We start from the raw sequence: 52,293 nt of genomic DNA on the forward strand, positions 1-52,293 counted from the left end.
ACTGCGCCTGTCGCGTCGAGTGCTTCGCCGATGCGGCGCAGCCATTCGGCGCCTTGCCGTATCTCCGCCAACAGGCACAGGCCTGGTACTGCCGGTTTTTTCGTCATGGGTCTCGGTGGTTGCTTTCGAGGGCGCGAGGGACGCGCGCGTCATCGGATTGGGCGGACTGTTATCTGGGCGAGCGTATCTGGCTCAATTCCGGCGGAAAAGAGACCCGCCCAGTGGAGTGTGTGGGAACCTTGGATAGAATTCCCGTACGTTATATCCGCTATATCGTCATGCTGTCTTTCTCGGTATCGTCGAGCCTCGCGAATCTGGCGTTAAGCAAGGCGCTAGAGGGAGTTAGCCCGCAAGCCCAATCAGTTAGCGGTTTCGCAGCGACGGGTGAACGCAGGGTGGGGGATAAGCCGCCGTTAAGGTTGGCCGTGTCCCTGAGGGCGCAAGGGCATGAAATCGCCATGCTGTGTCCGCACTCCTCGCGGATTGGTGCTGAGGGTTTGCCGAAGATTTACGGGGTGCCGCGTCTCACTTTGACGGAGCTGATTTGATGCTCACGATCGTTTTCCCGCGCTCATCTTTCCTGGGTTTGGCCGCCGGGCTCGCTGCGACGACAGTTATCGCTTCCGGCGCCGGTGCGCAGACAACGGCAGCGGAAACGCCACCGGCGGCGCAGGCGGTTCCCGCTGCTTCTTCCTCGGCCACCTCGTCTCCATCTGCTACGCCGGCCGAAACGTCGGCTTTGCCCAATTCGGGCAGTTCGGCTGAGGCTCCAAAGAATTCCGAAGCCGGTGCCGTGGCCAACGCCGTGGCACCTTCGGCTCCTGCGGCGGCGCCTTCCTCTCCTAGCGCTGCGCCTACTACGCCAGCCGCAACGCCGGCTCCCGCTGCCGCAAGCGAAGCGCCAGCCAGTGCGCCGGCAGCGCCCGCTGCTGCCGCGCCATCCTCCACAACTCCGGCTGCCGCAACGGCTGCTCCTGCGGCGCCCGCGCCTGCAACCCAGGCTGCAACGCCACCACCAGCTCCGCCCGCCGTCGATCCGATCACTCTTGCCACGCGCACGTGGCTCGGCACATCCGCCAACACCGGCAAGGTCGCCAAGGATGACGTAGCCGCTGCGGTCGCGTTCTATGAGGCACGCACCGAGGGGCCGCTGTGGATCGAAGGCAGCGGCTTCAATGCCAAGGCCAAGAGCGCAATCGCTGAAGTGAAGAAGGCCGAGGATTGGGGACTTTCCGCATCGGCGTTCGATTTGCCCTCTCTTGCCGAATCCTCCCCTTCGACCGACGCGCTTGCAGCGGCCGAAGGCAAGCTGACGCTCGAGCTTCTCAAGTATGCGCGGTTTGCGAAGGGCGGGCGGATCAATCCGCAGTCGATCAGCCGCATCAACGACGTGACGCCTCCAATCAAAGATCCCAAGGTCGTGCTCACGGATTTGGCTGGGACGGCTTCTCCGGATGCTTATCTACGTGGGCTTCAGCCGACGCATCCGCAGTTCCTGCAGCTGCAGAAGGCCTTGCTCAAGGCGCGCGGCCCGGCCGAGCCCGAAGTCGAAATCGATCCGGCGCTGAAGGTGCTGGTGCCCTCTACGAAGGCAACGCTGAAGAAAGGCGCGGATGCGCCTGAGGTCGCGCTGCTCCGCCAGCGTCTCAAGGTTCCGGCTGAGGCCGGCGCCAAGGAGACGCTGTTCGACGACAAGCTCGAGCTGGCGCTCAAGGCCTATCAGGTCGAGCGTGGGCTCACGGCCAATGGCCAGCTTTCGAAGGCCACGCGCACGGCGCTCAACAAGGAGGTCGATGCGCACCGCAAGCCCGATCCCGAGCGCGGCACGCAGCTCATCGTGATCAACATGGAGCGCTGGCGGTGGATGCCGGATAGCCTCGGCAGCACCTACGTGTGGAACAACATTCCCGAATATACGACGCGCACCATCAAGAACGGCGAGGTGATCTTCAAGGAGCGGATCATCGTCGGTCTGCCGCAGTGGGCGACGCCGGTGTTCTCCGAGACCATGAAGACGGTCGTGTTCAATCCGTCGTGGGGCATGCCGGACGGCATCAAGACCCGCGAGCTGGCGCCGCGGCTGCGCTCGGCCGGCGGCGGCTTCCTGTTCTTCGGCGGCGGCGGCGGCGGAAACATCATTCGTGCCTACGGGCTCGACGTCTATCGCGGGGGTCGGAAGATCGATCCCGACAGCGTCGACTGGACCACGGCAGATGTTCGCAACTACAGCTTCATACAGCCATCGGGCGGCAAGAACCCGCTCGGAACCGTGAAGTTCCTGTTCCCGAACAAGCACGACGTCTACATGCACGACACCATCGAGCGCTCTCTGTTCGAGCAGCCGAACCGGGCGCTGTCGCATGGGTGCATCCGCGTGCGCAATCCGAGGCAGTTCGCGGAGATCATGATCGCGGAAGGCAACGGTCTCAGCGCCGATCAGGCTTCCGCCATCGCGTCCGGCGGCGGCGACGTGAAGCTCAAGAATCCGATCCCCGTCCACATGACCTACTTCACCGCGGTGGCGGACGAGAACGGACACGTTTCCACGTTCGGCGATCTTTACGGATACGATGGCCGGTTGTCGGCAGCGCTTACCGGCAAGACGCTGCGCCTCGAGCCTGCGGTCGAGATGTCGTCTTCCGATCAGGGGACGGCGCCAGCGAGCAATGCGCAGGCGGCGAAAAAGAAGAAGTACAAGGCTGGTCCCGACAACCTGGCGGATGCCATTGCCGGCTTCTGGATGAACTGAGCCTTTCGGTTCGAAGCTATTCAATCTTGCGCGCCGGATCGAAAGGTCCGGCGCGTTTCGTTTTGAGTGGCGCATTGGCGAATGAAAAGGCGTGCGCGAGCATAAGCGTCCCACACGCAATCAGGCCGTCGAATGCAATCAAGGCGCAACGAGGGGGGCTCGTCGCGCCTTGATATTTGGCCTTCGTTCCATTGGCCCGAAGGTAAGGGAACAACGGGCGGGGACCGGTTTGGTTCCCTCGCTCCGAAATTTTTCGCTCAGGCGGCCTTTTCGAGCTTCGCATCCCACTTGCCGAGGGCGGCAAGGCTGTTCATGCGGGCACGATGCGTGAAGGCGCGCTGCCCGGCGGCGACGTTCTCCGACTTTCCACCCCAAGCGGTGAGGGCTGCGGCCTGCAACGCGCGGCCGTAGGAGAAGGTCAGAGCCCAGGGCAGATTTCCTGCCGCGTTCATCAGTGAAAGATGCTGGGTCGCGATTTCATCCGACTGGCCACCCGAGAGGAAGGCGATGCCGGGGACGGAGGTGGGAACCGTCGACTTCAGGCAGCGCAGCGTCTTTTCGGCGACTTCCTCGGCGGAAGCCTGCTTGGCCGACTTCTGGCCGGCGATCACCATGTTCGGCTTCAGGATCATGCCTTCGAGTTCGACGCGGGCGTCGTAGAGTTCGCGGAACACGGTGCGCAGCGTCCACTCGGTGACGCGATAGCACTCGTCGATGTCATGACCCGCATGCTCGCCGTCCATCAGCACTTCCGGCTCGACGATCGGAACGATGCCGGCCTCCTGGCAAAGGATGGCGTAACGGGCGAGGGCGTGGGCGTTGGCCTTGACGCAGTTCCAGGTGGGAAGGCCATCGGCGATGGTGATGACGGCGCGCCATTTGGCGAAGCGGGCGCCGAGCTTGTGGTACTCCGCGAGGCGCTCACGCAGGCCGTCGAGGCCTTCGGTGATGGTTTCGATCTTGGAGGTTGGGCCCGCAAGCGGCTTGGCGCCGACGTCGACCTTGATACCGGGAATGGAGCCAGCGGCTTTCATGACTTCGACGAGCGTGGTGCCGTCCTTGGCCTTCTGGCGGATGGTCTCATCATACAGGATGACGCCCGAGACGTAGTTCTTCATCGCGTCGTTGGCGCGGAACAGCATCTCGCGATAGTCGCGGCGGGTGTCCTCAGTCGAGGTGACGCCGATCTTGTCGAAGCGCTTCTTGATGGTGCCGGAGCTTTCGTCGGCGGCCAGAATGCCTTTGCCGGGCGCTACCATGGCTTGTGCGATGTCTGCGAGCTTCTCGGTCATGTGCCTCTCGTCCCGTTCGTTCTCTTCTGGTTCATTTCGAATGCGCCTGATCGTGCGTGCGACCTGCGGCGCGTTTATGCGGCCGTGAGTTTCTTCAACACTTCCTCCGACACCTCGAAGTTGGCGAAAACGTTCTGAACGTCGTCGTCGTCTTCCAGGGCGGCAATCAGCTTCATGATGGATTCAGCGTTGTCCTCGTCCACCTCGGTGCTGAGATTTGGTTTCCAAACGGCTTTGACGCTTTCGGGTTCACCGAGTTTTTCCTCGAGTGCGGCCGCGATCGTGCCGAGGCTGTCGAATGAGCAGGTCACGAGGTGGCCGGAAGCGTCCGACACGGCATCGTCGGCGCCGGCGTCGATGGCGGCTTCGAGCACGCTGTCGGGCGAACCCGCGGCCGTCTTGAAGCGAATTTCTCCGACATGCTGGAACATGTGAGCGACGGCCCCGGTGGCGGCGAGGTTGCCGCCGTGTTTCGTGAAGACCGCGCGGACGGCGCCGCCGGTGCGATTGCGGTTATCGGTCAATGCTTCGGCGATGACGGCAACGCCGCCCGGCGCATAGCCTTCGTAGCGGATGGTTTCGTAGGCTTCGCTATCGCCGCCCTGCGCCTTCTTGATGGCGCGCTCGATGTTGTCTTTCGGCATGTTTTCGGCGCGGGCCGTCTGGATGGCGAGACGCAGGCGGGGGTTCATGGCGGGGTCGGGCATGCCGGACTTGGCCGCCACCGTGATTTCACGCGCGAACTTGGCGAACATCTTGGCCCGGGCCGCATCCTTGCGCCCCTTCTTGTGCATGATGTTCTTGAATGCTGAATGGCCGGCCATGTTCGTTTCCGAGGCTGTTTTCTGGTTTGCTGATTGTTTCGATCAGGGGGGTGTGCTTTGCGTCCGATTTAATGAGCGGCCGTCTGGCGCCGGTCAACCCCCCTAAGGGCTCGAAAACGGCCTAAATCAGGGACAGTCATCCGGTTTTCGAGGGTGGGCAGATACCCGGCAAAGGTGGCGAGGTTGCGGACTTTTCGAGCGAACTGTTGCCTTTGCAATCACAAAATCACCCCTGGCGCCATCTCGCGGGGCTGAATAGAATCAATTAAGATTTACGCCATACCGCCAATGCCCAATCGCGGACAGGGTGAGCATGCTCATCGTTGCGCTGAGGGCGGGATAATCCCCCTCCTCAAGCGGTTGCCATAGATACTCTCTCAATCTCTCTCGAGTTTCTCTCACTCGATCCAAAAGAGCGGCTCGGCAGGCTCCAAAACGCCTCCGAGCCGCAAACTTTTTACGCGCACCGCAAGGCCTGTCTTGTCGTCGATCTCGACGGCGAGTCCGGACACCGTGGCGGGGCCTAGGGCGGGCTCGAAGCGCTCGCGCGGCAAGCGCGTGAGGAAGCGGTTCAGCGGTTCGTCGGTGTCCATGCCGAGCACGGAATTGTAGTCGCCGCACATACCGGCATCCGACATGTAAGCGGTGCCGCTCGGCAGGATGCGCTCGTCTGCGGTCGGCGTGTGGGTGTGGGTGCCGACGACGACGCTGACGCGTCCGTCGACGAAATAGCCGAGCGCCTGTTTCTCGCTCGTCGCTTCGGCGTGAAAGTCGACGAGGATCACGTCGGCGCCGGATTTCAGGCCGCAGGTGGTGATCTCGCGGTCGATGGCGCGGAACGGGCAATCGAGCTCGGTCATGAAGACGCGGCCCATGGCGTTGATCACGAGAACATCGGCGCCGTTCTTGGCTTTCAGCATGGCGGCGCCGCGTCCGGGCGTGCCGGGTGGGAAGTTGATCGGGCGGATCAGCCGTTCCTGGCGGCCGATGAAGACGAGAGTGTCCTTCTGATCGAAGGCGTGATTGCCGAGCGTGACGGCATCGGCCCCGGCGTCGATCAGCTCCTGATGGATGGCTTCGGTGATGCCGAAGCCGCCAGCCGCGTTCTCGCCGTTGATGACGACGAAATCGAGTTTATAGCGCTCGCGCAGGCGAGGGATGGCCTCGACCGCGGCCTTGCGGCCGGCGCGGCCGACGATGTCTCCGAGGAACAGAAGGCGCATCAGTTTTTCTTCTTCATGCCGAACAGCGGAGGGGGCCGGACGGCGTCAGGATCCAGTCGAGGCGTTCGTCATAGTCGACATGGGGGACGGCGTCGACCCGCTGCTCGTCGAAGGCGATGCCGATCGAGACGACAGGCTTAAGGGCGCGTAGCCGCGCGAGGGTGCGGTCGTAGAAGCCGCCGCCATAACCGAGCCGATAGCCCACAGCGTCGAACGCGAGCAGGGGGCCGAGCACGATATCCGGATCGACGGCCGGGGCTTCGGGCAGGGGCTCGCGGATACCCCAGGTGGTTTCGGCGAGCGGGTCTCCCGGCTTCCAGGCGCGAAACACCAGGGGCTTTCCTTTGCCCTCCATCACCGGAAGGCAAAGGCTGTAGCCTTCTCCCAGCAGGCGGCGCATGAGCGGCGCGGGATCGATCTCCTCGCCGATGGTGAGAAAGCCCGACACGATGGCGGGCGCGGGTTTGCCCGCGAAAGCAATGCCATGGCGCGCGATGTCGTCAGGGGCTTCGGCGCCGAGCTCGGCGAACGCTTCCTTCCGCGCGAGCTTCGCTGCGCGGCGCATCTGTTTCTTCTGGTCGTCGACCGATGTCGGGGGAGCAGGGTTGTCCAAGGCGCGTCCGCGGTTGGATGGCGCGATCGCCTCGAAACGGGCGGTCCGTGCCGGCTCTTATAGGAAAGTGCCGCGGTGGCCGTTGGAACGTTGATCTCGCCGGGTCCCTACAAATGTAAGGTGGGCGCCATATGTCCGGGACCACGGTCCCGGCCAGGGACAGCTCCCAGGCAGATCTTATAGGCCCTGGAGAATATTTGTTCCTGACGAGCCCCGCAGCCAGATCAACATAGGGGCCGGGGGGCAAAAAAGCGAGGGTTCAGTCGTTTCTATCGACAGCGCCGCTGAGCGACTCGATGACCCAGTCGATCCGGCTTGCGACGGCGCTTCGACTTTCCTCCAAGGCGGCGATGCGCTGGCGCGCCTCTTCAAGCTCAGCCTTGAGGCGATCACGCTCCTGTTCGAGAGCCTTAACGCGCGCGTCGCCGGATGTGGCGGCAGGTGAGGGTGAAGCCTGCTCCTTGGTGCGTCCGGCAGCCGGACGCTTTGCCTTTTCTTTCACCCGCTGCACCATGAGTTAACTGCATCCCCCTAACGCGCGCTGACGGAGGCCAATTCGGCTTCGCTCGCGCGGTCCCGGCAGCATAGGTAAATTGATCTTGCGGCGCAAGAAATTGCCCGTGCGGAATGCGCAGGGTCGCAATCAAATTTGCCGGAGGGGCGAGGTGTGGCGGGAGATGGCATTGACAGGGTGGGGCCTGGCCAACTTAATGGCGCCCGCCCGGCGATCCAGCTGGCGCATTGTGTCGTATATGCGTCACCCCGCCCAACATAATCAGCCTGCCCGATTGGAGGATGTTTCATGGCACTCAAGGTCGCGATCAACGGATTTGGCCGCATCGGCCGCAACGTGCTGCGCGCGATCTACGAGTCCGGGCGCACCGACATCGAGGTGGTCGCCATCAACGATCTCGGCCCGGTCGAGACGAACGCGCATCTGTTGCGCTTCGACAGCGTGCATGGACGTTTTCCCGGTGAAGTGACGGTCAAGGGCGACAGCATCGACCTCGGCCGCGGGCCGATCAAGGTGACGGCCGTCAAGAACCCGGCCGAGCTGCCGCACAAGGAGATGGGCGTCGACATCGCGCTCGAGTGCACCGGCATTTTCACCAGCAAGGAAAAAGCTTCGGCGCATCTCGCGGCGGGTGCCAAGCGCGTGCTCGTCTCGGCGCCGGCGGACGGCGCCGATCTGACGGTCGTCTACGGCGTCAACCACGAGAAGTTGACCAAGGATCACCTGGTGGTCTCGAACGCCTCGTGCACGACCAACTGCCTGGCGCCGGTCGCCAAGGTGCTGAACGATCTGGTCGGCATCGAGAAGGGCTTCATGACGACCATTCACAGCTACACCGGCGATCAGCCGACGCTGGATACGCTGCATAAGGATCTTTATCGCGGCCGTGCGGCGGCGCTGTCGATGATCCCAACCACGACGGGCGCGGCGAAAGCCGTTGGCCTCGTGCTGCCGGAGCTCAACGGCAAGCTGGACGGCACGTCGATCCGCGTGCCGACGCCGAACGTGTCGGTCGTGGACTTCAAGTTCATCGCCAAGCACGAGACGACCAAGGACGAGATCAACGCCGGCATCAAGGCGGCGGCTTCGCAGGCGCTCAAGGGCGTCCTCGGCGTCACCGACCAGCCGAACGTTTCGAGCGACTTCAACCACGATCCGCGCTCGTCGATCTTCCATCTCGACCAGACCAAGGTCATGGACGGCACGCTGGTGCGCGTTCTTTCCTGGTACGACAACGAGTGGGGCTTCTCGAACCGCATGGCCGATACGGCCGTGGCGATGGGCAAGCTGATCTAACAACGGCTTGCATACTTTTTTGCGTGGGGCTGCCGAGGGCACCTGGGATAACCGGGTGCCCTTTGGCTTTTTCGGCGGGACGGCACCGCAATCTATTGGATTTGTGGCATTGGCTTTGGCGGGCGTTTACCGTGCGGATGGGCCGCGCGGCCTGCGCATATGCTCGCTAGAGCTAAATTAATGCGCTTGCTGAACAGTGGCGGCACCGGATCTCAAGGCCGCCCCATCGGGCTGCCCGGCGCGTCACTGGAGCCTAGCGCATGTTGCGTCCTTCCCTCGCCTTGCTCGTTCCCTTCCTTTTCGCGTTCTCGTTGCCAGCCTCTGCCGGTGGCATCGATGCCACGACTGTGACCTGTAGCGAGCTAGCCGAAGCCGAAATCTCGCAATCCAGTGACGATCATTTCGGCGCAGCGGTTCTGCTGTCGTGGATGGCGGGCTATCACGCTACCGAGGAGCAAGGCACCGTCGTCGATTTCGAAGCGCTGAAGGCCGATGTCCAACGCACCGTCGAGTACTGCAAGAAGCATCCGAAGGTCGGCGTTTATTCCGCATCCGAGAAGTTCATGGGCGAGAACGCGACGGACGTATCTTCGGAGGCCGTCGATCTCGCGACCATCAAGTGCCAGCGGATCGTCGAGGCTGCCAACGAGGACGACAAGGATGGTCTGGCCGTCATCATGATGTGGCTCGCCGGCTATTATGCCAGCTACGCCGAAGACAAGATCATCGACAAGGAGAGGCTGCAGCAGCAGGGCTACGAGGTCGGCAAGGCGTGTGCTCAAAGCACCGAGACCGGCCTGATCACGGTGGCCGACAAGGTCATGCAGCACGAATAAGCCGCTCTTGGGCAGGCCATGCGCTCAAAAAAGAAGGCCTCCTGTCCTGTTGGACAGGAGGCCTTTTTGTTGTCCAGGCTGGTCAGCGCCACCAGTAACCGGCGGCGGCGAGACCCGCGCCGACCAGCAGCAGGATGATCGCGATAAAGTTTGCGACCTTGGCCGCGAAATGCCCGATCACAGTGCCGGCGGCCCGCTTGGCCTTGCCGGTGGCGGACGCCTCGGCGTTGATGTCACGCAGTTTTTGCTCGAGCGCGGTCGGGTTCTCTGCCGAGCGCTGACCGGTCGCGACCTGCCAAGCGCTGTCGAAGGCGGCTCCGGCGAGGTCATAGCGCGAGACGCGCCACATGATGATCACGCCGAGTAGCGCGACGCCGGCTCCCCAGATCATCATCCATTCGTTGGTGCCAAGGTCGAAGGTCGTCGGCATGCAGGATCTCGCTCATTAGGTGGGATTATCGTGTCGGCAGGGTCAGTCCAGCTTGCGGCAGGCGTAGTCGAACTCTTTGATCTTCTTCATGATCGAGGCCGAGGATGTGACGATGCCCTCGATCTTCTCGCGCCCTAAAGCATAAGGCACGCTTTCCTGGTCATAGTCGGGCAGAGGCTCGGCTTTTTGCGCCTCGACGAACGCGCAGCCTTTTTCCGTGTAACAGGCGATCGACAGGCCCTCCAAAGGGGCTTTCAGGTCCTTGAGGCACAGGAATTCGGCGTCGGCCGCCAGTGCGGCGGTTCCGAAACCGATGGTGGCGATTGCCGCCAGTGCTGCGCCGAGGCCTCTCGCATGTCGCATGGCATTCCGCTCCGCTGAACGTGCGCCAACCTAGGGCCGGGCCTGGGATCTGGAAAGGGGGCGTAACGTGCGGGGCGGCGAATCGCAGTAATCGGAAGGGATACAGAGGGGCAGGAATGGTTCGCATCATCGGCATCGATCCGGGGCTACGGCGCACGGGGTGGGGCGTCATCGAAAGCGATGGCGTGCGGCTGTCCTACGTGTCGTCCGGCCTCATCACCTCGACCTCGGACGAGGATCTCGCTTACCGCCTGCGCGAAATCTACGAGGGGCTTTCGAGCGTGATCGCGGGCTCTGGGGCGAGCGAGGCGGCGGTCGAAGAGACGTTCGTCAACGAGAACCCGCGCGCGACGCTGAAACTCGGCCAGGCGCGCGGCATGGCGCTGCTGGCGCCCGCCATGAAGGGCCTCAAGGTCGCCGAGTATCCGCCGAACCTGATCAAGAAGGCGGTGGTGGGTGCGGGGCACGCCGACAAAAAGCAGATCCAGGCGATGGTCGGGTTCCTGTTGCCGAAAGCGCGCTTCGAGAGCGCGGACGAGGCGGATGCGCTCGCGATCGCCATCTGCCATGCCAATCACCGAGGCGCTGCGGCGCTCGCGCGGCGTGTGCTCAAAGAAGGAGCTGCAGGATGATCGGACAGCTCAAAGGCAAAGTGGATGCAATCGGCGAATCCCACGCGATCATCGATGTGGGCGGCGTCGGCTACGAGGTGCAACTGTCGGCGCGAACGCTGCGCAACCTCAAGCTCGGCGAAGCGGTGACGCTGACGATCGACACGCACGTGCGCGAGGATTCCATAAAGCTGTTCGGCTTTCAGAGCGAAGTCGAGCGGAGCTGGTTCCGCACGCTGCAGAACGTGCAGGGGGTTGGCTCCAAGGTGGCGCTGGGCGTGCTCGGCGTGCTTTCGACCCACGATCTCGCCAATGCCATCGCGCTCGGAAACTGGGCGGCGGTCGAGCAGGCGCCGGGCGTCGGCAAGAAGCTCGCGCAGCGCATCGTCGCGGAATTGAAGGACAAGGCGCCGGCGCTGTCTGTTGCCGGGCTCAACGTGCCGGAGGCGACTGCGGGCGGCGCTGCCGGATCGGGCGTGCCGGTCGAGGGCATGGCGGCGGCAGAGGCGATTTCCGCGCTGACCAACCTCGGCTACAATCCGGCGCAGGCGTCTGCGGCGGTGGCGGCCGCGATGAAGGAGCTTGGCGCGGAGGCGGATACGGCCAAGCTGATCCGGCGCGGATTGAAGGAATTGGCGGTTCGGTAAGCAGCAGGCAGTAGGGAGCAGGTCCGATGGGCAAGGTATTCACGTTTCCGGTGTGGCTGGTCTTGTCGCTGATCTGGACCGGGCTTGTCGCCTACTACGCGTATACGACGCTGCCGCACGTGCCGATGGATATGTCGGCTTCCGATCCGGCCACGGTTGAGGCGCTGCGGGCCGCGACCGGCAAGCACGCGTTCACCTACGGCCTGATCGCGGCGGCGCCGCCGGCCCTCGCGCTGCTGATTGGATGGCTCGTCTGCCGTCGCGCATAGGTTCGCCGCACGTGTCAGCCTATAATTGACCCCCAGTGAGGTCAGCTCGTACTTGACCCAGGGGGCGAATATCGCCACAGAACAAATCATGACCGATCGCCTCATCAGCGGAGCGAAGCGCGAGGCGGATGCCTATGAGGCGTCGATCCGGCCACGCTCCCTCACCGAATTCGTGGGCCAGGAGCAGGCGCGCGCAAACCTTCGCGTCTTCATCGAAGCCGCGAAGACGCGCGGCGACGCGCTCGACCACGTGCTGTTCGCTGGCCCGCCCGGCCTCGGCAAGACCACGCTCGCCCAGATCATGGCCAAGGAGATGGGCGTCGGCTTTCGCGCCACCTCGGGGCCGGTGATCTCGAAGGCGGGCGATCTCGCGGCGCTGCTCACAAACCTCGAAGAGCGCGACGTGCTCTTCATCGATGAAATTCACCGCCTCAATCCGGCGATCGAGGAAATCCTCTATCCGGCGATGGAGGATTTTCAGCTCGATCTGATCATCGGCGAAGGGCCGGCGGCGCGTTCGGTCCGGATCGATCTGGCGAAGTTCACGCTGGTCGGCGCGACGACGCGGGCGGGCCTGTTGACGACGCCGTTGCGTGATCGCTTCGGCATTCCGATCCGGCTCAATTTTTATACCGTCGAAGAGCTGGAGAGCGTTGTTACGCGCGGGGCGCGGGTGCTGGGTGCGCCGATTGCGCCGGATGGGGCGACTGAGATCGCGCGCCGTGCACGCGGTACGCCGCGCATTGCCGGCCGGCTGCTGCGGCGCGTGCGCGACTTTGCGGCCGTCGCTGGCGCGCCCGTGATCGACGCGAGCGTGGCCGATGTCGCGCTTCGGGCGCTCGAAGTGGACAACGCCGGCCTCGATGCGCTCGACCATCGCTATCTCTCGTGCATCGCCAAGAGCTACGAAGGCGGCCCCGTCGGCATCGAGACCATTGCGGCCGCGCTTTCGGAGCCGCGCGATGCTCTGGAAGAGATCGTCGAGCCTTACCTGCTGCAGCAGGGCTTCATCGGCCGAACGCCGCGCGGACGCGTGGTCACGATGAAGGCGTTCCGGCACCTCGGACTTTCCGGACCGGCGCGGGCGGCGACGCCCGAGTTGCCGTTCGAGGAGGGGGAAGAGCAGGGCTAGAAGGTTGGCAACAGGCAGCGGGCAGCCGGCAGGAGAGAGGCGCGCTCACGTGTCCAATGGGCCAGCGCGCGTAGGAAATCTAAGGTCAGGGCGTTGCTTGATTTGCCTTTTTCACCGCCCGTTAGCCCTTGATCCCGCAATTTGGTGACTCGCGGCCGCCTTCGATTTAGCCATCTTTTGACGCCGATTGATGTGATCGAAGCCTGCGTTGGCCCCGATCCGCTTTGATCTCGGAGTTCGCCCTTGCTCTCGCGCAGACAGTTTCTGAAAGGCGTGGCGCTGACCGGCGTCGGCTCCATGAGCTTCGGCGGATATGCCTTGGCCGAGCCGTTCCGCGTCGGCGTAACACGATATTCGGTGTCGCCGCCGGATTGGCTGCCCGGGCTCGAGCTGCGCATCGCGGTGCTGACCGACCTTCATATCTGCGAGCCTTGGCTTGGCCTCGACCGGCTGCGCCGGATCGTGGCGCGCACCAACGCGCTCGGGGCGGATGTGATCCTGATGCTCGGCGACTATGTCCGCGGCGGGCGCATCGGCAATTGGAGCCGCGAGGTCAAGCACGAGGAGTGGGCGGCGGTGCTCGGCGGCCTCAAGGCGCCGCTTGGCGTGCACGCGATCCTCGGCAACCACGATTGGTGGGAAGACATCGACGTACAGCGCCGTCATAGCGGGCCGGTGAAGTCGCAGGTGGCGCTCGAGGCGGCCGGCATTCCGGTTTACGAGAACGACGCGTTTCGCTTCGAGAAGGATGGCCTGCCGTTCTGGATCGCGGGCATCGGCGATCAATGGGCGTTCTGGCTGCCGCGCAGTGCGCGCAAGGGCAAGCGCCGGGAAGAGTCCTATGAAGGTGTCGACGATCTCGCAGGGACGCTCGAAAAAATCACCGACGATGCCCCTGTGATCCTGATGGTGCACGAGCCCGATATTTTTCCCGAAGTGCCGTCGCGCGTGGCGCTTACCCTCGCGGGACATACGCACGGCGGGCAGGTGACGATCGCAGGCTACGCGCCGACCATTCCCTCCAAGTATGGGCAGCGCTATCGCTATGGCCACATCGTCGAAGAGGGGCGCAATATGATCGTGTCGGCGGGCATTGGGTGCTCGTCGCTGCCGATCCGGTTCGGCGCGCCGCCGGAAATCGTGCTGATCACGGCTGCGTCGGGGCAAGACGTCGCCTAGACCTGCTCCCCTTTTCCGGAAGCACTCTTTTCCTGATGTACTCCGGCCCTTGACCCGGGGCCGCCAATTGGATTTCTGACCTTCCATGAGCGATACAGAACAAGCTTGGCCCGATCTCGCGGGCCGGATCATCGACGACGCGAGCGGGCGGCGGCATGTGCTGCCGGTGCGGGTCTATTTCGAGGACACAGACGCGGGCGGTATCGCCTATCACGCCTCCTACATCCGCTGGTGCGAGCGGGGGCGGACGGATTTCCTGCGCCTGCTCGGGACGGATTCGCGCCGTCTCATCGACGGCTCGGTGAGCGTCGAGCCCGCGGCTTTCGTCGTGCGCCGGATGAACTGCGATTTCCTGCGGCCGTCGCGGATGGACGACGTGCTGATCGTCGAGACGCGGGTGAAGGAGCTGGGGGGCGCCAGCGTCACGCTGCTGCAGGCCGTGATCAATGGCGAGAGGCGGGTGTTCGAAGCCGAGGTGACGGTGGTGCTGGTCGCGGTTTCCGGCAAGCCGCTGCGGCTCTCGACGGCGGTCCGCAGTGCGTTCGAAGGGGCCGATACCGGAAGAGTTCTCAAACCGGACAATTGAGGCGCATAGACAAGTCATAGACATGCGGGAATGATGGCGCCGGGTTTGGGGGGCGTTTCTGGGGGGCACGATGACGACTGCGAAAGATTCAAGCGGGATCGATCTCGATATCAAGGATGCGGTCGAGGGCTACGAGCGCTTCCGCCTCGAATTCGAGCGCGACAGAACGTTCTTCAAAAATCTCGCCACCAAGAAGCAGAAGCCCAAGCTGCTCTGGATCGGCTGCTGCGACAGCCGCGTGGTGCCGTCGCAGATCACGTCGGCGGATCCGGGAGAGTTGTTCGAAGTTCGCAACATCGCCAACTGCGTGCCGCCGTCCTGGGCCGGTGACGACACGGTGGGAGCAGCGATCGAATACGCGCTCGCGCATCTCGGCGTCGACGATATCGTCGTTTGCGGGCACTCGGGATGTGGGGGCATTCAGGCGCTGGCGGAGCCCATTCCGCCCGATCAGGAGGCTCATCTCGGGCGCTGGGTCGAATATACGCGGCGTGCGCACGAGCTGGTGGCGGCGGCGCGGGTGCCGGAACCCGAGCGCATCGGCGCGACGATCAAGGCGCATGTCCAGTTCCAGCTCGACAACCTCATGACCTACGAGATCGTCGCCAAGGGCGTCGCAGAGGGGCGGGTCGGTATCCACGGCTGGATCTACGACATGGAGCTCGGCGAGATCCAGGCCTACGATCCGAAGACCGGCGCTTGGCGCGGGCTTCTGGACGCAGTCGGAGCGCCGTGATGACGGCGATCGGGATCTTTGCCCTGACGGCGTTGTGCGAAATTGCCGGCTGTTTCGCGTTCTGGGCGTGGGCCCGGCAGGGTGCATCCGCGCTATGGCTGGTGCCGGGCGTGGCGGCGCTCATCGCTTTCGCGTGGCTCTTGACGCGCGTCGACAGCGATTTCGCCGGGCGCGCTTACGCGGCTTATGGCGGCATCTACATCGTGGCGTCGCTCGCTTGGCTGTGGGGATACGAAGGGATGCGGCCTGACCGCTGGGATCTGATCGGGGGCGCCATCTGCCTCGCAGGCACCGTGCTGATCCTCTACGGCCCACGCTCCGTGTAGCGAGCTTTGCTCTTCGGCTCTGCGTCTACTACGCTTTTGGGGGCTTCGCTGGGCCGTGGGCGCTCCGATTTGCCCCAGTTCACGGCCCTTGTTTTGTCATATTGCGCGGCAACATGGAGCTTGATGGGGTGCGCGCGCCAGTGCACGTTCGATCTGCCAGGGGGCGGATTGCCGATTCACCAGCATTCTTTACGGGGCATTCGGCCGCCCGCTCTGGAGCGTGATCGCTGTTCCCTGGAATCTCGGTCGCGCTCTCGGCTGTTTGTCGTATTTTCTACGACGTACCGTGAGGTGCTTCGTCGGAAGTGCTCCAGGTCTTTGATGAGACCGACGTTTCCCTTTTCGGTCGGTGAGACCCGACGCGCGCTTGGTCCAAGCCTCGAAAGACGGTTGACGCAATGAATCCCGCAGACGTGACGCAATCCACCCTTGCGCCCCAGGCGCATGGCGTATCCTTCATCGAACTTTTCATGCAGGCGTCGCCGACCGTCCAGTTCGTGATGGGCGGCCTGCTGCTTGCCTCGATCTGGTCGTGGGCGATCATCATCGAGAAGCTGATCGCGTTCCGGCGCGCCAAGATCGAAGCCGATCGCTTCGAGCAGACGTTCTGGTCCGGCCAGTCGCTGGACGAGCTTTACACGGGTCTTTCTCGCGGGAAGACGATCACGATGGCGGCGCTGTTCGTCGCGGCGATGCGCGAATGGAAGCGCTCCGTCGAGGGCAACATCCGCGCGCTGGGCGGCATCCAGCTGCGTGTCGAGAAGGTGATGGACGTCACCATCAGCCGCGAGATGGAGCGCCTAGACCGCCGCCTGCTGTTTCTTGCGACTGTCGGCTCCACGGCGCCGTTCGTCGGGCTGTTCGGCACGGTCTGGGGCATCATGACGAGCTTCCAGGCCATCGCGGTTTCCAAGAACACCAATCTCGCCGTCGTGGCGCCCGGTATCGCGGAAGCGCTGTTTGCGACCGCGCTCGGCCTGATGGCCGCCATCCCGGCGGTGGTATTCTACAACAAGTTCCAGGCCGATTCGGCTCATATCAGCCAGCGGCTCGAAGCGTTCGCAGACGAGTTCGCCGCGATCGTCTCGCGCCAGATCGACGTCAGGAGCTGATCCTTAGATGGGAATGAGCATCAAGGCCGGAGGCGGGGGCGGAGGCCGGAGACGCAGGGGACGCCGCAGCGCGCCGATGAGCGAGATCAACGTCACGCCGATGGTCGACGTGATGCTTGTGCTGCTCATCATTTTCATGGTGGCCGCGCCGCTTCTGACCGTCGGCGTGCCGATCGAGCTGCCGCAATCGCAAGGCAAACAGCTCGAAAGCAACAAAGAGCCGCTCACCATCTCTGTTTCGTCCAACGGCGATGTTTTCATCGGCGAGACGAAAGTCGGAATCGACGAGGTTGCGGAGAAGCTCAAGGCGATCGCGAAGAACGGCGTCGATGAGCAGATCTTCGTGCGCGGCGACAAGGGAATTACCTACGGCACGGTGATGCTGGTGATGGGCCGCATCAGCGCCGGCGGATTCAAGAAGGTGTCGCTGGTGACGGAAGTGGAAGAAGGGGCTAGCGCCCAGTAGAGCGCGATCGGTTTTGAGTGGTCCGCGATCACGCTCTAACTCGTTGGTGGGACCGTTGGTTCATGCTTCGGACTGTTCGAAGCGATCATGGTCTCGGTGTTTGGTTCGACCTTCGATTCACGCGTCAGGCTGATAGGAGCTGAAGCGATCGGGGTCTGGAGAGGTCGTTACGGGATCGTGGGCCGGAAGATGATGCTGGTCTTCGGAGCACGTACGAGGACGAAGGCATGATGCAGTTTGGGCGGGGATTTTCGGCGCTCGTCGCCGGCCGCGCGACATCATTCCGGGCGAGGCTTCGCATGCTTCAAGGCGTGCGCGATCTGCGCGCGCGCGGAGGGTGCCCATGCCGATCGGCCTGACCCTCTCTTTCCTGCTGCATGCCGGCGCGATCGCGTGGGCGTATCTCGCAATGGCCTCGACACCGCCGCTCAGGCCGCCGGAGCCGGCGCCTATCGAGGTCGCGATCATTACGCCGTCGGATCTGCTTGCGCTCAAGAAGGGCAGCACGACGGCAACCGAACTCGAGGCGAAAGCCAAGGAAAACCCGAAACCCGAGGTCTCGAAGCTCGAGGCCGAGAAGCCGAAGCCGGTGACCGCGCAGGAGCTTCCGTCCGAACCTGCGCCTCCGCCCGAGCCGGAAAAGAAGGCTGCCGAGGCGCCGCCGCCTGAGCCGCCGAAACCGCCGGAGCCTCCCAAAGAGGAGCCGCCAAAGCCGGATCCGATCGCCGAAAAGCTCGCGGCCATGCCGCCTGAGCCGCCGCCCGGCCCGACACCGGACGAGTTGAAGAAGGTTGAAGAGGAAAAGAAGGCGGAGGAGCAGCGGCAGGCGGACGAGAAACGCAAGGTCGAGGAGCAGAAGAAGGCCGAAGAGGACAAGAAGAAAGCGGAAGAGGAAAAAAAGAAGGCCGAGGAAAAGCGCAAGGCGGAAGAGAAGAAAAAGGCCGAACAGAAAAAGAAGCTCGCCGAACAGAAGCGCAAAGAGGACGAGAAAAAGAAGAAGCAGCAGCAGGCCGACCGGCTCGCGGCGTTGTTGGACAAGGATCCGACACGCAAGGGCGCGCCCAATTCCGCGACCGAGCCGCAGAACCCGACCGACTACACCGGACCGACGGCGGGTGCGCGCGAAGGCGATGCGCCGGTTCTCTCGGTGCGTGAGCAGGATCTTTTGCGGTCCCAGATCAGCCAGCAGCTGCGTGGCTGCTGGAAGCTTCCGGGTGGCGGCGGCGGTATCGAGACCATGGTGGTGACGCTCAGGTGGCGGCTGCGCCCCGACGGCTCGCTCGAAGGGGAGCCGGTGCTCGATTCCCCACAATCCAGCCCGGTGTATCAGATCGCGGCGGAGGCGGCGGTCCGGGCGGTCAAAATGTGCTCGCCGTTCACGCTTCCGCCCGACAGATACTGGGCCTGGAAATCAATCATCTGGGATTTTGATCCGCGCGAAATGCTGTAAGCGTTATGCCCAAAATCGGAATTCCTCGTCTCGCCAAGCACTTTGGCGCCACGATTCCAATCGAAGATAAGGTCCATGATCGAATTTCGCCCGCAAACCCAAACCCTTCGAGCGCGCCCTATGCCCCTGCCGCAGCTGTTTGCCGCCGTTTTTGCCGTCCTGGCTGCGGCTTTGTTTTCGCCTGACGCGTCAGCTCAGGTGGACGATGCCTATCGCCCGCCGGCTGCTGGGGGCGGCGGTGGTTTTCAGGACCAGCTGCGCGGCCAGGGTTACGACGTGCCTCCTCCCGGGGGCGGAGGCCGTGGCGGAGCAGACGGTGGTGGCGCGCCGGGCGGGGGCGGAAGCTTCACGGGCGGCGAGGGCGGCGGTCTGCGCGGTACGCAGCGGCAAGGCACGGTTGCGCCGATTCCAATCGCAATCCCGGTTTTCACGGGCGACGATCCGAAGCTCGCCGCCGATGTTGCTCAGGTGGTGATGGCCGACCTCGAACGGTCGGGCCTGTTCCAGCCGCTCGATCCGAGTTCGTTTCTGGAAAATATTCGCGACGTCAACGCGTTGCCGCGGTTCCCGGATTGGCGGCAGATCGGCGCTGAAGCGCTGGCCGTCGGGCGCGTCGTGCGCGGGGCGGATGGACGGCTGACGTCCGAATTCCGGCTCTGGGACGTGACGAGCGGCAAGCAGCTCGCGGGGCAGCGGTTCACGACCGGCTCGCAGAACTGGCGGCGAGTCGGGCATCTCGTCGCCGACCAGGTCTATGAACGCCTGACGGGTGAAAAGGGCTACTTCGATACGCGCGTGGTGTTCGTCGATGAAACGGGCACGAAGGCGAAACGCGTGAAGCGACTCGCAATCATGGATCAGGACGGCGCCAACGTGCGGCTCCTGAGCCAAGGCCAAGAGCTGGTGCTGACGCCGCGATTCAATCCGGTCGCGAGCGAGATCGCCTACATGGCCTACACGCGCGACCAGCCGCACGTCTTCCTGATGAACCTCGAGACCGGCAAACGCGAGATCGTCGGCGAGTTTCCGGGCATGACGTTCGCGCCGCGTTTTTCGCCGGACGGGCGACGCGTGATCATGAGCCTTCAGAGCGGAAGCGATTCCAATATCTTTGAGATGGATCTCCGGACGCGCCAGACGCGCCAGCTCACCAGTTCGGGCGCCTTGGATACCAGTCCGAGCTACGCCCCGGATGGGCGCGAGATCGTTTTCGAATCCGACCGGGAAGGCACCCAGCAGCTTTATGTCATGGGGTCCGATGGCTCCAACGTGCGCCGGATCAGCATGGGCGATGGGCGCTATTCGACGCCCGTGTGGTCGCCGCGCGGCGATTATATCGCCTTTACCAAGCAGTTAGCGGGGCGATTCCTGATCGGCGTGATCCGTCCCGACGGCTCGGGGGAGCGTATTCTTACGGAGGGGTACCACAACGAAGGTCCGACCTGGGCTCCCAACGGCCGTGTGTTGATGTTCTTCCGTGAAAGCCAGGGTGAGACCGGCGGGTCGAGAATCTATTCGGTGGACCTCACCGGGTACAACGAGCGAGTCGTGAACACCCCTTCGTTTGGCTCAGACCCCGCCTGGTCGCCTCTCCTGAACTGATACAGTGTTTAACCAGACTTTAACCGGAGCTTAACCGGAGAGGGCTATTCTTGCATCAGCGCCTCTCAGGGAAGGCGATGAATTTCGCGTTGTAAAACAAGGGTTTCAACGCGACCGGCAGCGGTCGCCCAGAGCCCGGTGGAGCACCAACAACGGAGTGGCATTTTCGCATCAACGAGGGGGGAAAACAGTGTCGTACGGCCCTCAGTTCTTGATCAAATCATGCCAGGCCGGTACCCCAATATTCGGCTCGTTGCCGAACAAGCATCAGGAGATAAGACCATGCAGGGTGTAAAGGGGCTGATCGTTCTTTCGGCTGCCGTTGTCGCTGTTGCGCTCGGCGCGTGCCGTCGCGAAGAAGCGGCGCCGTTGAAGCTCGGCGTCGAGGTTCCGACTGCCACGGAAGTGGCTCGCTAACGTCCGAATTTTTTCACTACTTTGGGATACAACAGGAGATACTACCATGAAGGGCGCTATCGTTCTCGCTGCCGCTATCGTTGCTGTCGCTCTCGGCGCTTGCCGTCGTGAAGAGGCTGCTCCGCTTAAGCTCGGCGCTGACGTTCCGGCTGTTGCCGACGTTCGCTAATAGCGAATTCAAAGTTTGATCTGAGCTTACGTTCAGGTTCGACTTAAAAACAGAGCTGTCGCAGCGCTTGCTGCGGCAGCTCTGTTTGTTTTTGGATTCTCGTTTGCATGGAAGTGCTGATGCGTGGAAGCGCTTAGATTTTCGGTGCTCGTTTCGGATATCGGGTTCCATGTGAGCCGGTCCGATTGTGGCATTCGTCCGCAGGATTTCGATCCGCCGGCTTCTCCGCGAAAGAATCGAGACGGGAATTCGGCGCGAGACCCGGACGCGTAGCTGCTGCCGGTGCGCGTTGCGCAGATGCAGCCATTCGGTGCTGTCCCCAGGCGAATTCGAGCCACCCGCATTCGTTGCTTGCTGCGCTGGATTAGATCGCTCATTTTCAGCGGTAAGCGACGCCGGGATGGCTTTGTGACGGTTTATCCGTCGACGTGTTATGGGCTTAGCCTTCCCTCGATGGTCAATCGAACATGGCCACGAGAGGCACGATCCATGAGAGATCAGGGCGGCGCATTTGGGAGAAAATGCTCTCTGAGCAGCTCGAGGCGGTTGCGGTGCTAAACGCCGTTTGCCGTCTGAAGAGCGCTACGTCGCGGATCTTTTGACGCACGTAGTAGAGAGGGTGGCCACATTTTCGTACGATCGGCCGGTTATTTGGTTCGGTCGTGGGGAGTTACTGGGTTCCGGTGCGCGCTAGGCCGCCGTTGAGCCGATGAAAGGATAACGTTTATGGCGCCTGCTTTTCGGGCCTCTAAATTCGCAAGCGCTCTCTTGCTTCTCGTAACGGCAGCGGCGGTCGTAGGCTGCGCCAACAATCAGAACGATCCCAATTCGCAGCTCGGGCCGGACGGCAAAGGTCCGATCACGCCCGGCACGCAGCGCGACTTCAGCGTGAATGTCGGCGACCTCGTCTATTTCTCGTCCGACAGCACGGATCTGACGCCGGAAGCCCAGTCCATTCTGCAGAAGCAGGCACAGTGGCTTCGGCAGTATTCGCAGTTCACGATCACGATCGAAGGCCACGCCGACGAGCGCGGCACGCGTGAATACAACATCGCGCTCGGCGCACGCCGCGCGACGGCGGTGCGTAATTATCTCGCGCAGAACGGCGTCGCGGCGAATCGCGTGCGGACGATCTCGTACGGCAAGGAACGGCCGGTCGCGGTTTGCAACGACATCTCGTGCTGGTCGCAGAACCGCCGCGCACAGACGGTGCTGAACAACAGGGTCGCTTCATAGAGCGTGATTGCTTCTCTTTGAATCGCAATCCCGCTCTAGATTCTTAATGAGACCGATGATTCACGCTTCGGACTGATAAGGTCCGAAGCGATCATGGTCTAAGCGCCATCGCCGTTTCGCGCATCAATCAGAAGGCCCGCGGTCCCCCGGATTGCGGGCCTTCCGCTTTCCGGCTGCTGGAGTGTCCGGATGCGCTAGCGCCGATCCGCAACTTTCATTGGATGGCGTCGGTTGGGTGGCGTCAGCACCTTTTCCGAATCGGGCGCCGTCCCTTAAACATCTCTTGTGAAACTCGTTTTTGCCGGGCCGGCTCACTTCAGGTGGCAAAGTTTGGCCGTATTGCGAGCGCAGAGCTTTTCCAACGATCTCGGCGTTTGGTTTGGTTCGAGCGCCCTGCCAAGATGAGGATGCCCATCCATGCGCACGCGATGTGCGGCGGTCGGCTTTAAAATTCGGGGCTTTGTCGCTGTCGGCCTTGTGGCTGCAGCCGGTACGCTCGTTGCGTCTCAGGCCGCCCAATCTCAGACCGCGAATTCCGGCGCCGAGTTCAACGAGGTGCCGATCGGAACGTTTTCCGTCGGGCGGTCTGCGAACGGTTTCTCGATCGTCGAGCCGCCGGAAGGCGTGCCCGAATCAAAGCGCGACAGCGCAGATGACGGTAGCGGCCGCTGGTTCTTTCAGGGCTGGGAGCGTTCGCCACCGTCGGATACCTCCGAGAGCCTTTACAAAGACGCGCGCACTGCGCTCGAAAACGGACGTACGGACGAGGCGCAGGGCCTGTTCGAACGCTTGATCGCCGAAGCGCCGGGCAGTCCGCGCGCGGCCGAAGCCAGAATGCAGCTTGGCCGAATCTATCGCGGTGATGCCGGGAAGCCTGCCGCCGAAGCGCGGGCAACGGAAACGAGTGCCACGGAAACCGGTGCGCTTCCGGAGGCTGGTGCGCGCAAGGCCCAGCTCCCCTGGTCAGGGGGGGCAGAGGGATCGCGCCCCGCTTCGCTCAACGTTTCGCCGGCGCTGCCGCGCTCGGCCATCAACCAAGCGCGGGTCTCGGCTACGATCGACGGCGAATTCCTTTCGGATGCCGGCGACCGCGTGTTTTTCAGTGCGGGCAGCGCCAATCTCGGCATTCGCGCGCGCGGTGTCATCCAATCGCAGGCGCGCTTCCTTGCGCGCTATCCCGATCTGACGGCCGTGGTCGAGGGCCATGCCGACGACGGCGCGCTTCCGAACGACGAAAGCACCCGCATCTCACAAGAGCGCGCGTTTGCCGTGCGGGATCGCTTGATTGCAGAGGGTGTCGAGCCCGATCGCATCACGGCGTACGGCCGGGGACGCGAGGAGCGAGTGTCCGATTGCCCGGCACCGGAATGTCTGGCCCAGAACCGGAGGGCCGTCACCGTGCTGCTCAATGGGCGCCTGCGGTTTGGTGAACGCCCGTTGGGGCGGCGCGCCGATGGTGAAACCGCGGATCCTCAAGGGAGGCCGCCCGCGCAGTAATCCCTGTGCGGCACTCGCGACATGACCTTCCTCATGGCCTTCACGTTGCCTCGGGCCTATGATGCGGCCACCAGATCAATGAAGGAGGGCGTTCGGCCCATGTATTCGTCCAAGCCTTTGTCGAAAGGGCGCGTGTTTGGAGCCGTGGCGGGCGCGCTGATCGGCCTCGCTCCGTTGGCAGGGGTCGGGTTCGCTCAGACGGTTCAAAGCCAGCAGCTGCCCGAGGTCAAAGGCGCGCCGCCGGCAAAGCAGCAGAAGAACGCAGGCCAGCCGCCAGCCGGTGGTGGCGGGGATAGCGCAGGCCTTCGCCAGCGTGTCGAGCAGCTCGAGGAGCAGCTCGTCGATCTGCAGGTGGTGATCGGGACGCTCGAATCGTTGGCACGGACGGGTGGGGCGCCTGCGGCGCCGGTTCGTTCCGAAGCGAGCGGCGGCGTTTCGGCGAGCGACCGCGGACGGCTCGACAGCATCGAAACGCAGATCCGCGCGCTGACCGCTCAGGTCGAGCAGCTTGCGAGCGAAGTGCGCAACGGCGCGCAGCGTAGATCGGATGCGGGTGGGGCTGGGCCGGGCTTTGCCGGCGAGGCGCCGCAGACGAGCCGGTTCGGCTCGACGACCGTCACCTCCGACAACGCCGATCCGATTGGTGCGCTCGCAGAAGCTAATTCCGGCGTTGGAACTTCCGGCGTTGGAGCGGGGCCTGCTCCGCAGGCGCCTCTTCCGCCCTCGACCTATGGCGCCGAGACGCTGCCGTCCGTCGGAGGTAGCGGTGGTGGTCAGGTCGCAGCCGTCGATCCTGCGGCGGCAGGCAATCCAAAGCAGGTTTATGAAACAGCCTACGGGCATCTGCTGCAGCAGGACTATGGGGCCGCGCAGGCCGGGTTTCGCGATTTCCTGAAAAACTATCCGCAGGATCCGCTTGCTCCCAACGCGCTCTATTGGCTCGGCGAGGCGCATTACGTCCAGCGCAACTACGCCGATGCGGCCGAGGCTTTCGATCTCGTGATCTCGGCCTATGGCACCAGCGGCAAGGCCGCCGACGCGCAGCTCAAGCGCGGGATGTCGCTCGCGCAGCTTGGCAAGCGGCAGGACGCCTGCACCAGCCTTCGTGCTGTTGCCTCGAAGTATCCCAGTGCTCCGGCGCACCTCAAGGCCAAGGCCGACAGCGAGCGGCAAAGGATCGGTTGCCCGTGACGGAGCCTGCGGCGCGTGTCGTGTGATGCCGGCTCCTGGAGCATACCTTCGATTTTGCGCGCGCACCGAACGTGAGACGTTCGTCCCTGTTTTCGTAATCCGCTCAGGAGCGCGTCGTGGCTGATCCCGCCACCAGTCGCGGTCTCGATCCCGACACGCTGTTCGCGGACGCGCTGTCTCCCTACAAGCGCATCGTGCTCGCGGTTTCCGGCGGGCCGGACAGCATGGCGCTAATGACGCTGATGGCGCGCTGGGTCGCGTCCGGCAAGGCTCTGCGCGGGCTCTCGGTCGATGTGGCAACTGTCGATCACGGTCTGCGGGCCCAATCGAGTCACGAAGCCGAATGGGTCGCAGGGCGCGCCAAGGCGTTCGGTTTTTCTCACACGACGCTGGTCTGGGGTGGGGAGAAGCCCGGTAGCGCAATCCAAGAGCGCGCGCGGGAAGCACGTTACGCGTTGCTCGTCGCGCACGCCGGGCGGTTGGCGCGAACCGGGCCGGGTGGTCCGGTCGCCGTGGTGACGGCGCATACGGCCGACGACCAGGCGGAGACGCTGATCATGCGTCTCGGCCGGGGGAGCGGTCTCGATGGGCTTGCCGGCATGGCGCCCTCGCGGCGTTTGCTTCCGGACGGTTCCGTTCAACTGGTGCGGCCGCTGCTCGGGCTTTCGAAATCCGATCTCGCGGATGTGCTGCGGGAGAGCGGGGAAGACTGGCTCGACGATCCCAGCAACGAGCGCATCGTCTTCGAGCGCGTGAGGCTCAGGCGCGCCAACGCGCATCTCGCGGCACTCGGCCTTTCGAATGAAAAGCTCGTGGTGAGTGCGTCGCGTCTGTTGCGCGCGCGCGATGCGTTCGAGCAGCTCACCGCTGCAAGGCTAGAAGCACTCGCGGATTTGCACGGCGGGGCCTATGCGTCGCTCGACAGAGAGGCATGGCGGCGGGAGCCTGCCGAACTCAGGGTGCGGATGCTGGCGCGCCTGCTCGTTGCGTTCGGCGGCAATGCCAAGCCGGCGCAGCTCTCGCAAGTGGAAGCGCTCGAAGCGGTGCTGGCCCGTGACAAGGCGGTGGCGCAGACGCTCGGCGGATGCATCGTGTCACAAGGGCGGACGACGCTGCGTCTCTATCGGGAGCCGGGCCGAAGCAAAATTCCCGAGCTTGTGCTGGCGCCGGGTGAAGAGGCGCTGTGGGACTGGCGGTTTCGGATCAAATACGAGACGGGCGAGCAACAGGATGAGGGCGAGGATACCCTCGGGCCCGTCCAGGTGCGTCCGCTCGGGCTGCAAGCTTATGCAACCCTTAGGGGTAATCTTTCGCCCAAGGATCGTCCGCCGGCCCGGGCCGCCGACGGTCTACCGGCAATCTGGTCGGGGGATCGCCTGATTGCGGTTCCAAGCCTCTCCGGCTGGGCTGAGAGCGATGGGCGCTTCTCGGCCGTCTTTCTTGGGCTCGATGCCGCTTGAACCCCTGACGAGCTTGCTACGAGCGCCTGGGTCGCAGACGGTGCGCACCGGCGCCCGTGGGGGCTTTCACCAAATTACAGCGATACATCGTCGTAGGGGCTCGTAAACCGGCCATTCAACTTGGCAAACGGGGCCCTGGCACCTATCTTACCGAACAGTTAGACGCGGAACGTTCCGGCCTTCTCCCTGGCGCCGGATTTCTCGGGAAAACAGATGAATCCGAACTTTCAGAAGCTTGCGATCTGGGTAGCGGTTTTCGTGCTGCTCGCAGCGCTCTTCAACTTGTTCAATAATCCGTCGCAGAGCCGGCGCGGAAGCGAGATCAGCTACTCCGATTTCTTGAGCGCGGTCGATGCAGGCACGGTGTCGGAGGTGACGCTGGCCGGCAATCGCATCTATGGAACGATGCGCGACAACGCCACGCCCTTCACCAGCTATGCGCCGGCCGATACGGGGCTGGTCGAGCGGCTGAAGGCGAAGGATGTGAAGTTCAAGGCGCGGCCGTCCGACGAGGATGTGCCGTCGATCCTGTCGGTCATCCTCAACTGGTTCCCGATGCTGCTCCTGATCGCGGTCTGGGTGTTCTTCATGCGCCAGATGCAGTCCGGCTCGGGGCGCGCCATGGGCTTCGGGAAGAGCCGCGCCAAGCTGCTCACGGAGCGGCAGGGCCGCGTGACGTTCGAGGACGTGGCCGGTGTCGACGAAGCCAAGGCCGATCTCGAGGAGATCGTCGAGTTCCTGCGCGACCCGCAGAAGTTCCAGCGGCTCGGCGGGCGTATTCCGCGCGGCGCGCTGCTCGTCGGTCCTCCGGGTACTGGCAAGACGCTGATCGCGCGTGCGGTCGCGGGTGAAGCGAACGTGCCGTTCTTCACGATCTCGGGCTCCGACTTCGTCGAGATGTTCGTCGGCGTCGGCGCAAGCCGCGTACGCGACATGTTCGAGCAGGCCAAGAAGAACGCGCCCTGCATCATCTTCATCGACGAAATCGACGCCGTCGGCCGCCATCGTGGCGCCGGTCTCGGCGGCGGCAACGACGAGCGCGAACAGACGCTCAACCAGCTGCTCGTCGAGATGGACGGCTTCGAGGCCAACGAGGGCATCATCATCATCGCGGCCACCAACCGGCCGGACGTGCTCGATCCCGCGCTGCTTCGTCCGGGCCGTTTCGATCGCCAGATCGTGGTGCCGAACCCCGATATCGCGGGCCGCGAGAAGATCCTCAAGGTCCATATGCGCAAGAGCCCGATCGCGCCGGACGTCGACGCGAAGACGATCGCGCGCGGTACCCCCGGCTTCTCGGGTGCCGATCTCGCGAACCTCGTCAACGAGGCGGCCTTGCTTGCGGCGCGCCGCAACAAGCGGCTCGTGACGCAGGCCGAGTTCGAGGACGCCAAGGACAAGGTCATGATGGGCGCCGAGCGCCGGTCGATGGTCATGAGCGAGGAAGAAAAGCGCAACACCGCTTATCACGAGGCGGGGCACGCCATCGTCGGCCTTCTGGTTCCTTACGATCCGCTGCACAAGGTCACGATCATTCCGCGTGGCCGTGCCCTCGGCGTTACGATGAACCTGCCGGAAGGCGATCGCTACAGCCGTACGCTCCAGTGGTGCGAAGCGCGGCTTGCGGTGCTGTTCGGCGGACGCGAGGCGGAGATCATCCTGGGCGGTCCCGACAACGTCACCAACGGTGCGACGGGCGACATCCAGATGGCGACGCAGCTCGCGCGCGCGATGGTTATGGAGTGGGGCATGTCCGACAAGCTCGGGCGCGTCCGCTACAACGGCAACGAGCAGGAGGTGTTCCTCGGCCATTCCGTGACGCAGACAAAGTTCATCTCGGACGAGACCGCGAAACTCATCGACGAGGAGATCCGCAGCCTCATTCACACCGGCGAGGCGAAAGCCAAGCAGCTTCTGAATGACAACCTCGACAAGCTGCATGCGGTCGCTAAGGCGCTGCTCGACTTCGAAACCATCTCGGGTGACGAGGTGGCCGGGATCATGCGCGGCGAAAACATCGTGCGGCGCGACGACGACGGTTCGAAGGGATCGGCAGGTCCGGCAGTTCCGACAGCCGGGCGCAGCCGCCCGCGCGAGGAGCCGGGTACCGGCGGCATGGAGCCCCAACCGCAGTCTTGATGAGCGTTGTTAGGTTGGACTAAGTGTTCTGAACGGCCGCGATGTCGTCGCGGCCGTTCTGCTTTTCTGACGCCCGAATATCCCGCTGCGGTCCGTGGAACCGATTGATGCAACGTTCTCTCTACATTCGTCCCCTCGGAATTTACGCCGCCCGGCAAGGCGCCGAGACACAGGAGCTTCCGCAGGAGATCTGGGGCGGGTTGCCGCTCGCGGGCGGTCCGCTGGCGTTTTCGGCGCTCGAGGTTCTCGAGCGGAGCCCGCGCGGTACGTTGCGCCGGACCATCGGGCTCAGCGATCTCTTCGAACGCGACTGGGGCCGCAACACGCTGGCGGCGGCCGATCTTCTGGAGGAGATCCGCGCCCCGCGCTCCCGTCTCGCTGGGCTCTCGCTCGATCGCACGCGGATCATGGGTATCGTCAACGTCACGCCCGACAGCTTCTCGGATGGCGGCCAGCATGACAACGCGGCGGCGGCGGTGGTGCATGGGCTCAAGCTTGCCGAAGCGGGCGCCGATATTCTCGATGTCGGCGGCGAGTCGACGCGCCCCGGCTCTGAGGCGGTCTCGCTGGACGACGAGCTGCGCCGGGTGATCCCGGTGGTCGAAGGGTTGCGCGCCAAAACCGAAGCGCTGATTTCCGTCGATACCCGCAAGGCCGAAGTGATGCGCCGCGCCGCGCAAGCCGGTGCCGATATCCTGAACGACGTTTCCGCATTGACTCACGATCCGCGCGCGCTCGACGTGGCAGCCGAAAGCGGGCTGCCGATCATGCTGATGCATGCGCAGGGCGACCCGAAAACGATGAACGACAATCCGCAGTACAGCGATGTCGTGCTCGACGTGTTCGATTTTCTCGAGCAGAGGATCCGCGCGTGCGTGGCGGCCGGGGTTCCCAAGACGCGGCTGATCGCCGATCCCGGCATCGGTTTCGGCAAGCATTTGCACCACAACGTCGCGGTGCTCAATGCGATGAGCCTTTATCACGGCCTTGGCGTGCCGGTTCTGCTCGGGGCCAGCCGCAAGAAGCTGATCGGACAGATCTGCAATGTCGAAGACCCGCGGGCGCGGGTTCCGGGCTCGATCGCGGCGGCGCTGCATTCGATCTCGCAGGGCGTCCAGATCGTGCGGGTGCACGATGTCGCCGAGACGCGGCAGGCGGTGGCGGTGTGGGAAGCCGCCCAGGCCGGGTCGGAGAGCGGGCTCGGGTGAGCCGGGGTTAGATTCGACCTTAATTTGCACCTGATAAGGTTGCAGTTTGTAAGGCATTTCGCGGTATGCTGGCGGGTGGCGCGCTTGCTTGCTTTGCGGCGCGCTAAGTTTTTGTTGAGATTTTCCGCGCGCCTTTTGCGCCCGCGTCCGCTGGGCTTAAAATCGTGCGATCTGCGCTTCGGGGTGAGGGAAACACATGACACGCCGCTATTTCGGTACCGACGGCATTCGTGGGCTCGCCAACCGGCACCCGATGACATCCGAGGTTGCGCTGAAAGTCGGCATGGCCGCCGGCAAGCTGTTTCAAAGCGGCACGCATCGTCATCGCGTGGTCATCGGCAAGGACACGCGGCTCTCGGGCTATATGCTCGAGGCGGCGCTGATGAGCGGCTTTACGTCGGTCGGTATGGACGTGTTCCTGCTGGGGCCGATGCCGACACCGGCCGTTGCCATGCTGACGCGCAGCTTGCGCGCCGATCTCGGCGTCATGATCTCGGCGTCGCACAACCGTTACGACGACAACGGCATCAAGCTGTTCGATCCCGACGGCTACAAGCTTTCCGACGATGTGGAGTTGGAGATCGAGCGCCTGATCGAGGGGCCGAGCGAGCCGCTGTTGGCTTCCGCCGATCGCATCGGGCGCGCGACGCGCGTCGACAGTGCCCAAGAGCGCTACATCGAATTCGCCAAGCGCACGCTGCCCAAGAACCTCAAGCTCAACGGCCTCCGGATCGTGATCGATTGCGCGAACGGCGCGGCCTACAAGGTTGCTCCCGAAGCGCTGTGGGAACTCGGCGCCGAGGTGATCAAGATCGGCGTCGATCCCAACGGACGCAACATCAACTACAAGTGCGGATCGACGGCGCCGGAAGCACTGATTGAAAAGGTGCGTGAAGTGCGCGCCGATATCGGCATTGCCCTCGACGGCGACGCCGACCGCGTGGTGATCGTCGACGAGAAGGGCCATATCGTCGATGGCGATCAGTTGATGGCGGTGATCGCGGAAAGCTGGAACCGGCGCGGCCGGCTCAGCGCCGGCGGCATCGTGGCGACGGTCATGAGCAATCTCGGGCTCGAACGCTATCTCAAGGAGCAGGGGCTTTCGCTGGCGCGCACGCCGGTCGGCGACCGCTACGTCGTCGAGCACATGCGCCGGCATGGTTACAACGTGGGTGGCGAGCAGTCCGGGCATATCGTGCTGTCGGACTTCACCACCACTGGCGATGGGCTGGTTTCCTCGCTGCAGGTGCTCGCGTGCGTCGTGGCGACAGGCAAGCCCGTTTCGGAAGTGTGCGCGCGCTTCACGCCGCTGCCGCAGGTGCTGCAGAACGTGCGCTATGCCAACGGCAAACCGCTCGAAGACAACCGCGTCCGCCGCGCCATCGAGGGCGCGCAGAAGCGTCTTGGCGAAGCCGGACGCCTCGTGATCCGGCCCTCGGGCACGGAGCCCGTCATTCGCGTGATGGCGGAGGGCGACGACGAGAAGCTCGTCAACACGGTCGTCGGCGACATCGTCGAAGCGGTGAAGGCGGCGGCTCAGGCTGCTTGAGAGCCGTTCGGCTGTGTGAGGGGTTCCGCGCGTCTTTTCGTTAACGAAAGGTAGCTTCGCGCTGCTGCTGCGTGAGGCTTCCTTGCCGCACGATGTGTCTTCCGTGCGCTCGCGTGCCCCGAAACGAGGCGGCGCTTAAGTCCGTATTAAACGTTCTCGGACAAATTTCCTGGATCAAGTGCTGCGTCGGTTTTCGGCTCGCTTCGACGCGCGACGCCGCATGTGAAAGGGATAGTCATGAGACTTCTACGCGTTTGCGCCCTCGCGGGCGCAGCCGTCAGCGCAGCTTTGCTTTTCGTATCCGTCGCGCCGGCCCAGGCTGCTGATCTCGGATATGGAAGCATCAAGGATATTCCGCCGCCTCCGTCGGGCCGCGCCTGGTATCTCAAGGGTACCATCGGCATGAAGAACCCGGAGCCGGATTCGATCTGGACGAACGGCCACGGCAACGATGGCTATCAGACGGGTGATTTCACGGTTCATCACGTCGACATCAAGAGCACGGCGCTGTTCGGCATGGGCATCGGCATCGAGCACAGCCGCTGGCTGCGTTTCGACGTGACGGGTGAGTATCGCGGCAAGCAGCTGTTCGTGGCGCAGGATTCGTACAACAGCGGCCCGTGCGGCACGCCGGGGAACTGCGGAACCAACGAATATACCGCCGATCTCGAAAGCTGGCTCGGCCTCGTCAACGCCTACGTCGATCTCGGGACTTGGCGCGGGATCACGCCGTATGTCGGCGGCGGCGTCGGCTTCGGCGCAATCACGGTCATGGGCTTCAAGGACGTCAACGTTCCGAACGACAGCGTCTATTACGGAGACAAGGACAAGACGACGACCAACTTCGCGTGGGCGCTCTACGCGGGCGTGAGCTATGACGTGACGCCGCAATTCACGCTGGATCTCGGCTATCGCTACACCGATCTCGGTACCGTCAAGACGGGAACTGCAACGGCCTACGATGGCTCGGACAGCTACACGGGTCTCCAGATCCGGGACATCGTCTCGCACGACCTGCTGTTCAGCGCGCGCTATCGCCTCGATCAGCCGCAGCCGGTCTATCCGGTGGCATTCAAGTAAGGGATTGAAGGCGCGGCCCAAGGTTTCTCGTAAGGGCTGCGTCTTCGTAGGTTTGGCTGGAGCGCGCTTGCCGGTGTTCGCACCGCAATCGCGCTCCAGCTTTTTTTATGAGACCGCTCATTCGTGCCTCGGGCCGATAGGCTTGAAGCGATCCTGGTTTACGTAAACGGGTCGGCATTTGCCGGCCCGTTTGCCATTTTTGCGCCCGTTAAGGATGTCAATTCGGGGCGTCACGGCTGCTTTATGCAGTCGTGAGAAAAAGCACGCGCGCGGCCATAATTTCGTCTCGAAACGGCCGCACACGAGCCATCGGATGACGGCCGTTCCCAAGCGGCCCGGATGAGCCCGCCCTATCAGATTTCTCAGCTCCCAGCGGAAAGGTCACGCCCCGTGAAGCAGGCCCTTGTCGTCACGCTTTTGTCCCTCATGCTGCCCATTGGGGTTGCGCGCGCGGCGGAAGTCGAAGCGATCTCCAGGATCGACGCGGTCACGGTTTATCCGATGGGCGCCGAAGTTCTGCGTGTTGCCAAGGTTCAGCTCGAGAAGGGCGATCATACGATCGTGTTTCGCGACCTGCCGGCAGGTGCCGTCGAAGGCTCGATCCGCGTCGAGGGGAGCGCTACCGGCAAGCTCGAGATCGGCTCGGTCGATACGCGCAGGATGTTCGTTCCGCGCACCGACGCGGATGCCTCGGTCACGGAGCGGCGGCGCATCGAGGTCGAGATCGAAGCGCTTCGCGACGATCGCACGCGGCTCGAAGCGCAGGTGCAGGGCGCCGAGACGCAGAAGACACTGATCGGAAATCTCGCGCAGCTTCCGACGCGGCCGGCACCGGCCGCAGGCGCCGAACGCAGCGAGGACTGGACGTCCATTCTGACCCTGATCGCGGCCGGCTCGACGGAAGCGCAGCGCGTGATCCAGGAAGCGCAGGTTCGTATTCGCGAGACCGATCGCAAGATCGAGGAACTCGAAAAGAAGCTTGGCGAGATCGCGCCCGAGCGCACCGAGCGCACCGAAGCGAAGGTGTTCGTGGTCGCGCAGTCGGCGCTCGAAGCCGATATCACGGTGCGCTACCAGGTGGCCCATGCATCGTGGACGCCGCTTTACGATGTGCGGCTTGCGACCGGCGCCAAGACGGTGGCGCCGAAGATCGATCTCACGCGCCGCGCCGCAATCAGCCAAAAAACCGGCGAGAGCTGGAGCGACGTCGCGCTGACGCTTTCGACGACGCGGCCGACGGCCGGCGCGTCGGCACCCGAACTCAGGTCTCTGATCGTCGATTTCGAACCGGAAGCGCGTCCGGTTCCGCCGCCGGTCACGATGCAGTCGGCCCCCGTTGGCCGGATGGCCGATGAAGAAGCCGCGAAGCCGGAAGCTGCGCTGGAAGCAGACGCACGTGACAATGACGGCCTTGCCGGCGGAGCGCTGCAGCGCAAGCGGGCGGTTCTGGCCGAACGACCGGCTGAAGTGGTGCAGGCGCCGTTCCACGCGCTCTATGCGGTTCCGGGACGTCTCACCATTCCGGAGACGGGCGAAGCCAAGCGCGTTCAGCTTGGTGCCGAGGCTGTCGAGCCGCAGCTGACAATCCGCGCCGTCCCGAAGCTCGATGCCAAGGCCTATCTCTACGCCAAGTTCACCCTGCCCAAGGGATCGCCGCTGCTGCCGGGTTCCGTCTCGCTGTTCCGCGACGGAACCTTCGTCGGCACCGGGCGGCTTCCGATGCTGTCGCCAGGTGAGGAGCACGAGCTTGGATTCGGGATCGACGATCTCGTGCGCGTGCGCCATGCGGTTGCGCAGGAGACGCGCGGGGAGACCGGCCTGATCTCGACCTCGCGCACCGACAGCCGCAACTATCTTCTCTCGATCAAGAGCATGCATGAGCGGGCGATCGCGCTCTCGATCTTCGACCAGATCCCGGTTTCGGCCAACCAGGATATCAAGGTCGAGCTGACGGGCCGGACCAGCCCCAGCAAACAGAATGTCGACGACAAGCGCGGCGTTCTCGTGTGGGAGGGGAAACTCGAGCCCGACCAGGAGCAGACCATCGAATTCGGTTACCGGGTCTCCTGGCCGTCGTCCAAGTCCATAATTTATAGGCAGTAATTGCCGATTTTTCGGGGGACCGCAGGGCGTTTTCTCGGCGGTTTTCCGCCCTCGCATGCGGCGCCTGGGACGGGCGGCGGATAGTTGTTGGCCAGCGCCGTGACGAGCGCTAAATGTAGGCCAGATGGTTCAGGCCCCGGCTCGATCAGCCGGGGCCATTTCATGACAAGTGGTGGACACGCAAATGGCTAACGTTGTCGTCGTCGGCGCGCAGTGGGGCGACGAGGGGAAGGGCAAGATCGTCGATTGGCTCTCGGAGCGCGCGGATGTCGTGGTGCGCTTCCAGGGAGGGCATAATGCGGGCCATACGCTGGTTATCGGCAACAAGACCTACAAGCTTTCGCTGCTGCCTTCGGGCGTCGTGCGCGACGGCAAGCTCGGCATAATCGGCAACGGCGTCGTCGTCGATCCGTGGGCGCTCATTGCCGAGATCGAGAAGCTCGAAGGCCAGGGCGTCACAGTCAATCGCGACAAGCTCAGGATCGCCGAGAACGCGACGCTGATCCTGCCGTTCCATAGCGAGCTCGACGTGATGCGCGAGGAGGCGGCGGGTGACGGCAAGATCGGCACCACGGGGCGTGGCATCGGCCCCGCCTATGAGGACAAGGTCGGCCGCCGCGCCATTCGCGCGCAGGACTTGAGGAATATTGCGACGCTGGGTCCGAAGATCGACCGCATGCTGCTGCATCACAATGCGCTGCGCCGCGGTCTCGGCAAGGAGGAGGTCAGCAAGGACGCCGTGCTTGCCGAGCTGGCCGCGATCGCGCCGAAGGTCGTTCCCTACATCGACGTCACCTGGGAGCTGCTCGACGACGCGAAGAAGGCGGGCAAGCGCATTCTGTTCGAGGGCGCGCAAGGCGCACTGCTCGACGTCGATCACGGCACCTATCCGTTCGTCACGTCGTCGAACACGGTTGCCGCGCAGGCGGCGGCAGGATCGGGCGTCGGACCGAGCGCGCTGGGCTTCGTGCTCGGAATCGCGAAGGCTTACACGACGCGCGTCGGCGCGGGACCGTTCCCGACCGAGCTTACCGACGAGATCGGCGAAACGATCGGTGTGCGGGGCCACGAGTTCGGAACGGTGACGGGTCGCAAGCGCCGTTGCGGATGGTTCGATGCGGTGCTCGTGCGCCAGGTCGCCAAGGTTTCGGGCATCGACGGCATCGCGCTGACGAAGCTCGACGTGCTCGACGGCTTCTCTGAAATCAAGGTGTGCGTCGGCTACAAACTTGACGGCCAGAGGCTCAACAGGCTGCCGGCCGGCATCAACGCGCAATCGCGCGTCGAGCCGATCTGGGAGACGTTCGAGGGGTGGTCAGAGTCGACGCGCGGCGCACGGCGTTGGGCGGATCTGCCGGCGCAGGCGGTCAAGTACGTGAAGCACATCGAGGAGCTGATCGAGTGCCCGGTGACGCTGCTCTCCACGAGCCCCGAGCGTGACGATACGATCCTGATGAAGGATCCGTTTGAAGATTAAGAATTCGGCACTGGGCATTCGGCACTCGGGAAGAGTCTCGACAATGGGGCCGATTGCCGATTGCCGGGGTCAGCGGCCGGAGACGAGGCCGGTGAAGCGTTGCAGGGCGCCGTCTTCCAGCTCGATCGCGAGGATGCGGGCGGGATTGACGGGGCCGGGGAACGTGATGGTGCCCGGCGCCACCCGCTTAAAGCCGAAGCGGCCGTAATAGGGCTCATCGCCGACGAGCACGACGATCTTGATGTCGCCGGTGCGGGCGGTTTCGAGAGCTTCGCGGATCAAGGTCCGGCCGAAGCCTTGGCCTGCGTACTCTGACGCGACGACCAGCGGCCCGAGCAGAGCTGCTCCCTTGTTGCCGCCGATCGAGATTTCCGACATCCGGATCGCCGCGACCAGCTGGTCGCCGTCCATCGCCAAACGGCAAAAAGCTGAGATCTCCGTTTCCGGGCCCTTCTGCTCGCGGACGCGGTAGGCGGTGCGCGCGAAGCGGCCGGGGCCGAAGACGCGGTCATGGAGGGCGGAGATCAGGGGAACATCCTCCGGCGTGGCTGGCCGGGTGACGACTTTTGAAAGCATCGGACGGGATCCTGGGCTGAGGTCAGACGAGCGGTTCAACGCGCAAGGCGCGGCAGGCGCGCTCGTCGCGGTCGCATCTCACTCAGACTGGCGGATCGTGTGCTCATAGGTCCCTGTACTCATTGGTGGCGGGGCTTTAGCACGGGGTCCGGGGCGGGTCCAGACGTTGCCCCTGTCATAATTCGTTAGCCAAAACCGGCCGATGCGGCGGCTAGAGACGACCGACCTTACGGTGACCAGTGGAGCGACGGAGGGCGGCTTTCGATGATCTCGTGAATGCGCTCACGTGTCGGCGGGCTGATGGCGTCCGGAAGCGCGTTCCAGGGAAACATCCGCTGCTCGGCGATTTCGGCGTTGGGTTTCGGAACGACGGGCTGGCGCCAGGCGCGCACGACGAACAGGGCGATGTGGTCGTTCGGGAACAGGCGGTGATTGGCGAAGAGGCCGAACAGCTCCGGCGGACCGGTCAGCTCGATGCCCGCTTCCTCGTGCAATTCGCGGCGAAGCGCATCCTCAACCGTTTCGTTCTTCTCGACGCCGCCGCCCGGAAAGTGCCAGCCCGGCCGATAGGTGTGGCGGATCAAAAGCACGCGGTTCTCGTTATCCAGTACGGCGCCTTGCGCGCCCAGCGTCAAGCCGCGAGAGTGGCGCCAATAGCGTTGCAGAACCTTGCGGATCAACTTCTCAGGCGACACGCGGCTTCTCCCGGGGCATGGTCGCCGTTCGCGTTGGACGGGAACGCGCGCCAGCAAAGGATCGTACGGCTCGAGGGCATATGACCGACACTTTCACTCTTGTCCATATGTCGGATATCCATCTAGGCCCGATCACGGGCTTTCATGCGCGGCATTGGAACACGAAGCGGGCGCTGGGTCTTCTGAACTGGCATCGCGGCCGGCGTCACGTCCACCGCGCGCAGCTCGCCGATCTCATCGCCGCCGATGCACTCGCGCACAATCCGGATCATATTGCGGTGACGGGCGATCTCGCCAATCTCGGCTTGCCGGGTGAATTTGCGGTCGCGCGTGAATGGCTCGATACGCTGGGCGACCCGCAGCGGGTGTCGGTGGTGCCCGGCAATCACGACATCTACAGCGGGCGCATCGGCAGCGCGTCGTGCCTCGACAGCTGGGCGCCCTTCATGCGCAACAGCGAGAGCTGGAAAGCCGATGAACCGGTGCGCTTTCCTTACGTGCGCATCCAAGGGCCGATTGCGCTGATCGGGCTCAACTCGGCGGTGCCGACGCCGCCGTTCGTTGCGGCGGGGCGGCTCGGCGATGCGCAGATCGCTCAGCTCGCGGCCGCGCTCGAACGGCTCGGTGAAGCAAACTTTATCCGTGTCGTGCTGATCCATCATCCGCCGCTTCCGGGACAGGCGCCGCCGCGGCGCGCGCTGCAGGACGCAGGCAAACTCGCCGACGTGCTCGATCGCTACGGCGCGGAACTGGTTCTGCATGGGCACAATCATCGCGAGATGCTCTCTTGGCGCACGCATTCGGGCCGCGGCATTCCCGTGCTCGGCGTGGCATCGGCTTCGGCGGCGCGCTCGCACAAGGACGAGCCCATGGGGCGCTATTATCTCCTGCGCATTGGTCGCGAAGACGGCGTGGTGCGCATCCAATGCGAAACGCGCGGATTTGCGGCTGGGGATGGCCAGATTGTGAAGCTCGGTCAACGCGAGCTGGTCATGCCGTAGGGCTTGCGCGCAGCAATATCGCGGTGGTGTCGTCGCTGGTCTTGGCGCGGGGAAAGCGCGTGCAGTCGAAATCGTCCGCTTCGCGCGTCCGAAGCTCGTCGAAGAGCGGGGCGAGTCCGTCGAGCCAGGCGGCTTCGAACAGGCGCCTCCTGTCATAGAGGCGGAACACGTCGACGAGGCGCATGAAGCCGTCGGATGCGAGCAGGATGCGGGCGCCGTCGGAAACCGGAAGCGTGCCGTGGCGGATGAGCGGGCGCGGCGCGTCGGTGATCGAAAAAATGCCGTAGCCCGATAGCGTGTTCATGCGGCCTCGCTGCGCGCGGAGAAGCGGATAAAGATCTGCACGCGTCATCGGCTTCGGCTGATGCGCCGTGTCTTTCGATAGATCCTTCAGGGCGTCGACCACCCACTGGTCGCCGGCGTTCTCCTCGTCGTCGCAGATCTCGGTAAAGCAGCCGTTGTCGTCGACAAGCAACGTGCAGTCGCCGAGGCTGACGAATTCGAGATTGCCGCTTGCGGTGCGTCGGATCACGATGGCGGACGCGGAGGGATGCTCCTCGGGCCCAGTCGGCTGACGGTTCGCGTCGGCCAGGAAGAGCGGGGCGAGGCGGTCGGCGACGATGCGCGGAATGTCCATCAGGGACGACGGGGGTGTTGCGGCCATGCCCCGCACTGTGTCGTGCATGGCCGCCGCGAACCAGACGGCATCAGTCGGCGCGGGTGTCAGTGGCACTTGGATCACATCGGTTGCGCCGTCGATGACCCAGGCCAAAGGTGACTCCACGCCCGCGCGATCCTCGTTCTCGCGGCCGCTTGCAATGCTGCGGAGATCCACGGCGGCGAGGGTCATGACGGGTGTCTCATTTCTGCTGGCCTTTTGGCGTGTGTATTTTGTGCCATGCGGCCGATTGCGTGGGCAGACCGACTTTCCAAACGTGTTAGCATTTGAAATCGCAGATCGTGGTCTCATGCAACCCGGAACCACTCCAGGAGCATCCTTTTTGCCGCGCTTCAGACGTCACATCAAAATCAATCTGGCTCTGCAAGGCGGCGGTGCGCACGGCGCGTTCACGTGGGGCGTGCTCGATCGCTTGCTCGAGGAAGAGCATCTTTCGTTCGGCTGGGTTTCGGGGACGAGTGCGGGCGCGGTGAATGCGGTGGCGCTTGCGGACGGGCTTGCGGAAGGCGGGCGAGAGGGTGCGCGGGCCAAGCTGCGCCAGGTGTGGGAAGCCGTACACAAGGCGGGTGTGCCTGATCTTCTGCGGCTCAATCCGTTCCTGTTCGGGCTCAGCAATTCGAATACGTTCGCGCAGGTCGCGAGCCTGCTCTCGCCGTACGACTTCAATCCGCTCGGCTTCGATCCGCTGCGGTCTCTCCTGGCCGAGACGATCGACTTCGGACGTATCCGGGCGTCGTCTCCGGTCGAACTCGCGATCGCGGCGACGGAAGTCGCGACAGGGCGGTCTCGTATTTTTCGGCGCGGAGAGATGACGGTCGAAGCGGTTCTCGCATCTGCGTGCCTGCCGACGCTGCACCGGACGGTCGAGATCGACGGCGTCGGTTACTGGGATGGCGGGTTCTCGAAGAACCCGGATCTCATCACCGCGGCGATGGAAAGCCCGGTCGCGGATACGCTGCTCGTGCAGATCAATCCGCTGGTTCGCCGCGAGGTGCCGAAAGGCGCGCGTGAGATTGCGGGTACTGCCAACCGCCTGACGTTCAACGCGCCGCTTCTCCGGGACGTGGAGCACATCCTGGCGGTGCGCGAGGCGTTGAAGGGCCGGTTCAGCGCGCGGCGCGGGCGGCAGGGTGCGCTGGCCACGCATCGGTTTCATATGATCGAAGCCGGGCGCTATACGGCGTCGCTTTCGGACGACAGCAAGCTGAAGCCCGATCTCGGGCTCTTCACCTACCTGCATTCGGCGGGGCGGACGCAGACGCACAAATGGATCGCGAAGCACCTCAAGGATGTGGGCCGGCGCGAGACGGTCGATCTTGCGGAGCGGTTCAACGGCGATGCGGCCCAGCCGTTCGAAGAAGCAGGAAGCGAAGAGGCGCCGGCACCCGTCGTGTCTTCGCGTGCGTGATCCAATGGATCGCGAAGTCCTGTTTGGCGTCACCTAGGGAGCCGTGGGCCGCGCGGACGACAGCGCCCTTTGTGGGCGAGGTCAGGGGCCAACGAGCCGCGCGTAGCCTTCCTCGACGGAGTTTTCGAGCAGGCCCTTGTAGATCTTGTATTCCGGGGTCTTCGACGTGATCTCGCCGAGCGCCAGAGATTTGAATTCCTGGCGCTTCAGATAGACGATCGGCGCCGAGACGGGGACGAACGTGGCGCGCTGCTTGTTCAGCGTGGTGATCAGTCCGCGCATCTCGCCGCTCTGGTCGATTTGCGAAATCAGAACCATGCGCATGGCGCCCTTGGTCAGCGAGACCAGGTGAATGTACATGGAGGAGGCCGGCACATAGAGGCGGCCACGGTGCGAGAAGGGGGCGTCCGGGCGCTCGCGCTCCTCGAACAGGAGGCTCGGCCATTCGGGGTCCCAGACGATGTCGGTCCGGTAGGCGACGATGGCGTCGGGCTTGGCGAAGGCCGGCCGAATGGTGAGATAGCTGCCGATGTAGTGGTCGACGGCGGCGCGCGTGTAGGCGCCCATGTAAACCGGCGCGACGACGCCGCCTTCACCCTTGAGCTCCATCGGCTGGGCGGTCGACATCGACCCGAACCAGGATTCCTTGAGGCGCTGGTAGTCGAGGCCGAGCACCATGGCCACGTCGAACAGAGTTTGCTCGCGGACCGGCTTGCCGTGCAGAAGGTTCTGGATGGTCTTTTCGTGGCAGTCGGCGGCGTCCGCCAACTCGGCCTGGGTCAATTTCTTTTCGACCATCGCGGTGCGGATGATCTGGACCGCAGCGGCGCGTTCTTTTGTATTGGGTGTCGATTTCATACGGAAGTCGGCCCGGCCCCGGATAACAACTTTCCGCAATATACCGAATTTTGCCGGCACCCCAAGCCTTAAGCGCGGGTGTGGTGAAGAGTGTTCGATTTCTTTTTGAGGGGCGGCTGATTTTCTGTCCGTTGACAGAAGAAAGGCGAGCCGCTTGCGCGACTCGCCTCTGCAACTCGTGGATGTTCTTGCTTAGAGCACCGAGATCGAAACCCGGGCGAGGCCGGCGCCGGTCATGCCGATCACCGAAGCAGCGCCACGCGACAGGTCGATGATGCGGCCCTTGATGAAGGGGCCACGGTCATTGATCGTCACGACGACCGAGCGGCCGTTCGACTGGTTGGTGACGCGCACCTTGGTGCCGAAGGGCAGCGTGCGGTGAGCGGCGGTCAGGCCGTTCGGGTTGAAGCGTGCGCCAGAGGCAGTCTGCTGCCCCTGCCAGTAGTAGGAAGCAACGCCGTTGGAGCCGCCGCCGTAAGAAGCCGTCTTCACAGCGGACTTGCGGTGCGCGACAGCGCGCTTGGTCGGCTTCGTGGAATAGGCGTACTTGGCTTTGCGCGTCTTGTAGGCGGTCTTGTGAGCGCGCTGCTTCTCAGTGCGGTAGGCGGCCTTCTTGTAGCTGGCCTTCTTGTACGCAACCTTCTTTGCGTGCTTGCAGGCGTAGTCGCCGTTGCAGTGCTTCGGGGCCGCGCTCGCCGGGAGAGCGCCAAACAGGCCAACCGACATAAGGGCGAGTGCTGCGAGAGCAATAAATCGCATGATCAATTCTCCGTTCTTCAAAGCGACGGTGCCGCGGTTCTTTTTCTTGTGCTTCCAGTTGGAAGCCCTGCTCGAGCGGTGCTCCAGTCCGGCAGATGGTCCCCGTGGGACGAAGCCGGCTGTCCGCCAGTGGCGGATTGCTTTCCTGAACAGAAGGATGAGCTACCGATGCGAAGAGCAAACCTCAGCGCAACCCCAGAACTTGTTCCGTCACTGAAAAATACGAGGCATCTTTCCGTCCACCCCGTTCTGGTGGGGGCACCTGACCAGCCGATCCGGGCAGAATCAACGCTTAATGCTGAATGCCGTTCGAATTGAAAAATGCTGGCGTTGATTCCGCTTCGCTTTTCAGCCGACGCGGAGAAAAGTGCGACGGCACGTCGCACATACGGTGTCTCACGCTTCGTTTGCAACCCTATGGAATTGCGTTCGAAATGTGTCGTCCATTTAGCGGTTTCGTGGCGGGATGAATCGCACGAGGCGGCCCTCAGCGTGGGCAGGCCCGTGCTTTGAGCCTCTCGCCTTTAGAGCCAGCCCTTGCGCCGGAAATAGATGAAGGGGACGATCGCTGACACGAGCATGAGCCCCAGTGCCATTGGATAACCGCTGATCCACTCGAGTTCGGGCATGTGGCGGAAGTTCATGCCGTAGACCGAAGCGACGAGGGTCGGCGGCATCAGCATGACCGCCATCACCGAGAACAGTTTGATGATCTGGTTCTGCTCGTTCGAGATGAGGCCAAGGGTGGCGTTGAGCAGGAAGCCGATGCGATCGGAGAGGAAGCGCATGTGCTCGGCGAGCGAGGCGAGATCGCGATCGGCCGTTTCGATCCGCTGGAAGACCTTGCCCTCGCAATTGCGCTCCTGGGCCGTGTTCTTGAGAACGTGAAGGACGCGCTCCAATGAGGTCGCGCTTTCCGTGACGCGGGCGACGATATCGCCCTGGGTTCCGGTTCCCTTCAACAGGACGTCCAGCTTGTTGGCACGCGCGCGCCGCGCGCCGAGATCGAAGATCCCCTTTGCGAGCTTGTCGACACGGTCCTGGATCTGCTCGATCAGATCGGCCTGGCGCTCGATCAGCGTTTCGATCAGGCCGATCATGATCGCCGCGCCGGTCTGGCAGGAGGCATCGCCGCGGTCGACGCGCGAAAGGAATGCCGGGAAGGCCCTGCTGTCGGTGTAGCGGACCGTGACCAGGGCGTTGCCGGTCAGAATGAACGTGAGCGTCGAGGTACCGAGCGTCTGCTCGTCGATGTTGTGTACGATGAAGCCCGTCATGTAGCTCGCGCCGTTCTCCTGGTAGAAGCGGCTCGAAGCTTCAATCTCGCGCATTTCGGCGCGGGTCGGGACCGAGATCCCGAGCAAGGTTTCGACGTGGTTGTCCTCCTCCTTGGTCGGGTTCAGGAGGTCAAACCAAACGGTATTGGCCGTGATCGGCGTGTTCTCATCGTGCTTCGACAGGCTATGGCCCGTCGTGTCGTAGGTGGTCAGCATGTTCGTCCCCTTGCCGCCTTGAACTCCCTCGGCGGATCCCCATACCTTACAGCAAAGCCGCAGGGTTGCGGTATGGCCCGCCTGCCACCGGGGCGCTGTCATCTTGGGAACTGCTTGTTCGGCCCTCCCTGGCGTAAGGGTGCGCGCAGTCATTTGGCATCCCGTCGACTGCTTTTTATGGCGGCGTTTTTTATACTCAGGAGTGATTTACCATGGTTTTCCCCTCGCAATTCGGCGCCGGCGCCCGCGTAGGTGCTCTGATCGCGGCTGCTTTGGCCGTGCCGCTCGTCGTGGTTTCCGGCACGCAGCCGGCCGAGGCCCGCATCCGCTGCGTCGACGGGTATCAGATCGTGAACGGATCGCAGATCGCGACCCCGTATTGTCAGGATGAAATGGTGGCGCGGGTTGCGCGTGAGCGCGGCATCAAGGTTTCGGCTGCAGCGATCCGCGAAAATCCGAACCTCAAGCGCAACATCTGTCAGCACATCGGGCGCGATAACCGGATCCATCTCGCCTGCATCGATGCAAACAGTGTGGGTCGTCGCGGTTTCTAAGAGCTGGGCTTCTTAGAGCGTGATTGCTTATCTTTGAAATCGCAATCCCGCTCTCGCCTCTCGATGAGACCGATGATTCACGCTTCGGACTTTTCCTGCGCTGCCGATTCACGTCGCGCCCAATAGGGGCCGCGACGATCGGAGCGCGAAGGTCTGAAGCGATCATGGTCTAGTCGAAATGAAGCGAGCCCTCTCGCGGAGGTCGCGAAAGGGCTCGGATGCCTGGCTGCACTCCAGCGGATCGGGCTGCTTCAGCCCGTCTGCTGATGCTGCTGCGTGCTCGGGTAGGAATTCACATCCAGGTTTGGCGTGATTTCCGAGAGATCCTTCGCACGGCGCACGCGGCCGTCGAACTGGGCGCCTTCGGAAATCGAAAGCGTCTGATGGAAGATGTCACCCTCGACCTCGGCGGTCGGATGCAGGGTGACTGTCTGTGCCTTGATGGCGCCGCGGACGCCGCCGCGCACTTCGATCTGCTCAGCGCAGACCGTGCCGATCACGGAGCCATCCTCGCCGATCACGACCTGCTTGCCGCTCACGTCGCCGCGCACATCGCCGTCGATCTGCAACCTGTTCTGCGAGATGATGGTGATCTTTTCGCCGAGAATGGTGAGGTCGGTTCCAATCACCGACGTTCCCATCGAGGACGCAGCACCGAAGGGCGAAGAGCGCCCGCTCGACGGCGCTGGCGTTGCCGATCCGTTTTGCGGAAGGGCGGGCAGACCCGGTGGCTTGGGTAGACCTGAATCGGAATTAGAGCCGCGGCTGAACACGCTTACCTCCCCTGATACTCAATACTCACAACGTCGATCCACTATGGACACAAACATCTTCACATGGAGAAAATTTGTCTTCGTTGGGTGAACGCCCGCGAAATTGTCGCGGTATCGCCATCTCTTGGGCGCATTTCCGCCCGCGTCGCGATCGGTTCCGCGGATTAACCGCGTCAGTTCCCTTCGAGCTTTCCGCCAAGTTCGCCGGTCAAGAACTGAGCGCGGCCATAACCAAAAGACCAGTCTTCATCGGTGTTCTCGATGAAAGATACGACGACGTCGCTTGATGCGATCCCGCAGCTTTTCTCGAGCTCGTCGACCAGCAGGCGATAAAAATTTTCCTTGGCCTCGCGTCCGCGCGGGCGGCTGGTGACCTGAAGAAAAATCATTTTTTCGGTGCGGGGAATATCGAGCCCGGTGTCCTCGACGATCAGGCGCGAGGGCTTATGCTCATGGACGATCTGATAGCGGTCGCGCGCGGGCACGTTGAAGGCGGCCAGCATGGCGCGGTGGGCCGCGTCGAGAAGGGTCTCGAGCTCGGCGTCGGAGCGGCCTTCCAGGATGTCGAAGCGGAGAAGGGGCATGGGATGGGCTCAGGGGTTGGTAGCGGGTCACAGCCAGTAGGCAGCAAGGGAACGGGGATCGTCAATGCTCTGTCGGTGCAATGGACGAGGCGGGGGCTGCGTGCGAAGCTGGGGCGGTATCAGGACTGCGAGGGCGCGCTTATGTCGAAAGTTGCAATGAGGCGGTTTGCTGCGGCCTCCCTCGTGGGGGCGCTTTTGCTCGCTGGGGCTTCGAAGGCGAGCCTCGCGCAGGAGACGCATCTGCAAGTCAGTGTCGGCGACACGGCCACCGTGCAGCTCGATGGCAATCCTTCGACCGGATATTCGTGGGTGCCCGAGGCTGTTCCCAAGCTCGTGACTGTCGACCTCTTGGGCTATGCGAAGCCCGAGCTTGCTCCGGGCGAGCGGCCGAAACTCGGCGCGCCGCAGAAGTTCCAGGTGCTGATCACCGGGGTTGCGCCCGGCACAGCAACGCTGGTCTTCAAGTATGTTCGTGGCGGCACGGCGGAGCCGGCCAAGACGCAGAGTGTGGCGGTCGAAGTGGTCGGCGCGCCTCCGGATGCGCCGGCTGGCGATCCGCTCGACACGACATCGCCGGATCCGGTCGAGGACCCGGGCGAGCAGATGCTCGATGGTGGGCCCGGAAACGAGTAGGGCGCTGCGGTTGGCGCGAAGGGCAAAAGCAAAGGGGCTGCCCAAAGGACAGCCCCCGTGAGATTTCGGCGGCGTTATGCGGCGATTGTTGCGCCGCGCCGCTCAATCGCTGGGTTCAGCCGACTACCGAAGGTAGATCCAGCTTGAAACCCTGCGACCGCGACATCGCCGTCCTCAAGATCCCACTCGACATCGGATCACCTCCTTCCAGTTGTTGAACGATGAGAGGATGCTGCCATGCTTCGCGCGATCTGAAAAGTTACGTTTTGGATAGCTGGTGCAACCGGCTCGACGTGCCTATGTCAGAAAGGCCTTGAAAAAGCCGAACGCTCCGGCTGCCGTTGCTTCGCTCAGGAAGCTACAACCCGGTCCTGCGGAAGCGTCGACGTTTCCGGAACTCGAATGGAGGGCGCCATGCGTCTCACGATTGCCGCTTCAGCAACTTTGCTCGGGCTCTCCGCGGTGTTTGCCGCTGATGGAGCACCATCAGGTGAGGGCGCGACGCCTGCGGGGAGCGAGAGCGCGAAGACGGCGTGGGATTTCTCGTTCACGTCAATCGACGGCAAGCCGATGCCGCTTTCGGATTTCCGCGGCAAGGTTCTGCTCGTCGTCAACACGGCGTCGTTCTGCGGGTTCACGAAGCAATATAAAGCGCTGCAGGCGCTGCACGCGAAGTACGAGCCGCAGGGCTTTGCTGTGATCGGCGTGCCGTCGAACGATTTCGGTGCGCAGGAGCCGAAAGCCGCCGGCGAGATCAAGGAATTCTGCGAGGGGATCTTCGGGGTCGAGTTTCCGCTGACGGACAAGAACGTCGTTTCGGGAGATGGCGCGCATCCGTTCTACAAGTGGGCGCGCGAGCAGCTCGGCTGGGTGAATGCGCCGAAGTGGAACTTTCACAAGTATCTCGTCGGTCGCGACGGCAAGCTGGTGACGAGCTTCTTCTCGGTGACGGCGCCGGACGCGGATCGATTGGTTTCGGCGGTGGAAGAGGCGCTCAGGAAGCCGAAGGTGGCGGCAGTGGAATAGGGAGTTCAACGGCGGCGAGGGCGCGCTCCGCAGACAGTTCCGCACCAATAAAATCGCCGCGCACGGCCTTCAACGCGTTTCGCTCTCGCTCGATTTCGTAGGTGGTTCGGAACCCGAGCCGGCGCAAGACCGGGACAGGCGGGCACCAACCCTGGACCGCGTGCTGAAAAAGAAACAACGTCACCAGGGCGGGGAGCGCCAGCCAATAGGGATGAACAAAAAAACCTAGTGCCACGCCTACGAAGGCCAGTGTCGAGGCATTGGCTTCGATCGCGCGCTCGATGTCCCATTCTTCGTCCAGCTCGCGTAATCGCTGTGCTATGCGGGGCTTATCGTGCGCGAGGGTTTGTACCCGATCGCGCGTCTCAACCGCTATACGCGCGTTGACCGCAGGCTCGGTGTGATCAGGCACCCTATCTTTTGTCGTTGGAATCGCCATTTTCTTCACTTCCTTTGTCTCGTTCTCAACGTGCGGGGCATGGTGTTGTTCCGGTGACGCGTTGTTCCGGCGGACGGCGAGGTCTGAAGCTGTCGGATTCGGCGCTTATCGAACGTCCTCAGGGGAGGCGCGCCGAGCGCCCTAGTTGGATCAAGCGGGAGGTTGCGCATGTGCCGCAATATCAAGACGCTCTACAATTTCTCGCCGCCGGCGACCGACGACGAGATCCGCGCCTCGGCGCTGCAGTTCGTGCGCAAGCTCTCGGGTTTCAATCGCCCGTCGCAGGCCAACGAGGCGGCGTTCGATCGCGCCGTCGATCAGGTGACGGCGGTGGCGCGGGAGCTGCTCGGCACGCTGGTCACGATGGCGCCGCCGCGCGATCGGGAGGTCGAGGCTCAGAAAGCGAAAGCGCGCAACGCGGTGCGGTTCGGGACAGGCTGAGGCCTAGGCCGAAGGCGAGCATTACCTGTGCAAACCCGTAATGAATCAGATTGCCGGGATCTCGCTTCTGTTTCATCGTCCGCGTGCAGAAAAATATTGGTGCTCGCCCGATGAGAACGATGGCTTTCACGCTGCTTCTGTGGTGTTCAGTGACGGCAGCTAATGCTCAGTGGGTCCAGCAGAAAAAAGAGGATCCTTTCGACGGAAAACACCTCTACATCGCCGTGACTGCTTCTGGCGCTTATGGGTTTGGTGTGCGCTGCGAAGCCGGAAGCGATCGGCCGGAATTGATTCTAATAACACCAGAAAAACTCGACTCGGCTGCAACGAATCTTCTGAATCTCACTTCGCCAAAGTTGGTGATCATCGTTGACGACAGTTCGCCCAGGGAAGTAGACGCCACTCTGTCCACTGGTGACGAGGGACAGCTAATCATCGCGTCAGATGACGAGCCTGTTGCGGCTCTCGCGGCCGAACTCGTTTTGGCACGCAAGCGGGTAGCGGTAGCGGTGGCCGCTGGTGGAGAAAAGTTTCATAAGACGCAATTCGGTGTGTCGGGAACCAAACGAGCTGTTGGCTCTGTCGTTGCGGGTTGCAAACCAAAAAATTGATCGCTTGCAACAGTGAACGCCCGCAGATTCAATAGGGCGTGCCGTCCTTGTGCGTGAACGCCCATGTTCCGTCCGAGCTGAGCGCGGCCTTGAGGTCGTCCTGCGGATAGCTTCCTTCGTCGCCGGGCGTGCGGTCGCCGATTTCGAGATAGACGACGTTCGCATCGGTGCGGTTGACGAGGTGATGGGCGATGCCCTGCGCTGGAAAGCCGGCGCACATGCCGGGGTGAAGCGCGATTTCCCCAGCATCGGTGACGAGCGTCGGTTTGCCTTCGAGAATGTAGACGAACTCGTCCTGCCTGGAGTGGAGATGCAGCAGCGCCGACTCGCCGCCGGGGTGCAGGGTCGTGAGATTGACGCCGAAGTTCTTGAGTCCAAAGAGATCGCCGAGGGGGCGCTTGTCGCGCCTGGCCATTCGGCTGAAGAACGGCTCCGGATAGTTGGACGGCTTGGTGCGGAGCGGCGCCTCGGCCGCCGCGATGGCAAGCGGCGCGCGATTTTCAGTGTCACCCATTCTCTCGATCCGGTCTCGTTGCTTGTAGAGCCAGAGCATCGAGGCCGGGCGGGGCGTGGTCAATCGCCAAGAGCAACTAGTTCTTGGGTTCCGGTTGGGGTTCGGCCGTCTGCTCGCTCGCGAGCTTTTCGACCTGGGCGGCCATGTTGGGAATGAGATGGACGCGGTAACTCGCGTCGTCGCATTTGAGCGTCCAGACCGGATCGTCGGGGTTTCCGGTCGTGGTGTCCCGCTCGGCGCTGAGCGGCGTCTTGCAGGTGAAGCCCTGCTTGCGGATCTGCACCGCGATGATGTCTTTCGACACCTCTTTGGGGTCGGCTGCGAAGCTCTCGGTGACGATCGGCGGCGCGCCGATCAGGACGGCGGCGGCGATCGCGGAGCAACAGAACGTGCGGATCAGGGTCATGGATCCAGCCCTCTTTTTTATCGTGCTTCTTATCGCAAAACCGGTTTCCACTTTTCCGGAAGCACTTTTGGGGGAGCACGCCCTATTCTACGACGATCTCGGGTGCCGGGTTCCGCGTTGTCATCCGCTAACCTTAAATATTTGCAGACAACGCGGCGTGCTGCATTGCAATGCCGTTTTCAATCCGGCGCGGCCTGCATTTCTATTGCGCGGCCAAGCCCCGCAAGCAGCGTGCCGAGGGCGAACAGCCCGATGACGATCAACTCGATGTAGCCTTCCACATTCTCCTTATCGATCATGAAATCGGAGATGTTGGCATCCGAGTTCTTGTAGTCGGCGAGTGTCTTGTCGCGCCGGGCCTCGGTCTGCTGGATCTGCTCGTTGGGCGCGTTCAGCACCTTCAGCAAGGCGATCTGATTGTCGAAGGTGGATTGCAGCTGGATTTGAGCGGATTGCTGCGTGTTGAAGGCGACGAGCCGCCATTCGATCTCACGCTTGAGCGGTTCCAGATAGAAGAGCTGTGTCGCGGTGGAGGCGAGCAGCAGCAGAATTCCGAACAGTTCGCCAATCTGGTAGCCCTTCAAACGCATCGTAGTTCCCCTGTTTCCCCGTGGTGTCGGGCGCAACGTTAGCGTGCCCGATGCGGATGGTCGATTGGCTTCATTCGGCCTCGGCGCGGCCCGAATGCAGCCCAACACCGCGGCTAGGTTTTCCTTCGATTCGAACCGCTCGTTGGGAGCCCTATGAACCTCGATCATTGCGCACAGCGCCAGGCCGCGATTTCGGCCCTTTCGGACTATTTCCACGCGACCTCGCAATCGTTCTCGCGGCCGGAAGCCGTTTCGATGCTGGGCGGCCGGGCCGAAAGCCTCCGTTGCCAAGTGGAGGCGCATGCCGAGCGGCTGGCGGTCGTCGCGGGGCTCGCGGGCCAAGGCCGCGCCACCCTCACCGATGTCGAGGGCATTCTCGCGGACCTGCAGGAACTCGGCGTCTACGCCGACAACCGGCTCTTCAGCGCCGTCTGCCGCTTGTACGAGAGGATCGGCGCCCGCGCAGCTTAGTTCCGGGGCTTGCTTGGGACGGGGCTGCGACGGGTGCGGATCACCTGTCCAAAAGTTCAGATGGCGTACGGCTTGACGGTGGAAGCCCCGAGGCTCATATACCCCTCGTGGGCCTATTCGCGCCTGCAAATTCAAAAGGAAACGAGACGTCATGCCAAGCGACAGTAGTCGATTGTCTTTGCCGTCGCGGCTGCTCGTGGATCGACGCTAACTTTCTTTGATGAGACCGATGTTTCACGCTTCGGGCTTTCCTGCGCTGCCGATTTAAGCCGTGCCTGATAGGCGGCACGGCTATCGGAGCGGCTAGGGCCCGAAGCGATCATGGTCGAGGCGTCGGCTTCTCACGGTCCTCCGCGAACGGCGGAACGTGAGGTGAGCCATGAACGAAATCCGCGTTGCGGAAGGGTCGGTGCTGCTCGGCGATGTTCGCCAGGAGCACGTCGCCGACGTCGTCGCACAAATCAACGAACTCAGTGTTGCGGACGGGGCCTTGCTGCTCGCAAGCCTGCCGCTGGACCGCGTGATCGATATCTTCGACCGGCCGGAACTGTCCCGCGCCGGCGAATTGATGCTCGAGCTTTCGGAGCCTGTTTCCGGCCAGGTTCTCAAGGGGATGGCCGCCGACCGGGCGGCCGACACGCTGCGCGCGCTCGACGGCCACGACCGGACCAAGCTGCTGGCACGGGTCGATTTCGAGACCGCGCTCTCGCTCAAGCTGCTGCTTGCCTACCCGGAAGGGACCGCGGGCAGCCTGATGACGACGGAATTCGTCAGCGTGCCGGAGACGTTTACCGTCGCCGAGACGCTCGCCCATATCCGTGCCGTCGAGCCGTCGCGCGAGACGGTTTACGCCATTCTCGTGCTCGATCCGGCGAGCCGCCAGCTGGTGCGCGTGGTGACGCTGCGCCAGCTCATCACCGCCGAGCCGGATTGGAAGATCGTCGAGGTCGGGGCGGATCGCGCGCCGATCTGGGTCTCGCCGGATACGGACCGGGAGGAAGTGGCGCGGCTGATCTCGATCCACGACCTGTTGTCGGTGCCGGTTCTCAACGCGCGCGGGCAGGTGCTCGGTATCGTGACCGTGGATGACGTGCTCGATGCGATCGTCTCGATCAGCACCGAGGACGTGCAGAAGTTCGGTGGCGTGGAAGGGCTGCCAGAGCCCTATCTCGAGATCGGGTTCCTCGGCATGATCCGCAAGCGGGCCGGCTGGCTCTCGGCGCTGTTTCTCGGCGAGATGCTGACGGCAAGCGCCATGCAGCATTTCGAGGACGAGCTGGCCAAGGCGATCGTGCTGACGCTGTTCATCCCGCTGATCATGAGCTCCGGCGGAAATTCCGGTTCGCAGTCGACCTCGCTGCTCATTCGCGCGCTCGCGCTTGGACAGGTGAAGGTGCGCGACTGGTGGCGGGTGGCCCTGCGTGAATTGCCGGTGGGGATTGCGCTCGGCGGTATTCTCGGGCTCGTCGGCATGGTGCGGATCGGCCTGTGGCAGACGATTGGCATCTACGACTACGGCCCGCACTGGGAGCTGGTCGCTTTGACCGTCGGGATGGGGCTGGTCGGAATCGTGACGTTCGGATCGCTTGCCGGGTCTATGCTGCCGTTCGCGCTCAAGCGGCTGGGGTTTGATCCGGCCAGTGCGTCGGCACCGTTTGTCGCGACGCTCGTGGATGTGACGGGGCTCGTCATCTACTTCAGCGTGGCGCTCGTCATTCTTGGCGGGACGCTGTTGTAGGCGTTGTTTGCGCGGCGCCTTTTTCCTGGGCGCCGCGCAAATATTTTTGTTCGCCTAAGAGGGCGAGGCGATCAGGGTTTGTCGATGTAGATCTGGTTGCCCAGTTCGCGGAACTTCTCGCTCATCGCTTCCATGCCGGCTTCAGGATCTATCCGCGTCGTCTCCTCGGCGAACTCAACGGCCGCTTCATTCAGCCTCGAGGCGTAGTCGCGGACTTCGCGGGTGATCTCCATCGAGCAGAACTTCGGCCCGCACATCGAGC

57 protein-coding genes and 1 other RNA gene (1 of these 58 running past the window's edge) are annotated in these 52,293 nt (G+C 63.4%); 36 read left to right on the plus strand and 22 right to left on the minus strand.

Annotation, left to right across the window (positions count from 1 at the left end):
- On the minus strand, nucleotides 1-107 hold the 5' end (the start) of the coding sequence (locus RCO24_RS18620) for a thiamine phosphate synthase (RefSeq protein ID WP_308964188.1). It extends 550 nt beyond the left edge of the window; only the first 107 of its 657 coding nucleotides appear in the window; it begins with the start codon at nucleotides 105-107; its stop codon lies off the left edge, out of view.
- A gap of 440 nt (nucleotides 108-547) precedes the next feature.
- Between RCO24_RS18620 and RCO24_RS18625 the strand changes: the two genes are divergently transcribed.
- Complete coding sequence (locus RCO24_RS18625) at nucleotides 548-2,749, plus strand: L,D-transpeptidase family protein (protein ID WP_308964189.1); 2,202 nt, start codon at nucleotides 548-550, stop codon at nucleotides 2,747-2,749.
- A 257-nt stretch (nucleotides 2,750-3,006) separates the two neighbouring features.
- On the opposite strand, the gene RCO24_RS18630 is transcribed toward RCO24_RS18625, so the two are convergent.
- From RCO24_RS18630 to RCO24_RS18655, 6 genes are all read right to left on the minus strand, one after another.
- A complete protein-coding gene (locus tag RCO24_RS18630; protein ID WP_308964190.1) occupies nucleotides 3,007-4,041 on the minus strand; it encodes a class I fructose-bisphosphate aldolase in 1,035 nt (344 codons plus the stop codon).
- Between the two features lie 74 nt (nucleotides 4,042-4,115).
- Nucleotides 4,116-4,865, minus strand: a complete 750-nt coding sequence (locus RCO24_RS18635) for a YebC/PmpR family DNA-binding transcriptional regulator (RefSeq protein ID WP_308964191.1) — start codon at nucleotides 4,863-4,865, stop codon at nucleotides 4,116-4,118.
- 398 nt (nucleotides 4,866-5,263) lie between these two features.
- Nucleotides 5,264-6,088: a TIGR00282 family metallophosphoesterase gene (locus RCO24_RS18640; RefSeq protein WP_308964192.1), complete on the minus strand. Its 825-nt coding sequence runs from the start codon at nucleotides 6,086-6,088 to the stop codon at nucleotides 5,264-5,266.
- A 13-nt stretch (nucleotides 6,089-6,101) separates the two neighbouring features.
- Entirely contained in the window at nucleotides 6,102-6,653 is a 552-nt protein-coding gene (locus RCO24_RS18645; protein ID WP_308964193.1) for a 5-formyltetrahydrofolate cyclo-ligase, read from the minus strand.
- A gap of 111 nt (nucleotides 6,654-6,764) precedes the next feature.
- Nucleotides 6,765-6,926, minus strand: a non-coding RNA gene (gene ssrS, locus RCO24_RS18650) — 6S RNA.
- Between the two features lie 34 nt (nucleotides 6,927-6,960).
- On the minus strand, nucleotides 6,961-7,215 hold the full coding sequence (locus RCO24_RS18655) for a DUF4164 family protein (RefSeq protein ID WP_308964194.1): 255 nt from the start codon (nucleotides 7,213-7,215) through the stop codon (nucleotides 6,961-6,963).
- Between the two features lie 288 nt (nucleotides 7,216-7,503).
- Between RCO24_RS18655 and gap the strand changes: the two genes are divergently transcribed.
- Nucleotides 7,504-8,511 carry a type I glyceraldehyde-3-phosphate dehydrogenase gene (gene gap, locus RCO24_RS18660; protein ID WP_308964195.1) on the plus strand — a complete coding sequence of 336 codons (1,008 nt, stop codon included), beginning with the start codon at nucleotides 7,504-7,506 and terminating at the stop codon, nucleotides 8,509-8,511.
- Between the two features lie 260 nt (nucleotides 8,512-8,771).
- Nucleotides 8,772-9,347 (plus strand): HdeA/HdeB family chaperone, encoded by a 576-nt coding sequence (locus RCO24_RS18665; protein WP_308964196.1) that lies wholly within the window; start codon nucleotides 8,772-8,774, stop codon nucleotides 9,345-9,347.
- Nucleotides 9,348-9,429: 82 nt separating this feature from the next.
- Here RCO24_RS18665 and RCO24_RS18670 read toward each other — a convergent pair whose 3' ends face one another.
- Both RCO24_RS18670 and RCO24_RS18675 read right to left on the minus strand, forming a co-directional pair.
- Nucleotides 9,430-9,777 carry a hypothetical protein gene (locus RCO24_RS18670; protein WP_308964197.1) on the minus strand — a complete coding sequence of 116 codons (348 nt, stop codon included), beginning with the start codon at nucleotides 9,775-9,777 and terminating at the stop codon, nucleotides 9,430-9,432.
- Between the two features lie 42 nt (nucleotides 9,778-9,819).
- Complete coding sequence (locus RCO24_RS18675) at nucleotides 9,820-10,140, minus strand: hypothetical protein (protein ID WP_308964198.1); 321 nt, start codon at nucleotides 10,138-10,140, stop codon at nucleotides 9,820-9,822.
- A gap of 116 nt (nucleotides 10,141-10,256) precedes the next feature.
- On the opposite strand from RCO24_RS18675, the gene ruvC reads away from it, so the two are divergent.
- The 24 genes from ruvC to RCO24_RS18795 all read left to right on the plus strand — a co-directional run bounded on the left by ruvC (nucleotide 10,257) and on the right by RCO24_RS18795 (nucleotide 35,782).
- On the plus strand, nucleotides 10,257-10,772 hold the full coding sequence (gene ruvC, locus RCO24_RS18680) for a crossover junction endodeoxyribonuclease RuvC (RefSeq protein WP_308964199.1): 516 nt from the start codon (nucleotides 10,257-10,259) through the stop codon (nucleotides 10,770-10,772).
- Complete coding sequence (ruvA, locus tag RCO24_RS18685; protein ID WP_308964200.1) at nucleotides 10,769-11,398, plus strand: Holliday junction branch migration protein RuvA; 630 nt, start codon at nucleotides 10,769-10,771, stop codon at nucleotides 11,396-11,398. Before ruvC ends, ruvA begins: the two co-directional genes overlap by 4 nt.
- A gap of 26 nt (nucleotides 11,399-11,424) precedes the next feature.
- Complete coding sequence (locus RCO24_RS18690) at nucleotides 11,425-11,667, plus strand: hypothetical protein (protein ID WP_308964201.1); 243 nt, start codon at nucleotides 11,425-11,427, stop codon at nucleotides 11,665-11,667.
- A gap of 88 nt (nucleotides 11,668-11,755) precedes the next feature.
- Entirely contained in the window at nucleotides 11,756-12,799 is a 1,044-nt protein-coding gene (gene ruvB / locus RCO24_RS18695) for a Holliday junction branch migration DNA helicase RuvB (protein WP_308964202.1), read from the plus strand.
- A 243-nt stretch (nucleotides 12,800-13,042) separates the two neighbouring features.
- Nucleotides 13,043-13,978, plus strand: coding sequence for a metallophosphoesterase (locus RCO24_RS18700; RefSeq protein WP_308964203.1), 936 nt, complete (start codon nucleotides 13,043-13,045; stop codon nucleotides 13,976-13,978).
- Between the two features lie 85 nt (nucleotides 13,979-14,063).
- Nucleotides 14,064-14,564, plus strand: a complete 501-nt coding sequence (locus tag RCO24_RS18705) for a YbgC/FadM family acyl-CoA thioesterase (RefSeq protein ID WP_308964204.1) — start codon at nucleotides 14,064-14,066, stop codon at nucleotides 14,562-14,564.
- Between the two features lie 70 nt (nucleotides 14,565-14,634).
- Nucleotides 14,635-15,300 (plus strand): carbonic anhydrase, encoded by a 666-nt coding sequence (locus RCO24_RS18710; RefSeq protein ID WP_308964205.1) that lies wholly within the window; start codon nucleotides 14,635-14,637, stop codon nucleotides 15,298-15,300.
- Entirely contained in the window at nucleotides 15,300-15,626 is a 327-nt protein-coding gene (locus RCO24_RS18715) for a YnfA family protein (protein WP_308964206.1), read from the plus strand. Before RCO24_RS18710 ends, RCO24_RS18715 begins: the two co-directional genes overlap by 1 nt.
- A 398-nt stretch (nucleotides 15,627-16,024) precedes the next feature.
- Nucleotides 16,025-16,738 (plus strand): protein TolQ, encoded by a 714-nt coding sequence (gene tolQ / locus RCO24_RS18720; RefSeq protein ID WP_308964207.1) that lies wholly within the window; start codon nucleotides 16,025-16,027, stop codon nucleotides 16,736-16,738.
- 7 nt (nucleotides 16,739-16,745) lie between these two features.
- Nucleotides 16,746-17,204 carry a protein TolR gene (gene tolR, locus RCO24_RS18725; RefSeq protein ID WP_308964208.1) on the plus strand — a complete coding sequence of 153 codons (459 nt, stop codon included), beginning with the start codon at nucleotides 16,746-16,748 and terminating at the stop codon, nucleotides 17,202-17,204.
- A 343-nt stretch (nucleotides 17,205-17,547) separates the two neighbouring features.
- Nucleotides 17,548-18,654, plus strand: coding sequence for a protein TolA (locus RCO24_RS18730; RefSeq protein WP_308964209.1), 1,107 nt, complete (start codon nucleotides 17,548-17,550; stop codon nucleotides 18,652-18,654).
- A 120-nt stretch (nucleotides 18,655-18,774) separates the two neighbouring features.
- Nucleotides 18,775-20,256, plus strand: coding sequence for a Tol-Pal system beta propeller repeat protein TolB (gene tolB, locus RCO24_RS18735; RefSeq protein ID WP_308964210.1), 1,482 nt, complete (start codon nucleotides 18,775-18,777; stop codon nucleotides 20,254-20,256).
- Nucleotides 20,257-20,538: 282 nt separating this feature from the next.
- Nucleotides 20,539-20,673, plus strand: coding sequence for a hypothetical protein (locus RCO24_RS18740; protein WP_020086874.1), 135 nt, complete (start codon nucleotides 20,539-20,541; stop codon nucleotides 20,671-20,673).
- A 46-nt stretch (nucleotides 20,674-20,719) separates the two neighbouring features.
- Nucleotides 20,720-20,842, plus strand: coding sequence for a hypothetical protein (locus tag RCO24_RS18745; protein WP_291151118.1), 123 nt, complete (start codon nucleotides 20,720-20,722; stop codon nucleotides 20,840-20,842).
- Nucleotides 20,843-21,568: 726 nt separating this feature from the next.
- Entirely contained in the window at nucleotides 21,569-22,078 is a 510-nt protein-coding gene (gene pal / locus RCO24_RS18750; RefSeq protein WP_308964211.1) for a peptidoglycan-associated lipoprotein Pal, read from the plus strand.
- Between the two features lie 417 nt (nucleotides 22,079-22,495).
- Nucleotides 22,496-23,575, plus strand: coding sequence for an OmpA family protein (locus RCO24_RS18755; RefSeq protein WP_308964212.1), 1,080 nt, complete (start codon nucleotides 22,496-22,498; stop codon nucleotides 23,573-23,575).
- Nucleotides 23,576-23,674: 99 nt separating this feature from the next.
- On the plus strand, nucleotides 23,675-24,766 hold the full coding sequence (gene ybgF / locus RCO24_RS18760) for a tol-pal system protein YbgF (RefSeq protein ID WP_308964213.1): 1,092 nt from the start codon (nucleotides 23,675-23,677) through the stop codon (nucleotides 24,764-24,766).
- Nucleotides 24,767-24,882: 116 nt separating this feature from the next.
- Nucleotides 24,883-26,226, plus strand: coding sequence for a tRNA lysidine(34) synthetase TilS (gene tilS, locus RCO24_RS18765; RefSeq protein WP_308964214.1), 1,344 nt, complete (start codon nucleotides 24,883-24,885; stop codon nucleotides 26,224-26,226).
- Nucleotides 26,227-26,439: 213 nt separating this feature from the next.
- Nucleotides 26,440-28,365, plus strand: coding sequence for an ATP-dependent zinc metalloprotease FtsH (gene ftsH / locus RCO24_RS18770; RefSeq protein ID WP_308964215.1), 1,926 nt, complete (start codon nucleotides 26,440-26,442; stop codon nucleotides 28,363-28,365).
- Nucleotides 28,366-28,472: 107 nt separating this feature from the next.
- Nucleotides 28,473-29,573 (plus strand): dihydropteroate synthase, encoded by a 1,101-nt coding sequence (folP, locus tag RCO24_RS18775; protein WP_308964216.1) that lies wholly within the window; start codon nucleotides 28,473-28,475, stop codon nucleotides 29,571-29,573.
- Nucleotides 29,574-29,769: 196 nt separating this feature from the next.
- Nucleotides 29,770-31,122 (plus strand): phosphoglucosamine mutase, encoded by a 1,353-nt coding sequence (gene glmM / locus RCO24_RS18780; RefSeq protein WP_308964217.1) that lies wholly within the window; start codon nucleotides 29,770-29,772, stop codon nucleotides 31,120-31,122.
- A gap of 237 nt (nucleotides 31,123-31,359) precedes the next feature.
- On the plus strand, nucleotides 31,360-32,202 hold the full coding sequence (locus tag RCO24_RS18785; RefSeq protein WP_308964218.1) for an outer membrane beta-barrel protein: 843 nt from the start codon (nucleotides 31,360-31,362) through the stop codon (nucleotides 32,200-32,202).
- A 390-nt stretch (nucleotides 32,203-32,592) separates the two neighbouring features.
- A complete protein-coding gene (locus RCO24_RS18790) occupies nucleotides 32,593-34,305 on the plus strand; it encodes a mucoidy inhibitor MuiA family protein (protein ID WP_308964219.1) in 1,713 nt (570 codons plus the stop codon).
- Between the two features lie 184 nt (nucleotides 34,306-34,489).
- A complete protein-coding gene (locus RCO24_RS18795) occupies nucleotides 34,490-35,782 on the plus strand; it encodes an adenylosuccinate synthase (RefSeq protein WP_308964220.1) in 1,293 nt (430 codons plus the stop codon).
- A gap of 69 nt (nucleotides 35,783-35,851) precedes the next feature.
- Here the strand turns inward: RCO24_RS18795 and RCO24_RS18800 are convergent, their stop codons facing one another.
- Both RCO24_RS18800 and RCO24_RS18805 read right to left on the minus strand, forming a co-directional pair.
- A complete protein-coding gene (locus RCO24_RS18800) occupies nucleotides 35,852-36,358 on the minus strand; it encodes an N-acetyltransferase (RefSeq protein WP_308964221.1) in 507 nt (168 codons plus the stop codon).
- 227 nt (nucleotides 36,359-36,585) lie between these two features.
- Nucleotides 36,586-37,053 carry an NUDIX domain-containing protein gene (locus RCO24_RS18805; protein ID WP_308964222.1) on the minus strand — a complete coding sequence of 156 codons (468 nt, stop codon included), beginning with the start codon at nucleotides 37,051-37,053 and terminating at the stop codon, nucleotides 36,586-36,588.
- 80 nt (nucleotides 37,054-37,133) lie between these two features.
- Between RCO24_RS18805 and RCO24_RS18810 the strand changes: the two genes are divergently transcribed.
- Nucleotides 37,134-38,054: a metallophosphoesterase gene (locus RCO24_RS18810; protein WP_308964223.1), complete on the plus strand. Its 921-nt coding sequence runs from the start codon at nucleotides 37,134-37,136 to the stop codon at nucleotides 38,052-38,054.
- On the opposite strand, the gene RCO24_RS18815 is transcribed toward RCO24_RS18810, so the two are convergent.
- On the minus strand, nucleotides 38,044-38,904 hold the full coding sequence (locus tag RCO24_RS18815) for a protein phosphatase 2C domain-containing protein (protein ID WP_308964224.1): 861 nt from the start codon (nucleotides 38,902-38,904) through the stop codon (nucleotides 38,044-38,046). The two genes, RCO24_RS18810 and RCO24_RS18815, sit on opposite strands and share 11 nt — an antisense overlap.
- Before the next feature lie 151 nt (nucleotides 38,905-39,055).
- On the opposite strand from RCO24_RS18815, the gene RCO24_RS18820 reads away from it, so the two are divergent.
- Nucleotides 39,056-40,141, plus strand: a complete 1,086-nt coding sequence (locus RCO24_RS18820) for a patatin-like phospholipase family protein (protein ID WP_308964225.1) — start codon at nucleotides 39,056-39,058, stop codon at nucleotides 40,139-40,141.
- Nucleotides 40,142-40,222: 81 nt separating this feature from the next.
- Here the strand turns inward: RCO24_RS18820 and RCO24_RS18825 are convergent, their stop codons facing one another.
- From RCO24_RS18825 to RCO24_RS18835, 3 genes are all read right to left on the minus strand, one after another.
- Complete coding sequence (locus RCO24_RS18825; protein ID WP_308964226.1) at nucleotides 40,223-40,999, minus strand: helix-turn-helix transcriptional regulator; 777 nt, start codon at nucleotides 40,997-40,999, stop codon at nucleotides 40,223-40,225.
- Nucleotides 41,000-41,191: 192 nt separating this feature from the next.
- On the minus strand, nucleotides 41,192-41,758 hold the full coding sequence (locus RCO24_RS18830; protein WP_308964227.1) for a septal ring lytic transglycosylase RlpA family protein: 567 nt from the start codon (nucleotides 41,756-41,758) through the stop codon (nucleotides 41,192-41,194).
- A gap of 524 nt (nucleotides 41,759-42,282) precedes the next feature.
- Nucleotides 42,283-43,251, minus strand: coding sequence for a magnesium transporter CorA family protein (locus RCO24_RS18835; RefSeq protein WP_308964228.1), 969 nt, complete (start codon nucleotides 43,249-43,251; stop codon nucleotides 42,283-42,285).
- Nucleotides 43,252-43,463: 212 nt separating this feature from the next.
- On the opposite strand from RCO24_RS18835, the gene RCO24_RS18840 reads away from it, so the two are divergent.
- Nucleotides 43,464-43,805 carry a hypothetical protein gene (locus RCO24_RS18840; protein ID WP_308964229.1) on the plus strand — a complete coding sequence of 114 codons (342 nt, stop codon included), beginning with the start codon at nucleotides 43,464-43,466 and terminating at the stop codon, nucleotides 43,803-43,805.
- 251 nt (nucleotides 43,806-44,056) lie between these two features.
- Here the strand turns inward: RCO24_RS18840 and RCO24_RS18845 are convergent, their stop codons facing one another.
- Nucleotides 44,057-44,434 carry a polymer-forming cytoskeletal protein gene (locus tag RCO24_RS18845; protein WP_308964230.1) on the minus strand — a complete coding sequence of 126 codons (378 nt, stop codon included), beginning with the start codon at nucleotides 44,432-44,434 and terminating at the stop codon, nucleotides 44,057-44,059.
- A gap of 317 nt (nucleotides 44,435-44,751) precedes the next feature.
- Nucleotides 44,752-45,162, minus strand: a complete 411-nt coding sequence (locus RCO24_RS18850) for a tautomerase family protein (protein ID WP_308964231.1) — start codon at nucleotides 45,160-45,162, stop codon at nucleotides 44,752-44,754.
- Between the two features lie 141 nt (nucleotides 45,163-45,303).
- On the opposite strand from RCO24_RS18850, the gene RCO24_RS18855 reads away from it, so the two are divergent.
- On the plus strand, nucleotides 45,304-45,795 hold the full coding sequence (locus RCO24_RS18855; RefSeq protein WP_308964232.1) for a protease inhibitor I42 family protein: 492 nt from the start codon (nucleotides 45,304-45,306) through the stop codon (nucleotides 45,793-45,795).
- 414 nt (nucleotides 45,796-46,209) lie between these two features.
- Nucleotides 46,210-46,821 (plus strand): glutathione peroxidase, encoded by a 612-nt coding sequence (locus RCO24_RS18860; protein ID WP_308964233.1) that lies wholly within the window; start codon nucleotides 46,210-46,212, stop codon nucleotides 46,819-46,821.
- Here the strand turns inward: RCO24_RS18860 and RCO24_RS18865 are convergent.
- Nucleotides 46,790-47,260, minus strand: coding sequence for a hypothetical protein (locus tag RCO24_RS18865; protein WP_374990981.1), 471 nt, complete (start codon nucleotides 47,258-47,260; stop codon nucleotides 46,790-46,792). The genes RCO24_RS18860 and RCO24_RS18865 overlap by 32 nt on opposite strands.
- 168 nt (nucleotides 47,261-47,428) lie before the next feature.
- Between RCO24_RS18865 and RCO24_RS18870 the strand changes: the two genes are divergently transcribed.
- Both RCO24_RS18870 and RCO24_RS18875 read left to right on the plus strand, forming a co-directional pair.
- On the plus strand, nucleotides 47,429-47,701 hold the full coding sequence (locus RCO24_RS18870) for a DUF2277 domain-containing protein (protein WP_308964234.1): 273 nt from the start codon (nucleotides 47,429-47,431) through the stop codon (nucleotides 47,699-47,701).
- A gap of 119 nt (nucleotides 47,702-47,820) precedes the next feature.
- On the plus strand, nucleotides 47,821-48,312 hold the full coding sequence (locus tag RCO24_RS18875; RefSeq protein ID WP_308964235.1) for a hypothetical protein: 492 nt from the start codon (nucleotides 47,821-47,823) through the stop codon (nucleotides 48,310-48,312).
- A gap of 28 nt (nucleotides 48,313-48,340) precedes the next feature.
- Here the strand turns inward: RCO24_RS18875 and RCO24_RS18880 are convergent, their stop codons facing one another.
- The 3 genes from RCO24_RS18880 to RCO24_RS18890 form a co-directional block, all read right to left on the minus strand.
- On the minus strand, nucleotides 48,341-48,826 hold the full coding sequence (locus RCO24_RS18880; protein ID WP_308964236.1) for a cupin domain-containing protein: 486 nt from the start codon (nucleotides 48,824-48,826) through the stop codon (nucleotides 48,341-48,343).
- A gap of 76 nt (nucleotides 48,827-48,902) precedes the next feature.
- On the minus strand, nucleotides 48,903-49,232 hold the full coding sequence (locus tag RCO24_RS18885) for a hypothetical protein (protein WP_308964237.1): 330 nt from the start codon (nucleotides 49,230-49,232) through the stop codon (nucleotides 48,903-48,905).
- Between the two features lie 179 nt (nucleotides 49,233-49,411).
- Entirely contained in the window at nucleotides 49,412-49,822 is a 411-nt protein-coding gene (locus tag RCO24_RS18890) for a hypothetical protein (RefSeq protein ID WP_308964238.1), read from the minus strand.
- 153 nt (nucleotides 49,823-49,975) lie between these two features.
- On the opposite strand from RCO24_RS18890, the gene RCO24_RS18895 reads away from it, so the two are divergent.
- Nucleotides 49,976-50,293 carry a hypothetical protein gene (locus RCO24_RS18895; RefSeq protein ID WP_308964239.1) on the plus strand — a complete coding sequence of 106 codons (318 nt, stop codon included), beginning with the start codon at nucleotides 49,976-49,978 and terminating at the stop codon, nucleotides 50,291-50,293.
- A gap of 379 nt (nucleotides 50,294-50,672) precedes the next feature.
- Nucleotides 50,673-52,031, plus strand: a complete 1,359-nt coding sequence (gene mgtE, locus RCO24_RS18900; protein ID WP_308964240.1) for a magnesium transporter — start codon at nucleotides 50,673-50,675, stop codon at nucleotides 52,029-52,031.
- A gap of 71 nt (nucleotides 52,032-52,102) precedes the next feature.
- Here the strand turns inward: mgtE and RCO24_RS18905 are convergent.
- Nucleotides 52,103-52,293: hypothetical protein (locus RCO24_RS18905; protein ID WP_308964241.1), on the minus strand; the 191-nt coding region annotated here is incomplete at its 5' end.

Source organism: Hyphomicrobium sp. LHD-15 (assembly GCF_031157355.1).
GTDB lineage: Bacteria > Pseudomonadota > Alphaproteobacteria > Rhizobiales > Hyphomicrobiaceae > Hyphomicrobium_C.

What these genes read in the sequence shown, in the direction of transcription:
- RCO24_RS18625 (WP_308964189.1), top strand. Translation starts at nt 548, where the DNA reads ATGCTCACGATCGTTTTCCCGCGCTCATCTTTCCTGGGTTTGGCCGCC.
- RCO24_RS18630 (WP_308964190.1), bottom strand. Translation starts at nt 4,041, where the DNA reads ATGACCGAGAAGCTCGCAGACATCGCACAAGCCATGGTAGCGCCCGGC.
- RCO24_RS18635 (WP_308964191.1), bottom strand. Translation starts at nt 4,865, where the DNA reads ATGGCCGGCCATTCAGCATTCAAGAACATCATGCACAAGAAGGGGCGC.
- RCO24_RS18640 (WP_308964192.1), bottom strand. Translation starts at nt 6,088, where the DNA reads ATGCGCCTTCTGTTCCTCGGAGACATCGTCGGCCGCGCCGGCCGCAAG.
- RCO24_RS18645 (WP_308964193.1), bottom strand. Translation starts at nt 6,653, where the DNA reads ATGCGCCGCGCAGCGAAGCTCGCGCGGAAGGAAGCGTTCGCCGAGCTC.
- RCO24_RS18655 (WP_308964194.1), bottom strand. Translation starts at nt 7,215, where the DNA reads ATGGTGCAGCGGGTGAAAGAAAAGGCAAAGCGTCCGGCTGCCGGACGC.
- gap (WP_308964195.1), top strand. Translation starts at nt 7,504, where the DNA reads ATGGCACTCAAGGTCGCGATCAACGGATTTGGCCGCATCGGCCGCAAC.
- RCO24_RS18665 (WP_308964196.1), top strand. Translation starts at nt 8,772, where the DNA reads ATGTTGCGTCCTTCCCTCGCCTTGCTCGTTCCCTTCCTTTTCGCGTTC.
- RCO24_RS18670 (WP_308964197.1), bottom strand. Translation starts at nt 9,777, where the DNA reads ATGCCGACGACCTTCGACCTTGGCACCAACGAATGGATGATGATCTGG.
- RCO24_RS18675 (WP_308964198.1), bottom strand. Translation starts at nt 10,140, where the DNA reads ATGCGACATGCGAGAGGCCTCGGCGCAGCACTGGCGGCAATCGCCACC.
- ruvC (WP_308964199.1), top strand. Translation starts at nt 10,257, where the DNA reads ATGGTTCGCATCATCGGCATCGATCCGGGGCTACGGCGCACGGGGTGG.
- ruvA (WP_308964200.1), top strand. Translation starts at nt 10,769, where the DNA reads ATGATCGGACAGCTCAAAGGCAAAGTGGATGCAATCGGCGAATCCCAC.
- RCO24_RS18690 (WP_308964201.1), top strand. Translation starts at nt 11,425, where the DNA reads ATGGGCAAGGTATTCACGTTTCCGGTGTGGCTGGTCTTGTCGCTGATC.
- ruvB (WP_308964202.1), top strand. Translation starts at nt 11,756, where the DNA reads ATGACCGATCGCCTCATCAGCGGAGCGAAGCGCGAGGCGGATGCCTAT.
- RCO24_RS18705 (WP_308964204.1), top strand. Translation starts at nt 14,064, where the DNA reads ATGAGCGATACAGAACAAGCTTGGCCCGATCTCGCGGGCCGGATCATC.
- RCO24_RS18710 (WP_308964205.1), top strand. Translation starts at nt 14,635, where the DNA reads ATGACGACTGCGAAAGATTCAAGCGGGATCGATCTCGATATCAAGGAT.
- RCO24_RS18715 (WP_308964206.1), top strand. Translation starts at nt 15,300, where the DNA reads ATGACGGCGATCGGGATCTTTGCCCTGACGGCGTTGTGCGAAATTGCC.
- tolQ (WP_308964207.1), top strand. Translation starts at nt 16,025, where the DNA reads ATGAATCCCGCAGACGTGACGCAATCCACCCTTGCGCCCCAGGCGCAT.
- tolR (WP_308964208.1), top strand. Translation starts at nt 16,746, where the DNA reads ATGGGAATGAGCATCAAGGCCGGAGGCGGGGGCGGAGGCCGGAGACGC.
- RCO24_RS18730 (WP_308964209.1), top strand. Translation starts at nt 17,548, where the DNA reads ATGCCGATCGGCCTGACCCTCTCTTTCCTGCTGCATGCCGGCGCGATC.
- tolB (WP_308964210.1), top strand. Translation starts at nt 18,775, where the DNA reads ATGCCCCTGCCGCAGCTGTTTGCCGCCGTTTTTGCCGTCCTGGCTGCG.
- RCO24_RS18740 (WP_020086874.1), top strand. Translation starts at nt 20,539, where the DNA reads ATGCAGGGTGTAAAGGGGCTGATCGTTCTTTCGGCTGCCGTTGTCGCT.
- RCO24_RS18745 (WP_291151118.1), top strand. Translation starts at nt 20,720, where the DNA reads ATGAAGGGCGCTATCGTTCTCGCTGCCGCTATCGTTGCTGTCGCTCTC.
- pal (WP_308964211.1), top strand. Translation starts at nt 21,569, where the DNA reads ATGGCGCCTGCTTTTCGGGCCTCTAAATTCGCAAGCGCTCTCTTGCTT.
- RCO24_RS18755 (WP_308964212.1), top strand. Translation starts at nt 22,496, where the DNA reads ATGCGCACGCGATGTGCGGCGGTCGGCTTTAAAATTCGGGGCTTTGTC.
- ybgF (WP_308964213.1), top strand. Translation starts at nt 23,675, where the DNA reads ATGTATTCGTCCAAGCCTTTGTCGAAAGGGCGCGTGTTTGGAGCCGTG.
- ftsH (WP_308964215.1), top strand. Translation starts at nt 26,440, where the DNA reads ATGAATCCGAACTTTCAGAAGCTTGCGATCTGGGTAGCGGTTTTCGTG.
- folP (WP_308964216.1), top strand. Translation starts at nt 28,473, where the DNA reads ATGCAACGTTCTCTCTACATTCGTCCCCTCGGAATTTACGCCGCCCGG.
- glmM (WP_308964217.1), top strand. Translation starts at nt 29,770, where the DNA reads ATGACACGCCGCTATTTCGGTACCGACGGCATTCGTGGGCTCGCCAAC.
- RCO24_RS18785 (WP_308964218.1), top strand. Translation starts at nt 31,360, where the DNA reads ATGAGACTTCTACGCGTTTGCGCCCTCGCGGGCGCAGCCGTCAGCGCA.
- RCO24_RS18795 (WP_308964220.1), top strand. Translation starts at nt 34,490, where the DNA reads ATGGCTAACGTTGTCGTCGTCGGCGCGCAGTGGGGCGACGAGGGGAAG.
- RCO24_RS18800 (WP_308964221.1), bottom strand. Translation starts at nt 36,358, where the DNA reads ATGCTTTCAAAAGTCGTCACCCGGCCAGCCACGCCGGAGGATGTTCCC.
- RCO24_RS18810 (WP_308964223.1), top strand. Translation starts at nt 37,134, where the DNA reads ATGACCGACACTTTCACTCTTGTCCATATGTCGGATATCCATCTAGGC.
- RCO24_RS18815 (WP_308964224.1), bottom strand. Translation starts at nt 38,904, where the DNA reads ATGACCCTCGCCGCCGTGGATCTCCGCAGCATTGCAAGCGGCCGCGAG.
- RCO24_RS18825 (WP_308964226.1), bottom strand. Translation starts at nt 40,999, where the DNA reads ATGAAATCGACACCCAATACAAAAGAACGCGCCGCTGCGGTCCAGATC.
- RCO24_RS18830 (WP_308964227.1), bottom strand. Translation starts at nt 41,758, where the DNA reads ATGCGATTTATTGCTCTCGCAGCACTCGCCCTTATGTCGGTTGGCCTG.
- RCO24_RS18835 (WP_308964228.1), bottom strand. Translation starts at nt 43,251, where the DNA reads ATGCTGACCACCTACGACACGACGGGCCATAGCCTGTCGAAGCACGAT.
- RCO24_RS18840 (WP_308964229.1), top strand. Translation starts at nt 43,464, where the DNA reads ATGGTTTTCCCCTCGCAATTCGGCGCCGGCGCCCGCGTAGGTGCTCTG.
- RCO24_RS18850 (WP_308964231.1), bottom strand. Translation starts at nt 45,162, where the DNA reads ATGCCCCTTCTCCGCTTCGACATCCTGGAAGGCCGCTCCGACGCCGAG.
- RCO24_RS18855 (WP_308964232.1), top strand. Translation starts at nt 45,304, where the DNA reads ATGTCGAAAGTTGCAATGAGGCGGTTTGCTGCGGCCTCCCTCGTGGGG.
- RCO24_RS18860 (WP_308964233.1), top strand. Translation starts at nt 46,210, where the DNA reads ATGCGTCTCACGATTGCCGCTTCAGCAACTTTGCTCGGGCTCTCCGCG.
- RCO24_RS18865 (WP_374990981.1), bottom strand. Translation starts at nt 47,260, where the DNA reads ATGGCGATTCCAACGACAAAAGATAGGGTGCCTGATCACACCGAGCCT.
- RCO24_RS18870 (WP_308964234.1), top strand. Translation starts at nt 47,429, where the DNA reads ATGTGCCGCAATATCAAGACGCTCTACAATTTCTCGCCGCCGGCGACC.
- RCO24_RS18875 (WP_308964235.1), top strand. Translation starts at nt 47,821, where the DNA reads ATGGCTTTCACGCTGCTTCTGTGGTGTTCAGTGACGGCAGCTAATGCT.
- RCO24_RS18880 (WP_308964236.1), bottom strand. Translation starts at nt 48,826, where the DNA reads ATGGGTGACACTGAAAATCGCGCGCCGCTTGCCATCGCGGCGGCCGAG.
- RCO24_RS18885 (WP_308964237.1), bottom strand. Translation starts at nt 49,232, where the DNA reads ATGACCCTGATCCGCACGTTCTGTTGCTCCGCGATCGCCGCCGCCGTC.
- RCO24_RS18890 (WP_308964238.1), bottom strand. Translation starts at nt 49,822, where the DNA reads ATGCGTTTGAAGGGCTACCAGATTGGCGAACTGTTCGGAATTCTGCTG.
- RCO24_RS18895 (WP_308964239.1), top strand. Translation starts at nt 49,976, where the DNA reads ATGAACCTCGATCATTGCGCACAGCGCCAGGCCGCGATTTCGGCCCTT.
- mgtE (WP_308964240.1), top strand. Translation starts at nt 50,673, where the DNA reads ATGAACGAAATCCGCGTTGCGGAAGGGTCGGTGCTGCTCGGCGATGTT.